Here is a 57,671-nt window from a genome sequence, read left to right on the forward strand (position 1 = left end):
GCCAATTGCAAGTTTGTCGTAAAATCTGGCGTGCCGCGCTACAGTCCGTTTCGCTCGCTTTTACGTTGGTAGCTGCTGGAACGTGCCATAAACGACGCTCTATATTAGGTAATCTCGCTTGAATTAAGGTTTTTGCTTCTGGCGCGATCGCAATTGTGGCATTGCTTAACGTCAGCAAAAATCCCCCTTCTCGATCCCACCACGTATACTGCTGTCCCAACTGCTGCAACCAACCCGAAAATCGGGCTAACAATCCTCGATCTTGCCACTCCCAGTTACCATACTCGTGTACTGTCGTCACGATGGGCGATCGCCACCCAGATAACCGCAATAATAAGGGTAGTAACAAGATTGCGGGTTGATGACCGTAGATCTGCGGATGGTACTGAATGTGTACGGCATCCGCACCACTATCCCATACTGCTTTGACCAAAGCCTTGAGATCGACCCACTGCCAACCATGCACGACTCCTAACGCATGAGGGTCGTAAGCCGCTTCTGCCGCGTAGTAAGTTGTCAGTACAACAGATTCCACACCGCGATCGCGGAGGGAGGTATGTAGGCGAGCAGTGTAGTCTGAAACACTATAGCTTTCTGGTAAATACGTACCAGCAATGAAAGCAATGCGGCTCATGGCACAAGACGGCGGGTAGAAGCCAATATTTCCTTGTTGACTCTGGCTTGTACGAGTACAATCACTGCTAACAGCTACTATCACGATCGGTAAATAATTTACTATTCTTCGATGATGAAAATAAAGCTAGCAGAGTTCTCAATTCTACAGTAATAGTACTGATTTCACACACCAGAAAGAGAATAATATCAGCGAAATTACGGTCTTTACTTCTTCAGGTATATGCGATCGTTCAAAGATTAGTCAACGAAAAAAGGTGAGCATTGCCCACCTTACACTGTTTTAATCATTAATTTTTAATTTTGCTCCGAGAAGGTTTACTCAATAATTCCTACTCAGATAAATATTGTGAATTATGAGTCAACCCATTGCTACAAATTTGACTTATGCTCCGTGCTTTCGATACCAGTCAATTGTATTGGTCAATCCCTGTCTGAAACCTACTTGAGTCACAAAACCATAGGCTTGTTTTGCCCTTTCGGTATCCAAACAGCGGCGGGGTTGACCGTTAGGCTTATCAGTTTGCCAAACAATTTCCCCGTCATATTCCATTAATTCGCAAATTAAATGAATCAAATCGCGAATTGAAATTTCCTCGCCCGTTCCCAAATTCACAGGTTCGGGGTCGTTATAAAACTGAGTCCCCATGACAATTCCCCGCGCTGCATCTTCGGAGTAGAGAAATTCACGGGTAGGAGTACCGTCACCCCAAACAGGAATTTGCTTATCTCCCCGCAGTTGAGCTTCATGCACTTTGCGGATCAAAGCTGGGATAACGTGGGAACTCTTGGGGTCGAAGTTATCTTCAGGACCGTATAAGTTGACTGGCAAGAGATAGATCCCATTAAAGCTGTACTGTTGGCGATAAGCTTGCAATTGTACTAATAGCGCTTTTTTGGCAATGCCATAGGGAGCATTGGTTTCCTCTGGGTAGCCATTCCAGAGGTCATCTTCTTTGAATGGGACTGGTGTAAATTTGGGGTAGGCACAGATCGTACCGACACAGACAAACTTTTCCACTCCTGCTTGATAAGCCGAGTGGATCAGTTGCGCCCCCATCATCAAGTTATCGTAAAACAGCTCGGCTGGTTTAGCTTGATTCAGCCCGATACCGCCAACGTGGGCAGCCAGATGAATAATAATATCTTGCTGGTCAACCGCGCGCTGGCAGTTTTCTAAGACTCGTAAATCGCAATCGCGCGATCGCGTTACGGTAATCTTGTTTTTATCCGCGCCAACTTGACACAGTTGGTCTATCACCTGACGACCTAAGAACCCAGCACCGCCAGTTACGAGAATGCGTTTGTTGTTTAAATCTAAGGCGGTCATGAGTTCAGCCTCGTAGGTAGGTTTTAGAACTAGGATAGGTAGCTGACCATATCTTGACGGATTGTTGCGATGTCATGGATGACTGAAGCACCATTTCCATTCGGGGCAGATAGACCGATCGCTTTTAAATCTGCGTCCACCATTAAAGCAACAAGCTGCTCGAATGTCACGCTAGGAGTCCATCCCAATTTTTGTCGTGCCTTGGTAGAATCTCCAATTAGTAATTCTACCTCTGCTGGTCTGAGGTAGCGATCGTCAAATTCTACGTAGTCTTGCCAATTCAAATTGACATAACCAAAAGCTAATTCGAGAAACTCACGCACGGAATGGGTTTCACCCGTAGAAATTACGTAATCATCAGCTTGCGGCTGCTGTAACATCAACCACATTGCTCGTACATAATCTTTCGCATAGCCCCAGTCGCGCTTTGCGTCTAAATTACCCATGTAGATTTTCTTCTGTTTGCCAGCGACAATACGGGCAACAGCGCGGGTAATTTTGCGCGTCACGAAAGTTTCACCCCGACGCGGGCTTTCGTGGTTAAATAAAATACCGTTACAGGCAAACATCTCATAAGATTCGCGATAGTTAATTGTTTGCCAGTGAGCGTAAACTTTAGCACAGGCATAAGGACTGCGAGGATAGAAAGGAGTTGATTCTTTTTGCGGAATTTCCTGTACTAATCCATACATTTCTGAAGAACCGGCTTGGTAGAACCGAACTTCTATACCCGTCCGGTGCTGGTAATCGCGAATTGCTTCTAATAACCGTAACGTTCCCATGCCTACGGAATCCACCGTGTATTCAGGGGAGTCAAAGCTAACGCGGACGTGGGATTGAGAACCTAAATTATAGATTTCTATCGGTTTGACTTCTTCTAAAATGCGTCGTAGCGTCGTGCCGTCTGTCAAGTCCCCATAGTGCAGAAACATCCGCACGCCTTCTTTGTGCGGGTCTTCATAAATATGATCGATCCGGTCTGTGTTGAACGTCGAGGTACGGCGAATGATTCCGTGTACCTCATAGCCTTGTTCTAATAGAAACTCGCTCAGGTACGAACCGTCTTGACCTGTAATACCAGTAATTAAAGCTCTCTTTGTTTGCGTCATAATTTAGTACTATATTTTTCTTTTTCCCTAAAACAATAGAGCAAGAACGCTGCTACAACTTAAGCAAATAATGGCAAAATTGCCCTCAGAGAGATCACCTAGTCGTGCAGTTGCCGTTTGGTTGGCGCTAATGCAAGCTTGGCTAAAATACAAATTAACTTAAAGTTTGCTTTTCATTATTAAGTAATTATTGAGTAATTGCAAAGATTGCACGGATTGAGAGGGCGATCGCTTCAGGCTTCTGACTCTCGGCACTGTTTGGAACAGCACTAAATATACCGCTCGTAGAAACCGCAGGACAATGAATCGACAAGAAAAGTATTGTTTCAGATAAAAAAGGGGCAATTGATGCCCCTAAAAGCGAAAATGATAATTTTCAGCAAACCATAACAAATCTCAAATGCTGACGGCTACAAGCTAACGGATACACTTAATAAGCACCGTTATTTTTTGGTACAATTACCACAAATACCGTCTTTAAAATGACCCACACATCTAGCCACATGCTGTAAGAGCTGGCATAGTGAACGTCTATTTGCACTCTACGATTGTAAGGAATGTCATTTCTCCCCGACACTTGCCACAAACCAGTAATTCCTGGCTTGATGGTTAAGACCTTATCAATATGACGACCATATCGCGGTAGCTCTTCTGCTACCAAAGGTCGGGGACCGACGATACTCATATCACCCATAAGCACGTTCCAAAATTGGGGAAATTCATCTAGGCTAGTTAAGCGCAAAAAATGACCGACTTTGGTAACGCGCGGGTCTTGTTTTAACTTGAAATTATCCTCAAATTCCTGCCGCAATCCTGGCGACGAGGCAATCAATTCTGACAAAATCTCATCAGCATTGGCTACCATAGTACGGAATTTAATACAATAAAAAGGCTTGTGATTTCTGCCTACTCGTTCCTGAACGTAAAAGATCGGTCCAGGGGAACTCAAGGCGATTGAGAAGCCTAATACCAGATAAACTGGCGCAAATAAAATTAGAACGGAAAGCGAAAATAAAACATCGAACAATCTTTTGGCAAACTCTTTATTGAGTCGAGCGAGCAATAAACCCTTCGGTTTAGCTCTGGTTCTAAACGGCTCTTGCCCGCGTTTGACAAAAGCCTGTAACCGCTTGCCAAAGAGGAGTGAGCTTTGGGCTGTCATCATACTCCTAAACCATCCACACCACACATAGTCCCGATCTTAAAGCCAGAAGCACCATTCTGAGGCATATTTAATTTTAGAGGGTGTAAAACCAGCTAAAAATCAACTCCTAAGAATTAGGGACGAAGAACTCCTGACACGAGCGTTCTAGAAAAGCTAAAAACTGCTCTTCAAAGATTTTAGGGGTAAATTGAGTTGCCTGGGTGCGAATGCGATCGGAATCGAACGCTACCCAGTTGGCTTCAAATTTTTCCACAGCTGCCACCAATGCGTCTACTGTTTGCTCTAAAAAAAATATTCCCGTCGCGCTATTGGGGTAGCGGTGCAAGTCTCGCACTGTTTCCAATGCTCCCCCAGCGCCCAAGGCAATAACTGGCGTGCCGCAAGCTTGAGCTTCGACGATCGCGATGCCAAAATCCTCTAGAGCTGCATAAACAAACGCTTTTGCTTGAGCCATATATTTTTCTACTACATCATTAGGCTGCTCTCCTAAAATTTGAACGTGCGACTGTGCCAGTTGGCGAATCTCTGATAGTTCTGGTCCCGTACCGATTACAACCAAAGGTTTTTTGAGTTGATTGAAGGCGCGAACGATGGTTGAGACTTGCTTGTAACTGACCAGCCGCGAGACCGTGAGGTAAAAATCTTGTTTATCTTTCACCACGGGGAAGCGATCGACATCTACAGGCGGATAAATTACTGTAGCAGGACGACGATAGCAGCGCCAAATACGGCGTGCCGTATGGTGAGAATTAGCAATGAAATAATCGACACGGTTAGCGGCGATCGCATCCCACTGACGCAGGCGATGAAGTAAATACCTAGTGGCAATTCCAGGTAGACCGCGACCCATGCCGCTAAAGCGGAGGTAATCGAACGTCATATCCCAAGCAAAGCGCATCGGACTGTGACAATAGCAAACATGAAGCTGCTGGGGACTGGCAAGTACGGCTTTGGCAACGGTATGAGACGAAGAAACGATCGCATCATAGGCACGCAAGTCTAATTGTTCGATCGCCAACGGCAACAAAGGGAGATATTTCTGTACGCCACTGCGCGAGAACGGTAAGTGTTGCAAAAATGTCGTACCAATTTTGCGCCCGAACAAATAACTTTGGGAATTAGTAGATTCAAAGTCAATCAGTGCGTAGAGATCGGCATTGATGCACCTGAGAATTTCTCGCACGACTAATTCCGAACCGCCAGTAGCTTGAGGCGTTAACCACTCATGGACAAGGGCATATTTCAAGGTTACACTTAGCTGAATTTTGACTCTATGAGAATTTATAGCTTAAATCAGGGAGCAGGGAGCAGGGAGCAGGGAGCAGAGAAGCAATTCAAAATTCAAAATTCAAAATTCCCCTACACCCCACACCCCACACCCCACACCCACATCGATCGCACCACTCACCCCTAAACTGAGAGTAGACGAATTGGGATTGGGTAATTATGCGAATTTTGATTATGGGTGGTACGCGCTTTATTGGTGTTTACCTAACCAAAATCCTAGTAGCGCAGGGTCATGAAGTGGTGTTGTTTAATCGCGGTAATCGCCCTATTCCAGTTGAGGGGGTAACTCAGATTCAAGGCGATCGCACTTCTCCAGAACAATTAAAGGCAAAACTATCTCAAGAGCATTTTGATGCCATTTACGACAATAACGGCAGGGAACTGAGCGATACTCAACCGCTAGCTGAAATCTTTCGCGACCGGGTGCAGCACTTTGTCTACATGAGTTCGGCTGGCGTGTATCTCCGATCCGACCAGATGCCCCACTTAGAAGGCGATCCCGTCGATCCTAAGAGCCGCCACCGCGGAAAGTATGAAACAGAGGCATACTTAGCTCAGATAGGCTTGCCCTTTACAGCAATTCGCCCTACGTATATCTACGGAGCTGGTAATTACAACGATTTGGAAAGCTGGTTTTTCGATCGCATCGTCCGCGATCGCCCGATTCCCATTCCCGCTAACGGGCTACACATAACTCAAATGGGTCACGTTGAAGATTTAGCTCAAGCAATGGCTCGGGTATTGGGCAACGAGAGAGCCATAGGGCAGGTTTATAACGTCTCTGGCGATCGCTACGTTACTTTTGATGGTTTAGCCCGCGCTTGCGCTGTAGCTGCCGGAAAATCGCCGGAAAAGCTAGCGATCGTACACTACGAACCGAAAAATTTTGATTTTGGCAAGCGCAAAGCCTTCCCCTTGCGAGTCCAGCATTTCTTTGCCAGCGTTGATAAAGCCATTACGGAACTAAGCTGGCAGCCACAATACGATCTAATTTCTGGCTTGAAAGACTCTTTTCAAAATGACTACCTAGCTACTGGACGAGACAAAGCCGAGATAGATTTTTCCCTAGACGAAGAGATTTTGAAGTAACGCCGTAGAAACTCGATTTATTGCGTTTCTATGATTTTTCGACTCCTGTGCGGACGGGTTTTGAATACAGATAGCTCGCTTCGTCTGTGAATTTTGTGCTAAACCCGTCCCTACGACAACTCCCTGCTCCCTGCTCCCTGCTCCCTCGCAGGCAACACATAAATCAACCCCGAAATCAAAGTCAAAGCAACAGAAAGCCAAAAAACTCCCAGTGCGGGGACGTGCCAAGTTGGGGGTAAAGGAGCAATCAATAAGGCGATCGCGGTAATTTGGCTAACTGTTTTGAGCTTGCCCCAAAGATTTGCTCCCGCGATCGCATTTGAACCCGTCAAGCTAGGAGAAACGCGCCAGCCAGCTATACTTAGTTCCCGCGCCAAAATCAAAAATACTCCCCAAGCAGGAAGTTGTCCTAGCTGAATCAGCGATAACAGTGGAGCCAGTACCAGCAATTTGTCTACCAATGGATCGAGAAATTTGCCAAGTTCAGTGATAGCGTTCAGTTTCCGGGCTAAATAACCGTCCAACCAATCCGTCAAAGCCGCAACCAAAAACACTATTAAGCAAAACCAACGTGCGGTTGCTGTCGTTACTGGCAAAAGATAAAGCAGCAATGGCAGGGCTAGAAGTCGAGAGAGAGTGACCCAGTTAGGTATATTCATCTATGCGAATGTGAGGAAATCATAAAGTTTAGATGAAGCTAAAGTCAGCAAGTTGAAGAGAAATTGACTGCTGAACAGCTCTATTTCTTGAGTAAAATCTTTGAAAAAGCCAACTTTACATTATCTTTACAAAGTGCGAGCGTAAGCAGGTTCTTGATAAAGATTCGACAAAATGTAAGTTAAAGTACTGTCATTCTAGCCAAGAGAGAGATTATATTCGGGATACAAGTTCAGTAAATCTACTTCGGTAAATCTACTTCAGTAATACTACGATCTATCCGATCCAGGTTTTAGTCGTGACAATGTACCAAGCACCGTTCCCCACCGCCATCAAAACTGTCGAACTTAAGTCTCCCCAGACACTAGATGCAGTTCATCCATCAGCCAGATCGGCTTTCAAGAGATGTTTGGACATCGTTGGCAGTTTAGTCGGACTGTCGATCTTGGCAGTTATCTTCATACCTTTAGCGATCGCCATCAAGTTAGACAGCCCAGGACCAATTTTCTACGGGCAAGAACGCTACGGACTGCAAGGACGAATATTTCGGATGTGGAAATTCCGTTCGATGGTTCCAAACGCAGACGCACTGAAGTCTCAAGTGAAAAACGAAGCATCGGGGCTAATTTTCAAAAACACGCAAGATCCAAGAATTACGAGAGTTGGTCGTTTCTTGAGAAGCACTAGCCTAGACGAACTGCCCCAATTTTGGAACGTATTAGTTGGAGACATGAGTTTAGTAGGTACTCGTCCACCAACTGCTGACGAAGTTGCTCAGTACAACGATCGCCACTGGCAAAGATTAAACGTGAAGCCGGGTTTAACGGGAGAGTGGCAAGTCAGCGGACGCTCTAGCATTAAAGATTTTGAAGAGATTGTCAATCTCGACCTGCGCTACCAAAAAATGTGGCATCCCTTCTACGACTTGTTCATCATTGCTAAGACTGTGTACGTAATTTTTGCTAAAGTAGGTGCTTGCTAAGCAGCAATTAACGATCGGCAACCAGTTGATATAGAATTCCTTGGGGGACGACCAGCCTGTATACGGCTGGTTTTTATTGCGTCTAAATTGTAAAAGTAGGGGCGCATAGCTATGCGCCCCTACTACCAAGAAATTTGCGATCGCTCTCGTACGACTTGTTGATAAACTGCTTGCGTTTGTCGGGCTAACTTGCTCCAATTAAAGCGGCGATCTAAATCCTCATAAGCATTGTCAATTAGCCATTGCCGATAATCGGGATTTTTTAAGACTTCTAAAATTCCCCAGGCAAGGGAGTCAGAGTTATTCGTCCAAGTCACAACTCCAGTCTTGGTATGCTGCACGACTTCTGGAAATCCGCCCGTATCGGAGACAACGACGGGTACGCGGGCAGCGAAGCTTTCTAGGGCAACAATCCCAAACGGTTCGTAGAGGCTAGGAAACACGGCACAATCAGCCACTGCTTGAAATTTATCGAGAAAGTCGTCGTACATAAAACCTGTGAAATAGCACTTGTGCCAAATACCTAGATCCCAGGCTTGACGCTTCAAAGCTTCGGTATTACCACCACCAACAAGTACGAATTTAGCACGACCACCCATTTCCCACAGCACTTTGGGAGCTGCATTCAGCATCACGGACACGCCTTTTTCGTAAGTCATACGACCGACGTAGTAAACGATCTTCTCATCATCTTCAGCATATTGACGGCGGAAGTGCCAATAATCAAAATCTTGCCGTCTGTGCTTCTTTTCAGGACGGATACCGTTATAAATGACATCGATTTTGTCCCAAGGACTCGCCAGCGCCCGTTCTACTTCGCGCCGCATGTAGTCGGTACAGACGATAATTCGCCAAGCATTATAAGCGAGTAATTGCTCTTTGCCGTTGATGTAGCGCTGTTCTTCGGTATAGATACCGTTGTAACGACCGTGTTCGGTAGCGTGAATTGTAGCAATCAGGGGGATTTTAAAATTATGCTTGAGGGCGATCGCGGCATCTGCTACCAACCAGTCATGGGCGTGGATCAGATCGAACGGTTCTTCTTCTAAGATCAACTTTGCGCCGTGGCTACCCATGCTTTCATTCATGTTTGCCACCCAATGGAAAAAGTCATGTCCCCAGGCAACTGGGACCCGATGTACGTGGATTCCCTCGAAAAGCTCGTACATTGGTGCATGACCGAATTCCACTGTCACCATGTGGACTTCATGCCCTAGTTTGACCAGTTCGGGGTAGAGTTCCCCAACATGCCGAGCAATGCCTCCGACAATGCGCGGCGGAAATTCCCAGCTTAATACGAGTATTTTCATCGACCCCAATCCCTGCGACTTACTTGCTGCTTACCTACAATCTATCTAAATGTATAGGATTGGAATTTGAATGAGTATTCTCACTCAATTCTTCACAAAATTTAACTTCCTAGTTTGACAAATTTTGCCGAAAAGCCAACCAAGCAGATGTGGCTTCCGGCAGTGAAGTGACACCTTTATGCAGCAAAATGACTCCATCTTGAAAGCCGACAATCCCATATTCGCCTGTATTAAAGAGTCGATCGATCAGTTTTACATTGTCTTGTAACTGCTGGCGATCGCTTGTAAAAGCAACTTGATACTGTTGCAGTTGCCAGAGGTCGGCAATTGCATATTCTACCTGAATGACTTCCCTCGCATCATTACGCAACTGCAATCCTGGTAGACGCAGGATCTCGCGACGGCTGGAAAGGTGAGGCACGATATGAGTGGTTGCCGATACACTCGCTTGTGGGGGAATTTGTGCTAGCAGCGATCGCATTTGGCTAACGTGTTGCCATTGACGCGGTAGGGAAATATGTACCCAAGGTTGAATCGAATCGGGAATTAAAAAGTAAAGCGTCCGGTTGGGATTGTAGGCAATTGTAATTACTAGGGAAAGACAAATACATCCAATCCAGAAGCGCTGAAACTTGGGCTTAAAGACTTTAGGATGCACTGACCACCACAAAATCGCGCCGTAGAATAATCCTGGGACGACGCTCATGGCATAGCGAATCGTAATTGCTAGAACGGATTCACCTTGACCTAAGAATAGTTTTAACAGAGGAAAACCCGCGATCGCCCAAGCCGTGCCAGACAGTGCGGGAACGAAAGCCAAAGGCAGCCATTGCCCCAGTAAATACAAAAATGTCCCAGGAAAAGGAGTCACTAATTCTACGAGCAATCGCCAAGGATTGCTGACAATTCCCCAAATAATCTCAACGGTAGACGCATCTTCCCCAGTTGCATACTGTCCGAACCGCTCCATCATGAAGCGCTTGGAAATATCCTCTGAAAACAGCGGCATGATTGAATTTGTCAAAGCCAGCATGTAGCCAAAACTGAGAATGCATGTCGCTAAACCAGCACGGGGAAAACGCCGACTTAAAACCATATAAGCCCCTACCCCAAATAACCCAATGCCGCTATCTTCCCTCACAGCTAAAAGCAGCACTGCCAGCAACCAAAAGACCCACCACTTGCGTTTTTCCATTGCCAGCAGAATACCAAACGTAAGTAAAGGTATCTGGCTAATGTCGTGGAAGTTAGTTAAAGTTGGACCAACAACAGCGATCGCGCCATAAAAACTCACGCTAACCATCGCTGCTAAGAGTGGTTCGAGATACAAGCGAGCCAAGAAATATAAAACAATCCCAGCAGCGGTGACTAGAACGACCTGTAACACGCTCAAAGTCGCCGGAGATGGGAAAAGGGCATATAGCGGTAGCCAAACGAGTAAGGCAGGGGTAAAATGCTGTCCTAGCCGATGGTAGTAAACCTCTGGGATTTCTCCAGCATGAACGACGTTCGTGGATAGGCTAGAAGAAAGAGAACTCTGGAAAAATCTACCGTGAATCCCATTCCAGAAAACTTGATTGAATATGCCCTGGTCGAAAGTCGCATAGAAGCTATAGTACCGATGCAAGACCAGAATTAATCCCACGAGCAAAAAAGCGATCGCACCACCTGTTATTAACTTTATGCCTGGTTGTTTTTGCGATCTCAACGCCTGTAGTTTCAACATTTGTAATCTCAACATTTTCACTCCTCACGAATCTGCGTTTTAAGCATTAAGTTTTGATTCAACTTTCAATCAGACTTTGGTAATAGTAAATTGATTTTTTCGAGAACAGCTCCAGAGTAAATTGTAAAACTCAACGAGCTGTACTGCCGATCGCGACATTCGCTCGACTGAAGGTTCATATTACAAAAAAGTTAAGCGCACTTTAAAACATCAGTGATTACACTGATGTTTTTCATGATAAATGTATTTCTAAATCAAACTATATTTAAGTATTTATACTGATAAACTTTATTACATTATAGTTTTTTCAGCAAGCTAGCCATGTATACCGACTTTAAATAAAAACCTTTCGTAATAAACTATTTCAGCTTTTTTTATTGCATATTAGACATACAAATATTCAGGAAAATTGCGGTTGGTTGTATATTCGATTTAGCATAAATTAAAAATATGCTTGAGTGATTTTACATACAAAAACTCTAGGAACTATGTAATTAACGTGCAAAATATTAGTTGTCTATCCGCAACAAAATTGGTTGTAAATACTACGTTTGAATGCTGAAACAGATGGTTTGCTGCCTGTTATTGGATGAAAATCAACCTGAATCAACTGTAACTATTGCTGCAAAAACAGTTCTATTTGTTCGTAGTTTGACAAAGCAGACTTGCTAGTATCCAAAGCCTACAGATGCCAAATATCTTGTTGAGTTGCAAGAGTTACACGGTGGTATGAATTACCGATTTTCCTACCTACAGTTTCTAGAAAATGTATTAGTTCTTTACAAAAAAAGGAGATGACTATGACTGCGCTTCTACTAAATCATCCCGCTCAAACTATTTCTCTTTGCGATTTGCTAGAGAGACTACCACAATATCCCAACGATCGCGATTTCGGTTCGGACATCAACGAAGCAAATCGTTTACTTTTGTCTGATGAATATAGTATTTCACAAAAAATAAAGTGCTGTTTTGAGTGGATGTCTCGTTCTCAACCTTGTTTATTTGGTCGGATGGCTGCTTTAGGTTCAGAGGGTCTTGCTGTTAATATATGTTGGCTCTCTGAAAATGATATTGCCTTGGGAGACCTCTACTTAATTAGAAAAATTCAAGCGGAACGTAGAGCTTGGAAAGATAGAGCTGAGAAGGGTGAAAGTCATGGATTCTTAGTTATGTTTAACAGTAAAAAGCTAGCTTTTGCTAAACCAAGTTTAGAATTATTAGAGGTTTGCAAGCATATCTCCGATCTCTATTTCATCGAACACGCTCCTACTGAAGCCGACGTAATTTATACAGAAGCAATACCGCTGCGAGATCGAGCGGGAAAGCTGGCTATTTTCAAAGCTGGAGCGAATATATTTTATCCAGGAGCGCATAAAACCCGCAACCATGACCGTCGATTACCTGGAGGATTACTGATTTCAATTAACTCTCCAGGTCACTATGCAAATTCTCTCATACTACGTGGGCTAGCTAAGTCAATTTCTGAAGCTGTAGAGTTTATTAGACAGGTAGCTTGGCGTTCTATCGGTAATGGCGGAATGGGCGATCGTAAAATTCAAAGTACTACTTGGCACAATCAGGATCTATCTCGTCCTCCATCTCAATGTCCAATGAAGCATCGTCCTCCTTATATTCCGATTGACTTTTCTACAAAAACATACTCTAGTTTGTATCATACAGATGTTCTTTCACCTACCGCAGTCACAGTCGATCCAACAGATATAGATAAACTAGGAGCCAATTATGAAAACTTAGAGGCTTGGAGCGAGCTACGCACTGATTACTTAACAACAAAAGTTTACGAGCCTAAAGATAGAAATTACGCTTTATTTCACGGGCATCCTATTTCGGAAGAAGCGAAATATCATAATCCCTGGTCTCCAATTCGACCATCTAATCAGCCAGGATTGCACTATGGATATTCCGAATACCTAGAGGAAATCTAAATCCGCAGTCGGTTAAAGAAGTTGTTGTCAGACTGAAAGGCTGGATGCAAGGTTGAAAATTTTTACAATTGGTTCTGTTTTAATTGAGGCAGAAATATGTCAAATACTTCATCTTCCCTCATTTTTGACAAAGGGAGAGCTGTAGGAGCTATGATTCTTTCCTCTGCTTGCTGGGGACTGGCTACAGTCATGAGTAAAGCAGCATTAGGTTCTGTTCCTCCTTTACATTTACTAGCAATTCAACTAGCATCCAGTATTACTTTTCTGTGGACGATCGCGCTACTAACCAAACAATATCCCTCATGGAAATGGCAAACGTTGAAATATAGCCTGACTGGGATTTTAGAACCAGGATTTGCTTATATTTTTGGGATGTTGGGACTTGTTATGACCACTGCCAGTAATGCCTCGCTAATTGGCACAACTGAACCCATTATTATTATTGCGATTTCTTGGATATTCTTACGCGAGAAAGTGACAAAAACTTTTCTGCTTTTTACTGGCTTTGCTTTGGCAGGAGTGATTTTAATCATCAGTCAAGATCTCAACCTACTCCAATTCAATAGTCAATCGTTCTTGGGAGATTTTTTGATTTTTATTGGTACATTTTGTGCCGCACTCTATGTGGTGATATCTCATCGTATAGTAGGGAGCGATCGCACTCTCTCTCCCTTATCCTTAGCAGCAATACAACAAACTGGTGGTTTTATCTTAGTAACTTTAGTTTGGTGGGCTGGCATACTCGGTAGAGAAGTGATGAATTTGCCAGGATTAAATATAGGTGTGTGGTTATTGGCGATCGCCTCTGGGATCGTACAGTACGCCCTTGCCTTTTGGTTCTATCTCATCGCTCTTAGAGAGATCGCTGCTGGTACTGCGGCTCTATTCCTTACCCTGATCCCAGTTTTTGGTGTAGGCGGAGCATATCTGTTTTTACACGAGCAGCTCACGTTATGGCAGTGGATAGGAGCTACCTTGATTGTCTCAGCAGTGTCCGGCATTACTTCGCAGCAGAAGTAATTCTATTCGCAAACCACATGCGCAGGTGACTAATTCCGATCGTTACTGCAAAATGAAATAAGGATAAGTTATAACTAGCTCCCATGCCTACCGCGCTTGCCGATTCCAAAAACTTGCTCGCTGATGCGATCGCTAAGTACTCTCATAAAGTTGATTATTTGCTCGTTCGCCTCGAAGAGTCCCAGGGAACAGATATTATGCTGCGGGGCAATAAGATAGAAACATTGAGCGAAGGAATTTCGATCGGCGGGCAAGTTCGCGCGTGCTACAAGGGCGGTTGGGGATTGAGTAGTTTTAATAAATTATCCGATCTCAACTCTAGAATCGAAGAAGCGATCGCGGCAGCGCGAATTGTGGGTAATCATGAAACCCTGCTAGCAGATATCGAACCAGTGCAAGCTACCTGCTTTGTCCCCTTGACAGGAACCGATCCGCGTCACGTTCCGCTAGCACAAAAAAAGGAATTATGCGATCGCTATGGCGAAATTCTCAAAAGCGCGAGCGATCGAATTACCACTACGTCAGTCCGTTACGGCGATATTTGCCAGCGAGTCATTATTGCCAGTTCGGAAGGAACGTTAATCGATCAATCTTGGGTGGACATGGAAATGCGCTTTGCTGCAACTGCACGCGATGGGGATACAGTCCAGACAGGTAGAGAAACCACTGGTTCTCGCAAGGCTTATGAGGATTTAGTGAGTTTGGATGCCCAAGTCCAAAGTGCAGCTCAAAGAGCTGTAGCAGCGTTGTCTCTACCTTCAGTTAAAGGCAACACCTATACTGTTGCGATCGATCCGATCCTCTCTGGTTTATTCGTTCACGAAGCCTTCGGGCATCTTTCTGAAGCAGATATGGCGTATGAAAACCCCGATCTGCTAGAAGTTATGAGCATGGGACGGCGCTTTGGACCCAAGGAGCTACAAATTTTTGATGGTGCAGCACCCCAAGGACATCGTGGTAGTTACTTCTACGACGATGAAGGGACTCCGGCGACAACGACGCAATTAATTCAAGATGGCGTTTTGGTTGGTAGGCTCCATTCACGCGAAACTGCTGGCAAGTTGGGAGAAACACCCACAGGAAACGCTCGTTGTCTCAGCTATCACTACGCTCCCATCGTCCGCATGACAAACACTTGGATCGAGCGGGGGACGACACCAGTGGCAGATTTATTTACCGATATTAAAGAAGGAGTCTACGCCCGCAACTGGTTGGGAGGGATGACTAATGGTGAAATGTTTACCTTCAGCGCAGGAGAAGCTTGGCTAATCCGCAATGGTAAACTTGCCGAACCCGTGCGCGATGTTACACTGTCGGGAAATGTCTTTCAAACCCTAGCAGATATCGAGGCGATCGGAGATGATTTCTACTGGGATGAATCTGGCGGCTGTGGTAAAGGCGGGCAAAATGGTTTACCTGTTGGTTGCGGCGGTCCCAGTTTGAGAATTCGGAATGTGGTTGTAGGTGGAGAAGCGTGTTGAATTCGGAATTCCAACACTCTGCTTTAAATGCTTACCTTTGGTTCCTTGCGCCATTCTTTCAAAACTAAAGCCGATCGCAGGATAAAAATTAGTAGAGAGATACCTGCGATCGCATCCGTCCAAATTAATAAATGCATCTTTCCAGAAAATACATGTTGAACTGAATAAAGGTAATGTCCTGGACTAGAAAGTCCAGTTATAGAATAAATTCCTAAACATACATACGCAGCCCAAAACATGTCTTTAACGTACAACACATAGCCAACAACGCCAAACGTTGTTAGTACGATCCAAGCAAGATAAATACTATCGGGAGTAATCCAATTAGGTTGGGGATACTTATCATAGGATACAAAATTATCTGAGTAGTGCAAGATAGTGGAAATAACATTAACAATTAGTAGTATGAATAACGCAGTTCGATTGATTTTCTTACCATCCATTGTAATAAGTCTCCTTATTGTTGAGATATTGGCTGAATTAAAGATGACAAATTAAGTTTTCTTACCAGCGCAGAATTGGCAATGGATTAAGTGGATGTTTTATAGCATAACTTCCTAACACTTTGGCGATCGCACTGGGATAAAAGCTGTAAGTTGGAAATGCTTGATGAACTTCGCGAACATAACTTTTAGGTAAGCCAAAACGCAGTTTTCCAAAACTTACATCAATCCAGTCAGCTTGACGCATTGATTCTACAAGGTTGGCAAATTCACCTTTATAAGTTCTAATTTTGTGGTGGTTGCGAATCATTGCAGCAATTTCAGCCGACCATTCTTGACGATTAATAGACGTTAAATAAAGTTCGGCTAATTCTACCGCTGGTTCGAGGTATGCTACCGTGCGATCGGGAAAAATTGTTAGGTCGTGCAAAGCAGTTGCTATTGCAATTTTCTCTTCTCTATCTACCTCTGGTTTACTTAAACAAAGCACAAAATTAAGCATTCGCAAGCAATGATTGCGGTAGCCAACAAAGTCAGATTTTGAAGAAAAAGTTTCTCGTCTTGGTTCTAAAATGTCATCAATAAGATGACATTCAGTTATAATTTTCTGGTTCATCGCTAGGCTTTCTATCTTTTTTCGATCGCGCAAAGACGCAAAGGCGCAAATCTTACTTTGTGCCTTCGCGGCTTTGCGTGACAATTTTAATAAGCTTACTCTACAAGGCAAAAACAACAGCCGTCTTGTCAAATCTTCTCAAAAATAGTCAAATCTTGCTCAAATGCGATCGCGATACTTTTTGGGTGTAATACCTGTGTGCTTGCGAAAAACGCTCGTAAAACGGCTTTGATCGTGAAATCCAACTTGTAAAGCAATATCAGCAATAGATAAATCCTGCTTTGCCAGTAGATTTTTTGCTGCTTGAATACGACAATTCAGTAAATACTGATGCGGGGAATATCCTGTAGATTGTTTAAACAATCTAGCAAAATGATGAGGACTAATTTGTACTAATGCGGCTAAGTCAACTAAACTTACATTTCTGCCTAAATGAGTTTGAATATAATCGATAACTTCTCTTAATTTGGATTTAGGTAACCCTCCAATAGCTTCTTTTAGAGTAAGGTTTTGGGTAGAATAATGACGAAAAATATGAGCGGCTAACATTGTGGTTGCCGACTCAGCATAAAGGCGGTCGCCCCCTCCACTAGATTCTAATTCTGTCTTCAACGCCATACCAATACTATAAATTAGCGGGTCATTAATAGCAGATTGAGGAATAATTTCATAGCAATTAATATTTATAGAATCATCTACAAAACGGTTTAATGTTTGCGGATCGAGATCGATTTCAATAAATTCAATTTCACTATTCCAATTAACTATATGCGGGATAAATGCTGGGTAAATTCCAACTGCACCCTTGGTATAAGTTTTTTGTTGCCAGCGCCCCTCTGCTTGCAACTCTACATTGACAGGTTGCCCTGTATAAATCGTAATTGTATGTTGTAAAAAAGTTGCTTCAGGCGTTTCCCAGGCAGGCTGACGGTAGTATCCGACGTGAATGCCATCCCAATCTCGATTGGCGCTAGAAAGAATTGGCGCGACTGGTAGTATGGGAAAGATTGTCTCTTGCTGAAAAGTGTTAACGACGAAAGGGCTTTTTGTCATTGGTCATCGATCGTCGGTCATTGATGGGGACTCTAAGTAAATTATCAGACTAAAAATGCAATAGGGACATACAAATGTACGCCCCTGCGATCGCGAATATGAGTGAAAATTATTTATAACTGATTCCGCTCTACGACTCGTTTTGAGATGTGCGGTTTTTTCAGTGGTTTTTTAAATTGGGCGAAACTATTGTTGGTAATTACAGAAATTGCCCGTGCGTACTGCGGATCTTGTCTAGTGCCGATTGAAGAAGGATTTGCAGCTAGTTGGCGTTTCTGAGCCTCATTCAAGTCGATTTTAATATCTGGTGTAATCCCTTTGTGACTGATATCCGTACCTTTAGGCGTGTAGTAATGGGCAACTGTTACTGCTAGTCCCGAACCGTCTGATAGGGAATGGACTGATTGGACTAAAGCCTTACCAAAGGTTTGGCTACCAACTACGACAGCGCGTTGATGATCTTGCAATGCTCCCGCTAAAATTTCGCTGGCGCTGGCAGAATTACCATTGACCAAGACAACTAGAGGGCGCTGAGTCAGTGCGGTTCGATTGGCTGGTATTTCTTGACTAGCTCCCTGTCGGTCTACTGTTTTCACGATCGAGCCTTTATTCAACCACATTCGTGAAATTTCTACCCCTGCTTGCAGCAAGCCACCTGGATTATCCCGCAGATCTAGAACATAAGCATTCACATTCTGGCGATTGAGGTCTTGAATTGCTTTTTGCATTTGCTCTGAAGCATGGGCGCTGAATTCCCGCAAGCTAATATAACCAACTCGCTTATTACCCTCCCGCTTTAGGGTGTATGTAACTGTAGGCAATTCGATTTTTGCCCGCGTTAGCCGAAGATCGAAGGCACTTTTGCCTTGCCGCTCGATTTTCAATGTGACAGGCGTACCTGCTTTGCCCCGAATTAGGCTGGAGGCAGCTTGCACGTCCATTTGTTGAGTTGGCTTACCATCAATTGCGACTATTTTGTCTCCGGCTTTAACACCCGCTTTGACGGCAGGGGAATTTTGAATAGTCTCAACTACAGTTAAACGCTTAGTTTGTTTATTTAATTCCATCCGAATCCCCACTCCAGTCACTTCTCCTGAAGTTTGGCTAGTCAATGCCTCATACTGCTTGGGGTCGAGAAAACGAGTATATGGGTCGTTCAGCTTAGCCAGCGCGACTCGGACAGCGGCGTAAGCTTGTTCGCGGTTAGTATATTCTCTACTTAATAAATCTTGTCTCGTTGCTTGCCAGTCTGTCTTGTTGAACGTGCCGTCCACATATTCTCTAGCAACGAGTTGCCAAACTTCGTCAACTAAAGCTTTAGGGCTATTTTGCATCAGTGCGGCACGGACAGAACCACACCAGGGAGATAGCGCCAGAAACGATGTAGTGGCGATCGCTCCACCAAACAGAGCAAGTTGTAGGGAGGAGAGGCGTTTAATATATTGCATGAGGTTAGCAAGCAGAGGTTAGCAAATCGAAAGCTATATTGCTCATTACCCAACGGGTTGAGACAGAGTAGATTTCTCTTGAATATACACCCAGATAGCGTGTGATGGCAGCGAAATCGCAATTGCGATTGCTGTTTCATATACTTTCTTCAAGCCATTATTCCCAACATACTCAAACAGATTAAGTTCGTCACAAACTCTCTGTGACAGTTTACCTATTGTCCGAAGAAATATAAAGTTTAGATTTTGTCTAGATTTGCACTGTTATTTGTAAGATTAACAACTATTGGTCAATTATATCTATTTCATTTTTGACGATCGCTTAATGTATTTTAGTAAAGTTTTTTTGCATCTTTGTTAAATCAATTATCAGTTATTTAGTTATCAGTTATCAGTTATCAGTTATCAGTTATCAGTTACTTTTCTCCCTCAGCCCCCTCAGCTCCCATTCTCCGAGAAGGGCTTGCCCTACAGCTCCCTCAGCTCTCTTTCCCCCACACCGCACACCGTACACCGCACACCGCACACCGCACACCCTATCTACTACTAGCCACCAGCCACCAGCCACCAGCCACTGGTTCCACCAGCCACTCCCGACTTACGACTTCTCCCTCACTCCTCACTCCTTACCCCTAATTGAGCGGCATGGGCTTGAATGGTAGAGAGGGGAACTGTAGAAAAATACTGCCGTTGAAATTGTTCTTCTCGGACAGCTTGGGCAAATTTGTCTATTGCTTGCAGGTAAGCGGCATCGGTAGCATGGAGATTTGTAGATGTTGCAATGTGCCACGGTACTTCTTGAGAAATTTGAAAATAGCGGTCTTGAAAACTAACGTAAAAGCCCAAGTAGGAAAGGGCAGTAAATCCTAGTCCTAAAAGGCGATCGCTCACTCCAAGCTTTTGACTGAGTTGCACGCGAGTCACCGTTTGTCCGGTACGGCAAAGGTATTTAGCAATTCCGACTAACTGTTGCCAGACTTGTTGTGGTGAGACTGGTTCGGGTGCAGTCCATGCCAAGACTAAGGACTTATTTTCAAATTGCGATCGCCGCATCCAGACACGTAACTCATCCCAACAAGTGGGACAGGTACGCACGACAAGCGAGGATGGATCGCCTGTGAATGTATCCTCAACTGGGGCGATCGCCATGCCACGGCAGTCGAGAATTTGAGGAGCGAGGGGCGTTAGCGAAGCGGGACGAAGTCCGGAGTGAGGAGTGAGGGATAAAGAGTCGGCAGCACGGACGGCAATGAGGCGGACTTCGTAGCGTTGTTTATTTTTATACGAGTTGTAGTCGAGTTCTACAATACAGTCACAGCGTCCAGTCGGGATCTCGTCTTTATAGTGTCCCCACCACACGCCAGGAAAACTAGTTCTAGTCGAGTTATCCCGCAAATTAAAATCTGTTTTGATATACTGCACTTTGTTTCCCCGCCAATCTTGTTGGTTACGATGCCAAACATTTTCAAACCAGCAATTTTGGATTAGCAGTTTTGGTACGGGATTACCCATACCGCAGGGTTCGAGTAGTTTCAGTTCTAAAAACACATCTCTACCTAAATCGTCTACCGTCACCACCAGATCTGCTTGTACGGATGGCACGGCGATCGCGCTTCCCTGCTGTCGGAGTTTTTGGTTAATCGCTGCGGTAAATAGCGGTATATTTTCAACGGGTATGCTTAACCCAGCCGCAAAAGGATGTCCGCCAAACCTGTGCAGTAAATGCGCTTGATCTTTCACTAGCTGGTACAAATCGATATTACCGACAGACCGAGCCGAACCGCGAGCTAATAATTTGGAATTCGGAATTCGGAATTCGGAATTCGGAATTAAATTGTCTTCCTTGTCTTCCTTGTCCTCCTTGTCTCTCTCCTGTGTACTCAACAAAATCGTAGGACGACCCGTTTCCTGAGCAATTTGTCCGGCGACGAGTCCTAAGACTCCAGGCGACCATTGGGAATCTACGAGAACGATAACGCTGGTGGTGGAAAGATCGATTTCTGACTTGAGTTTTTGGGCAACTTGCTGGGCAACTTCTTTTTGTAAAGACTTGCGACGAGTGTTTGCCAATTCGGTTTCTTGGGCAAGGCGCTCGACTAAGTTGCGATCGCTACTGGTCAGTAATTGAACGCAAAAGCTTGCGTCCCCTTGAATCCGGCTCACGGCGTTGATGCGGGGACCCAAACCGAAAGAAATATCTGTGGGGCGATCGCCACTTTTCTGACACATTTCTAATAATCGTCCTACTCCTGGTCGCCGTCGCTGTTGAACTGGTTGTTTGTAATCCTGTTGCATCCGTTCGATGCCCAATTGAGCTAAATAACGGCAATCTCCACTCAGTTGTACTAAATCGGAAATTAACCCAATGGCGACGAGATCGAGTAAATCTTCTAATGGTTGTTGCGGTACATTTGGTAAAAATTGATATAAAGCTTCTACAAGTTTGTAGGCAACTGCGACCCCAGATAGATGAAATAATTGATGCTCTGAAGGGAAATAACGCGGATTAATTATTGCCGTCACAGGTGGACGTTCTGCGGGTAAAGTATGGTGGTCGGTGACAATAACATCAATGCCCAAAGATTTCGCATAGAGAATTTCTGCAACATTCGTGCTACCAGTGTCGCAAGTCACGATTAACTTACAGCTATCGCGGGCAAGCAGATCGATTCCAGGGAAGTTCAGCCCGTGCGACTCGGTAAGGCGGTTGGGGATGTAATAGGAAAGTTGGGTATATTGACAAAAAAATTGTCCCAATCCATCCCATAAAACCGCTGTAGAAGTAATACCATCAGCATCGAAATCACCCCAAATCGCCACTTTTTCTTGGCGATCGCGAGCAATTTGCAATCTTTCTACTGCTAACTGCATTTCTTGCCCAAATTCAAATGGGCTGGCAGGTAGATAGCAGCGAGGATTGAGATATCCAGGTAGCTCCTCTCGGGCTTGAATTCCCCTTTGCCATAACAGTTGTGCCGCAAATCCCCGTGCGCTAGGGGCATATTCCCTAACTGCTTGCACGAACCACTCTGGGGGCTGTTCGGTTGGGACGATCCATTGCGGTTGGGGGGCGTTCATAGGAAACAAGGGAGCAGGGAGCAGGGGGACGAGAGCTGAGGGAGCTGGGGGAGCTGAGGGAGCAAAAAACAACTACCAATTACCAATTCCATTTGCGATCGCAGTCATAATCGCTTTATGACTATTTGAAGTGTAGCGACATGACTACTAAGCGCGTACTAGTGATTGATGATGAAGATGGTGTCAGGGAAATTATTCAATTCAGTCTCGAAGCAGTAGCAGGGTGGGAGGTTTTGCCAGCAGCTTCTGGTAGTGAAGGCATAGACATAGCTCAAGCTCAACAACCTGATGCGATTCTACTAGATGTTATGATGCCAGACTTAGATGGACCCGCAACATTTCAGCAACTACAGGCAAATACTACCACTTGTCATATTCCCACAATCTTTCTCACTGCCAAAGTCAGAACTAGCGAACAACAGCAATTACTTGATTTAGGCGTAGCAGGTACGATCGCCAAGCCTTTCAAAGCTCAAGAGCTAGTCGAGCAAATTCGTACAATTTTACAGTGGGATGAGTGACAGTTATCAGTTATCAGTGACTCCTGACCAGTGACCGGTTAACCAACAACCGTCAGATGTCAACTGTCAACCACCAACCGTCAACCATCAACAGTTCACAAATTATTCACATTAGTATCCTAATTTCAAATTGTGAGTCACGAGTTGACTCTTTCCCGATTTAAGCAAGGCAGAATCTTCTATTTTCTTCCGATTGTTAAGATTGCTTCTTTTTTCTCCCTTGCCTTCCCTACCCGCTTACCGAGCATGGTAGAGCTGGAGCAAGAGATCGAGACTGCCTCAGCTAGCTTCCATCTTGCCAGACTAGATACTCCTACTTGAAGCGAAGCATAATTGGAATACATCATGAAATTCAAACACTCTCAACTGCTTTCTACTAAATTCGTAGCTGGATATTTATTGTTTCCTCCTAAAAACAAAAGCAAGAGAGTCAGGATAGGAAGACAAAGATCGCTTCAACAAGCGGAAGGGCAATTGCCTATTCAAGTTACTTTAATTAAGCAGCAAGTAAAAACTGTAACACCTCGAACTCAACTACATCAGCAAACGAAATCTACTAAACGACGAGTTTTTACTATTAAAGAGCTGTTTGAGAAATATGAAGAGTCTTATCACAACGCTCTATATTTGGAAGCAATCAAGTTTATTCTAGAGCAGATTTTTTGGGATAGCTCTAGTTATCTAGAGGAATAAGTTTAGCCAACAAGGTTAGTACGATAAATATGCGATCGCCTGGGTAGCGATCGCTTTTTGTACTTAGTTAACGGATTATGTGCGATCTAAGCGAGTGGGATGATACTATGGCAGCAGGCTGGAAAATTTAAATTCAGTAGCAGACAAGCTAAATAAATAAACTCCTATCTCCTTTCTTTTTCAGAGGTACTTAGCATGATAGATTTTCAATTGCAGGGTATCAATCATATCGCCTTGGTCTGCCAAGACATGGCGCGTACAGTAGATTTTTATACCAACACTTTAGGGCTAAAACTGATTAAAACAATTGCCCTTCCTGATGGCGGGCAGCATTTCTTCTTTGATGTTGGTAACGGCGACGCGATCGCCTTTTTTTGGTTTCCCCAAGCACCAGCCGCTGCACCTGGAATTGCATCAGTTAATCCTGAAGGATTGCAAAATGGTAATTTCACAACTGCCCATGCTTCGATGAATCATCTCGCTTTTAACGTACCTCTAGAAAAACTAGAAGAGTACAGAGAAAAGTTAGCTGCTAAAGGTGTAACAGTTACACCTGTATTACATCATGCCGATGTTCCATCTGGTTTCGTTAACGAACTCGATGAAAATACATTTATTTCATCCTTTTATTTCTTCGATCCTGATGGAATTTTGCTTGAATTTGCTGCCAATGTTCGCACTTTAGGCGATCCTGCAAGAGATATTTTACATACACCTGCAACAGCAAATAGTAATTAAAGAGAGCTAGAAGTGATAGATGGACAAGCATGGGTTTAAATTACACAAACTCATTAGTTACGCTGGCAACTCAAAATTTTGAATTGCTAGTCAACTTTTATCAGCAATTTCTAGAGCAAACTCCCATAACTCAAATTCCTAGTATTTATGCAGAATTTCAGTTATCTGGTTTGCGTTTGGGCATATTTAAACCTAAAGCATCAAACCAAGCAGAATTTATTAACTCAACTCACAGTAGAATGAGTTTGTGTTTAGAAGTGAAAGATTTAGAAGCAGCGATCGCTCATCTCACTGAAATCGGCTGTCCACCACCAGGGCAAATTGTTACAGCCTCCCACGGCAGAGAAATTTACGCTTACGATCCTGATAGTAATCGAATTATATTACATCAGGCAAAAAACTAGGCTGTACTATTAGTCTGCAATAGAGGCGATCGCGAATGAATTTTGAGTCTTTCTGCTGAGATAAAAAAATTTATGACATAATTTGCGATCGATAGCAATACGATCGCACGCTTTCCTTCTTATGAATTTTCAAAAATACCTGTTGAGATGGCTGCCAAAGCATTTGGCGCACTTCGCGATCGCGCTCTTTTGTCTAGGATCGTTATTAACAGCGATCGCTTTGTTGAGTCAACCTAGCTTGGGAAACTCAATATCTTCCGCACAACCAGCAATTCAGGAGTATGCAATGAGTAATTCTCAAACGAGTAACTCTCAACTGTCTGAAGCAGAATTAAAAAAAGCCCTGGGAGAATTGAGTGGCTGGAGTATAGAAGCAGGAAAACTCCACCGTCAGTATCAGTTCAAGTCTTTTGTAGAAGCTTTTGGCTTTATGTCAAGTTTGGCTCTAGTTGCCGAGTCAATGGGTCATCATCCAGAGTGGTTTAATGTTTACAATCGCGTTACGATCGATCTAACCACTCACGATGCTGGTGGAATTACAGCCAAAGATGTAGAACTTGCCCGTAAAGCCAACCAACTCGCGAAATGATTAGGGAATCGGGAGTCGGGGGAAAGAGAGCTGGGGAAGCTGAGGAAGCTGAGGAAGCTGAGGGAGAAAAAACAACACTCAACCGTCAACCGTCAACCGTCAACACGTCCGTGTAGCGAGCGCGTTTACCGTCAACCAACACCAAATGACCAATGACCAATGACTAAGGAAAAACCTTTATCAGAAGCTGCACTCATCAAAGAAGTCTGTCGGCGAATTCGCGTTGCTAGGAGCTACTGGGATGCTCACAATAATGCTGCTTGTCGTGGCGAACGCGATCGCGCTTTAGCGCTCTACAATACTCTCACGCCGGAGCAAAAAGACCAAATTCCCCAAGTTTTAAGAGTTTGGCTGCGTTATCGCAGTGAGAAGTATTTCGGTTCCCACAGAACTCCACCCCAAGCAAAAGTCAAAAGTCAAAAGTCAAAAGTCAGAAGTCGCAATTAACTGGTCACTGGTCACTGGTCACTGATAACTGACTACTGATGCCGCTGTTCCAGCCAAGTTAAAACTTCCTGTTGCGATTCGAGTTGAAAGGTGCGATCGCTAGTTGGCTCGTAGATTTTCCATCGCGTCTGTCCGGTAGAATCTGTTATCTCGCTAATCTGCGGCTCGTTGTTGCTACACCACAAATCTTGCCAAAAATATCCAAATCCTCGTAATACAGACAGAATTTGTAGTTCTAGCAGGTTTTTGACAGGTGGATGCCTTCTAATCAGTTCTAGCTCTTTGTAGTTGCGCCATTGTTCGTAGGTTCTCATCATAATTTTCCTCACACTTTGTTACGGTTTATTTTTACTGAATCGATTCAGTTACTATCTTATGCTACACATTTTTTCTGAATCGATCAAGTTCCCTAAAATCGTATTTATAGGGAAAATTGGAGGAAGATAGATGTTAAAGGCATGAAGCAGAGTAAAGCTAGAAAATCCATCACGCTACTGGATGTTGCTAGAGCAGCAGGGGTATCTCGTACAACGGTATCAAATGCGTTTAATCGACCCGATCAACTTTCCCCAGAAGTTCAACAGAAAGTGCTAGCGGTGGCGAAGGAGCTGGGTTACGCCGGTCCAAACCCGATGGCGAGAATGCTGCGGACAGGACAAACGGGTGCAATCGGCTTGATATTTTCCGAAGCACTACCCTATGCTTTCAACGATCCGGTATCTATCGCCTTTTTACAGGGAGTATCGAAAGTATGCGAACGGGTGAAAGCTAGTTTGTTGATCGTTCCAGCTTTAGACTCCGATGTTGCCCAGCAGACAATTCAACAAGCAGCAGTAGACGGCTTCATCCTTTACTGTATTCCAGATGAAAGTGAGGCAGTCGTACGAGTTTTGGATCGACAGCTGCCAGTAGTGGCAGTCGATCAGCCAGAACTAAAAGGTATACCCTTCATTGGCATTGACGATCGCCAAGCTGCTCGTACCGCAGCATTACATTTGCTCAGTCTCAATCGCCGGCATTTAGGCATTATTGCAATGGATTTTCACAACGACTCCTATGCAGGACCAGTCGATCCCCAACGACTCAAAAGCGCCATTTTTCGCAATGCATTACACCGCTGGTGGGGTTATGCTGATGCCATCCGAGACGCAGGTATCGACCCTACTCTTGTGCCAATCGAGGAGTCTCCCAACAGCAATGGTGTCGATGGGGCTTTTGCTGCGGCGATCGCCTTATTACAGCGACATCCCAGACCGACAGGAATTCTTGCCATGAGCGATATATTAGCGCTGGGGGCATTACGGGCAGCAGAACATCTAGGGTTAAAAGTTCCCGAAGATGTGGCAATTGTTGGCTTTGATGGTATTCCCCTTGCCGCTCAAGTACGACCCGCGTTGACAACCATACAACAACCTTTAGTCGAAAAAGGCGCGATCGCAGCGGAAATTCTCTTAGGTATCCCCAATAAAAAAACAACTCATATCTTAGAGACAAAACTTGTCGTCAGACAATCTTCCTCAAAAGGGAGTAGGGAGCAGGGAGCAGGGAGCAGGGTAGGGAGCGGGGAGTAGGGAGCGGGGAGCAGGGAGTAGTTGTGATGACGGTTGTTCGCTATTTTACAGGGGCTAAATTGGCTAACATTAGCGATCGCAACACAGGCGAGTGCTTCAGTTTCCTGCTGCAATCTCTTCTAGCTTATGTCGATCGCGCAACACGATTTGTCCACCGCGATGATAGCTGAGAATTGGTTGCAACTGTTTGAACAAACGCACGCATTCTTCATAGGTAATGCCGATGCTGCGGGCAATTTGATAATAGGGAAGACGCGATCGCAAACATAGACCCGCTGTTGTTGCCTCCGTGCCTTCCTCCTCTACAGAAGTATGAATTAACCGCGCCAGCCGCACGATCGCTCGTTCTGATGCCAATCCATGAACGGCATTGTGCAGATGTTGCAGGCGATCGTTCATCACAGCTAAAATCCGCAGGGCAATTTCTGGAGTTTGGCGAATCATTTCTAAGAGTACAGCGCGCTCGACGGTGAGAATTTGGCAGTCGCGATCGCTCACTACGGTTGCAGGTGAAATTCCATCACCAAATAGGGAAGGTGCAGCGAATAATTCTCCTGTTGATAAGGTTCGCAGAATAGTTTCTTTACCCGTAGAAGCGGTTTTCTTAACCTGAATTGTTCCACTAAGAACTGAAAAGAGTTTCGCAGGTAGGCGATCGCCCTCATGGAGAATAATTTCTCCGCGTAGATAGTTTTTAACTACAGTATGGGGTTTTAAATATGCCAGTTGCTCTGGTTCCAAACCTGAAAAAATTGAGATTTGCTGCAATTGTTCGGTTGTTGCCTGCATAACTAACAGTTATCAGTTATCAGTTATCAGTTATCAGTTATCAGGGCAATGCCCACTTACCATAATAGGTAGCATCCCACGAATTTACAATTAATAATTAATGAAGATTCTTCCTTTCAGACTCAAGCCCAACCAAGATTTAAGACAAAGTTTAAAAGACTTTGCTCAGATACAGAAGATTGAAGCAGGGTTTATTTTAACTGCAATTGGGAGTTTGAAGCAAGCAGCGATTCGCTTTGCCGATCGCGAAGAAATTACAATATTGCATGATAAATTTGAAATTCTTTCTCTGACTGGCACGATTGCTAATACAGGCGTTCATTTACATATTACCATTAGCGATCGCAATGGAAAAACGATCGGCGGACATTTAGTTAATGGTTGCATCATCTACACCACTGCTGAAATAGTCATTGGTGTAAGTGAAGAATTTCGTTTTCTTAGAACCACAGATCCAGAAACGGGTTATTTAGAATTAGAAATCGATTTTTAACATTAATTTTTAACACCGCACTACACTTTACACCCAAAATATGAGCTATCTCAAAGAAATTATCGCTAGGAATTGTCAGGATGTGAATAGCACCACTACCAGCAGAGGACGATATGATAGCCGCTCGAAAAAACACTATTGCGTCTCAAGTCGAAACCCTTGCCAGACTTTACTTAGAAGGTAAACCTGCTGAAATTTCCGATGAAGCGATCGCTCAGATGTGCGATTGGTTGATGGGCGAGTTTCAACAACTGCCCCTGAATCTGCAATTTTCAGACTATATGCGCTACGACAATACCAAACAGATGTTTGCCGATATTGAACGAGGTCATCTCTGGGTTTCCGCTGATAGCTACGATAGCACTATTTACCCTAACCCGATCTACGGCTTTATCTTCTTAGCAATGCACGATTACGACCACTATCTGACTGGAAGTGATTTCACCCTAGAAGGAGAAATCACCGCTTACAATGCCGCAGCCAAACGCGCGCCAAGTTTAACCATTCAGAAGATTCTATATTCAGAAATTGTCTTGCGATCGGCAGCACATTTATTTTTAGGTCATGCACCCACTTCCAAAGTTGTTTTCCCATAAAGGGAGTGTGTTTGCAAGACTAGAAACGACCTGGATCGTCGTCTAATGCAAGTAAGAAATTAATCAAATCGGTTTGCTGTGCCGGAGTAAATCCTGTAGTTTTGTCTACATAAAATTCATGTCCCGTTCCATCTAAATTACTGCGTACTAAAGCGGGGTTAGCTTGATTAGCCGCAACAACTTGACTGCGTAACTGACGATCTAGTAAAGCACGTAAACTACTTGCACTATCGGCAGATTGACCGATGCTGAGAGTTCCAGTTAAACCTAAACCCGTGCGATCGACTACCGTAAAACTGCCATTTCTTGTAACCTTTAAACTATTTTCCCTCACAGCTACTCCACCATCATGTAGGTAGGGCGCACTCAAATATAGCCCTCTTAAAGCAGTTGATTTGTAGCCGCCGTCGGGTAGCAAACCATTAGGGAGAGTGGTAGAGTTAGCGCTAATTCCCTCCGTTGGTATGTCTAACACTTCTGCATTTGCTGGAAGGGGAACGGGATTGTTAAAAGTATAAAGCTTTGGTGGTACGAGCAGACGGTTCAAGTCTAAGCGAGATTTTGCTCGTGCTGGGTTTGTACCAATTTCACCGAGAGGATGAATCTTATTGTCGGTAAAAAACGGTGGAACATGGCAAGTCGCACAGTTGGCTTGCTGAAAAATTCGAGCGCCCCGCTGTACGGAACCACTAGTTAGTGCTTCTAAGTTCTGGCGCGAACGATTAGCAGGTGGTACGAGACTATTCTGGAAAGCAGACATCGCATTATTAGCAAATAAGAAAGGTCCACTAGCAGATTCATTCGGATCGTCCGAATAGGTATTGGGACTAAAGATTAAACCGTTGTAGGTAAACAGACTCGGTTTGAGATTTGGATAATCACCCGTACCAGGCGCGGGAATTTGATCTTCCAATTCAGCTTGGTAGGGATTGGGAGCAATTTGGCGCAGCCACTCTGAAGGTTTGATTGGAGCATCGGGTAGACGAATGCTAGGGTCAGTAGCATTTTGTAGCACTACACCAAGATAAACTTCTGGATCGATACCAATTGTCTCCGCACTCAGTTGAGCTGCGGCTAGCAAATTAATTTCAGAGGAGTGGACGGCATTATTAATCGCACTCAATCCAGCAAAAGAACCGACAGCAAACTGTCCGTCAGCTAGGTAGGGATTGCTCTTAAATGTGAAAACATTGGGAATTTGGGTGGTATTATTGATGCGATCGGGGGAACTCTCGAAATTACCGAAGGGAACATCTAGAACGGCATCGTCAAAAGCAGCTTCAAACTTTTGCGGGTCGGGAAGTTTAACGAATTGGTTATTGCTATCAATAATAGTTTTGCCATTCCCTTGATACTGAGGGTCGAGGGGATTGAAATTCAGGCGAGCAAAGCCTGCGGCGGTGTTTGGTGCTAAGGCAATTAATAGAGAGATACCTAAATCGCCGTTAGGTACTCCATTGAGACGTTGACCAGTTTGAGACAAAGCAACATGACAAGCCGCACAAGTAAAGTTGCCGTCGGGTGTCAGACCTAATAAAAAACTCGCTCCTGGTTCTACCTCAAAACCCGTACCGATATTGCTACCTTTAACCAAAGTACGGCTACCTAAAGTGATGTCTTTTTCTAAAGTGATGCGGAGGTTAGAAGTTGGTCTTCCGCCTAAGTTACGAATGGCTGTATTAATTTCTGGTTGAATCAGTGACAGACCAGTGCCAAAACCAAACACTCGCTGCAAGCCGAACGTATCTCCAATCTTACGGTTGAAGAAGATGTTTTCGCCGCTTGTTAGTAATTGCGGAGTAATCTGGACAGCGCCAATTCGTTCAAAAGCACCAGGAGCGCTCGGATCTAAACCCTTTTTGCGCACGAGTTTCTCGGCTGCTTGCGGGGTAAGTAATTTTCCAAAATAGTCGTAGTAACCAAGTGGTTGAGTTGGGGCAGGTTGTAGCAGGGCTTCTGTAGCAAGAGTCAGTTTTGGCGCTAGTAAGTTTGTCGATAGCAATACCGCAGTTAAACTCACTACTAGTAACAAGCCAAACAGAGAAAACCTCTTCCGCCAACGCATATCTACCCCCAGGAAAACCCTATTCCTTGAGATTTTTCTGTAGTTTAAAATACATATTTATAGTGGGTAGCAATGCAATACAAAAAGTTGGAAATTTTCGTTACTTAAGTTCAAAATTTGGCATTGCAGCGATTATTTGTAATGTTTTGCGAAAAAAGATTACTGAGAGTATAAAATTTCGCTCCACCACGTAGCATCCTTAGAACTTTCACGAAACCCGTTTATAAACGATCGCCACAGGCTTGACTCCCGCTGCTTATGCATTTATCGATTTGTTGAAACAGATGTGGCGAGAATCGAACTGCACTATTTAACTATCGGCTGCAATCGATTCCCTAGCTGCCTTTTCTGCTGCCTCCGCCGTGTAGTAAATTTTGTTTTCTCCAAATACACCAGTTCCCCGCAACACGCGAAATTGCCATACTTGTTGTGCTTCGCAGTAAAACACCAACAGAATAAATCTGCGATCGCTAACTAGTAGGTGAATGCGAGTGGAGGTCACAAGCAATCGATCGGGCGAATAAACACTCTTGTGTATAGAGTACCGCTAAGACAGAACCAGCGATCGCCACTAATTCAAATTCGCCAATCGAGCGAACTATAGATTTATCTCTATACTAATTGCAATTAATCCTGTGGATAAATTTAGAACGTAAGACTGTAGATTGATGAATTAAGGATTAATTTTGGCTCAAAGTGCGTAAATTGCCAAAGGAGCGATCGCAATGATGACTTTTTTATTGATTTTAGGAGCAATGGGCGGGGCGATCTTCTATGTTGTGTGGAGCGAAAAACAGCTACAAGAGGTAAAAAACAGGGAGTAGAGGCGTTGCAATGCAATGCCTCTCTTTTTTATCGTTAGTTTAATGGCGCGATCGCTTTTTCTCAGGTAAATTCCGTAGTGGAACTTCTCGACCTTGGTAAAATTGCTTTTCCAGCCTACCCAACCACAGCCACACCGCACCTAGAATTAAAGCCACTGCTGTAAGCAGAAGCGAACCTGTAGCGGCATTTTCTCCTAGAAACAGAGTCAGAGGTGGATTGATAATTGCGATGACTGCTGCAACGATCGCTAATCCTAATCGTAGGCGTTGAAGATTGGCTAGCGCCGCTCTACAACTAGCACATTTAGAAGTGTGAGAGCGATCGCGATCTAACAACTGTGCTGTGGATAGCGCTGGTGGTAAAGTTTCCCCTGGAAATGGATTAGCATTGTACTGATTAACCCACTGCCGCAACTCAATCACGAAAGCATCAGCCTGAGTCGGTAGATAAAAAGCTTTAGTAAAATTACCACTCCCCCCACCTGCTTCGAGATATCGCTCTTGGTAATGCAGAAAAATTTGATCGTCCTCCAAAACAGAGTTTTGTCCCAAATGAGAATACCAGCGGGGTGTAAGCTTGATTATCCAACCAGGCAATTTAGAAGCAAATTTAAACGGAAAACGGGCAAATAGCCGACACTCGCCCTTACGAATTGGAGTAGCGTAGACAGCAGTGAGCGTTCGCCCAAATTGCTTTGATGTCAAGTCGTGCCACATCAACCCCGGAGCTACAAAAGTTGTGTCTTGTCGTCCCAAAGTTCCACGTCGGGGTCCTTCCTGCCACACCCCTGTAAAACCGTGCTTACCAGACTCAACTACCTCCAATTCTACCGAACTGGCATTCGCCCTATTCCCTACAGAACGGTGATGAGTAAAAGGAACGTGGCTAGCGTCCAAGACATTTTCCATCAGTGTTAGCGCATCATAGGGTAAGTCGCGAAATGTATCGATACAAACCCATCCCTCTAAAGATTCTTCCAAGGGTTCAATGACAGGAACTTTAGTCTTGGCTGCATTCTCAGCTTTCCCAGGATAGACAAACAGTAGCCCTTGCTTGAGTGTCGTAGGAAGCGATCGCACGCAGGCTCTCGGAGAAGTCACTGCTTGACCTACTACCTGTTGAGGAATGCGCTGACAGTCTCCCGCACCAGCAAACGCCCATCCGTGGTAAGGGCATTCTAACAACCCATCCTCAGCTATTCTCCCTTGCGACAGAGGCGCGAGGCGATGAGGGCATTTATCCTCAAATACGCGCCAGCAACCAGCTTGCTGCTCCCACCAAATCACAATATTTTGTCCCAACAGAGTAAATGCTGTGGGCTTAGATTTATCCAAATCTTGCACGTAATGGACGGGATACCATACTTCTTGGCAGTCAAAAAATGCTGGGTCAGCCCCACCTACAAGCATTTGCTCGGACTGTTCTAGATGCGCCGTAATATTTCTCTCTGCTGTTTCCATAAATCAGTTGTCAGTTGTCAGTTATCAGTTGTCAGTGAAGAAGGGGAGTCGGAGCAGTTCCGACTCCCGATTCCCGACTCCCGACTCCCGCAAATTATCAGTTGTCAGGGAAGAAAGGGAGTAGAAAGCAGTGAGTCGTAAAACCAGCGAGATCGGCAAGCCTTTACCTGTCTCTATTTTCTCGCTTCTTAGCAATAACCAACAACTAGCAACCGATCGCCAATCGCCAACTACCAACTACCAGTTATATTTAAGTGGCGAAACCTTAAGCTGGTTGAGTGCGTCGAGATTGACACATTCCCGATTTAGTGCTGTCATTTGCTACTAGTTCAGCTGCCACGCACCGAGGTTGCTAGACTACATACAGCAAATTTGGATGGGCGATACCATCCGTGATGCGCTGCTTAACTCCGTGTTTCCGTGTTACCCACACTATAAATGATGCCTTCCGTACCCACTTTTTGCCCTCCCCCTTTTTGCTGGCGCTGGATCGTACCAGCTACGCTAGCGATCGCTCCTATTTTCTCCCCATCAATTGTCAAAAGCCAGACTCCGCCACCGCCACAGGATGCTGGTCAATCCCTGACAATTAACTCTGACATTCAGGAAGCTGACTCCAAAAGTGGCATCTTTACAGCTCGCGGTAACGTACAAATATTTTATCCAGCTCGCCAAATTCAAGCTACGGCAGCTCAAGCGCAATACTATCAGAAAGAACGCAAAATCGTGTTGAGTGGTAACGTTAATGTGTTGCAGCAGGGTAACAGTCTTAAAGGAGAAAGTATTACTTATTTAATCGATCAAGGTCGCTTTATTGCTACACCCAAGGCAAAACAACAAGTGAGATCCACTTATATTGTGAATGACACTAACCCTCAAACTGCCGCTCCAGCGCCAGCTACTCCCAACTTTAAACCCAAACCACCTACATCAAAACCTCCAGCTACTCCTAACTTCAATTCCAAGTAGCCTCGCTCCAAACCTACTACTGTCAGTTATCAGTTATCAGTTATCAGTTATCAGTTATCAGCGCTCTGTTATAACTTCTGACTTTTGACTTTTGACTTTTGATACTTGTACGGGCGGGTTTACCAATTGTCTTTGACTTTAACCAATATTTCTGGTGAACCCGCCCCGACAATTTTTGACTTTTGACTTTTGACTTTTGACTTTTGACTTTTGACTGCTCCCTACTCACTCCTCCTCTCCATGAGATTTGCTCTAGAGAATATCTACAAATCCTACAAACAGCGTACTGTTGTGAATCGTGTCGATATTTCTGTTTCACAGGGCGAAGTTGTTGGATTGCTCGGTCCCAATGGTGCGGGAAAAACGACGACTTTTTATATTGCTACAGGAATAGAAAAACCCGACCGCGGCGTAGTTTGGTTGGACGATCGCGACATTACCAGCTTACCCATGCACAAAAGAGCGCGGTTAGGTCTCGGTTACTTAGCTCAAGAACCTAGTATCTTTCGTCACCTAAGCGTACAAGATAATATTCTTTTGGTACTGGAGCAAACTCAAGTACCGCGTCGAGAATGGCAAACTCGACTTCATACCCTGTTGCGGGAATTCCGACTGGAAAAAGTCGCCCATACGAAAGGAATTAGCGTTTCTGGGGGAGAAAGACGCAGGACGGAACTAGCTAGAGCCTTAGCATCAGGAGCGGAAGGTCCAAAATTTTTATTCTTGGACGAGCCATTTGCTGGAGTTGACCCGATCGCAGTCGCAGAAATTCAAGGTATGGTACAAAAGCTACGCGATCGCCAAATTGGTATCCTAGTCACAGATCATAACGTCCGCGAAACTTTAGCCATTACGGATCGTGCCTATATCATGCGAGAGGGAGAAATTTTAGCTGCTGGTAACGCGGATGAACTCTATCACAATCCCTTAGTACGGAAATACTATCTCGGTCAAAATTTTCAGTTGTAAAGAGTGACTAGTGGCTGGTGGCTGGTGACTAGAAAAGAGTTTAGCTCTCATGCCACTATCTACTTACCATCAACCGTCAACTGTTAACCGTCAACTGTCAACCATCAACCGCCAACTTAACTTTCCATTCCAATGACATTTGCCAAACACAAACGCTTCAAAGCCTTTCAGTTGCTGGTTCCCAAGCCAGCACTGATGGATCGCTATATTACGGCTGAGTTAATTCCACCGTTTTTATTTGGCGTAGGAGCTTTCTCTTCAGTTTTAGTAGCAGTTGGTACAGTGTTTGAGCTGGTGCGGCGGGTGGTGGAATCGGGACTCCCGATCTCGATCGCGTTTGACGTATTTCTCTTAAAGCTACCGTCTTTTGTCGTGCTGGCTTTTCCTATGTCCACTCTCCTAGCAGCTTTAATGACTTACAGTCGGCTGTCTAGCGATAGCGAACTAACGGCTCTACGTAGTTGTGGAGTCAGCATCTATCGACTGGTATTGCCCGCATTGGTACTGAGTACTTGTGTTATGGGTTTGACTTTTTTATTTAACGAGCAAGTCGTCCCAGCGGCTAACTATCGGGCTACAACAACTCTCAGTCGAGCGCTGAAGGAAGAAAAACCCCAATTTCAAGAACAAAACATTTACTATCCAGAATATCAGGAAATCGAGCTAGCAGATGGCAGAGAGGTTAAGCGATTAACTCGCCTGTTCTATGCTGATGCCTTTGATGGGCAACGGATGAGGGGTTTGACAATTATCGATCGCTCCCGTGGCGATCTCAACCAAATTGTGGTATCAGATTCAGCCGAGTGGAACCCCAAACAGAATAAGTGGGATTTTTATAATGGCACGATCTATCTAGTTGCACCCGATAGTTCTTATCGCAATATTGTCCGGTTTGAACACCAACAGTTACAACTGCCGCGCACCCCTTTAGATGTTGCTGCTAACACCCGCGACTCAGATGAAATGAATATTGCTCAAGTTAGCGAACAATTGCAAGTCGCGATGATGAGTGGTAACGAACAAAAAATCCGCCGTTACAGCCTGCGGATTCAAGAAAAAATTGCTTTTCCATTTATTTGCACTATCTTTGGTTTAGTAGGTGCAACTTTAGGAACTAATCCTAAGCGTAAAGGTCGAGCAACCAGTTTTGGAATTAGCGTCATTATTATTTTCAGTTACTATATGCTGCTATTTATGTGTGACGCTTTGGGTTTATCTGGCGTTCTCTCCCCGTGGTTAGCCGCATGGCTACCCAATATGTTTGGTTTTGCCACGGCTGGCTTTCTCTTATTCCGTGCCGACAAATAATATTGTCATTTGTCACTAGTCATTGGTCATTTGTTGTTGCTAATGACCAATAACAAATGACCAATGACCTTATGCTAACTGTCTCGATTCAGCTTCGAGTAATTGAATCAGGTGGTTGTCACCTTTTTCTCTAGCTATTTGCAGCCGTCGTTCTAAGTTACGACGCAAGTGATCTAGATGAGTGCTGTGTAGTTCTTTCAACACCTGCTGGCGATCGCTCTTAGCTGGCTTTTGTTTAGTAGCGCTCGCTGTCGTATTTGCAGTTGCTCCATTGACTTGCGTGTATTCTCGCCGCAACCGCACAACTTCTACATCGATTGGATCGCCAGTGGAATAAGCTACGCCGCGATACTTCAAGTCAACTTTGGGCTGCGGTACGGGAATATGTCTGAGATATTGATGGTTCCAGGTTGCACCGCGATACGTTCCGCCAGCTGCGCCTGTCATAGTTTCTATTTGGGGTGAATTGTGTTCGTAACTGACACCGCGATATGAGAGTTTCATGGCTTCGCCTCTATAGTTCAAATTTTTTTCGGTCAAATTTTTTTAGCAGTTTGACTAAAATGAGGCGCGTTCCTTCGGGATGGCTCCCTACTTCCGTCTCCACATCACATCTGCCAGAAGACAGAATTTAAAAAAATTGTAGAGATGAACGATTTTGTTTCTGTATTCTATTTTACTGTTTTCTAAAAAAAACGGCAATTTTAATAAAAATTAATTGAATTTTCATTTTAGTAGGGTGGGCATTGCCCACCTTACTCTTATCGCTTGTACTAGCCTGCCCCAGCTCAAATATCCGTTGGAGTCAGAAACGAGTGGTGAAGATTGACCCTACAATTCCTATCTCTTTGATTATCGACGTAATTACAAAAGAATCGACAGGACTTCAAAAAATTATTCATTGTTTTGCTGTTTTGCTTCTTCTAACTTAGTTTTTCTAGTGACTGCCTCAGCAGATGGGCAATGCAAGAGAAGAAAAAATAAGATGATGAAGATGTTTCGCCGCGCGATCGCGTTCTTATTGGCTGTCAGTTTAATTGCTATTTCGATCGGATCGGGAAGTTCTGTCAGTGCTGACGACAACTTAGCCGTCAGAAAAAATATCATTGACCTCACTGCTACGGAGAAGGCAGCATTCATCAAGGCAATTAAAACCTTGAAGACTACGACTTTACCCGAGCATAAAATTAGCATTTACGATGAGTTTGTCGCCCAACACGTAGCGGCAATGGGGCTAATGTCAAAAGATGCTAAAGGTCCAGCAGCTGGGCATGATGGTGCTCACGAAAGCTCGATATTATTACCTTGGCATCGCGAATTTATCTGGCGATTTGAAACAGCTCTGCAATCGGTCGATCCTAACGTCACGCTGCCTTATTGGGACTGGACGAATCCCCAAGCATTGACAGCTATTTTTTCAGATGACTTTGCGGGTGGCAACGGGGAAGGAGTCACAATCTCAATTCCAGATGCAGGCAATTTTACGGGTGGTGCGGTTGTTTCCGGTACTTTTAGCGCCGCTAATGGCTGGAATTTGTACCCAGAATTGCACATTACACCAGATGGACAACCAATGGGTGAGGTGCTATTACGCTTCATGCAACTTCCGCCAACGAATAATTACCCAGCGCCTCAAGCAGATGTCGATCGCATTCTGGCTGCAAACGACTACGATACTTTTCGCCAAGCAATCGAAGGGTTCATTCAATTAAATCCCTCCGGTCAACCAACGACTGGAGTATTTATGCATAATTATTTTCATAGCTTTGTGGGTGGAGCTAATTTCAACCCTAGTGTAGGTCGCCCGGAACCTCTAGGTACAATGGCTTCTCTTGCGAGTTCGATCTACGATCCGGTATTTTGGTTAATTCATGCTAATGTGGATCGGCTATGGGCAGAATGGCAGCAAAGCGGTCATGCTGGTAGTCAATATTATCCCGCTCAAGGTGGTCATTATGGGGAAAATTTGAGCGATCGCATGTGGCCCTGGGATGGAGGTGAATCAACCCCAGCTAATCAGGGAACGGGAGATCAACTATCTTTATTACCTGCTGTACCTGCAAACGATTTAGTTACCCCAGCCGACACATTAGATTTGAGCAGGTACAACTACACATACGCTACGCTCAAAAATACAAATACTAAATCTAGCTCTCGAATAGCTGTTTTGAGTTTGACTATCTTTGCTACAATTACTTGGCGATTGCAGTCCCAGCAATTAAGTCGTAGAAGTTAGATTTGGCGATCGTTTTGAACGCGATCGGCAGCAGTGTTAAATTAATAGCGCTGCTGAAATTAATTCTTTATTAAAATATTCAATGTTTTTTATACCTAACTTATCTTTATTACTTAATTTTTGTCGCGATGTGTAAGGACTAAATCTAGCTTTTTGTGAATTAAATCTGAGTGACTTTTAATACAGTAAACGAGATCGAGCATCCTAGAAATGATTGTCTGCTACTCGAATTCTGACTGAGACTTTAGATAAGATTACATGCAAAACAACGACAAACAACACAATAGCTACTGTATTCTTATTCCCGCGTCTATCAAAAGCGTGAGATTATATGAGTTCTAAGCTGTTATCGATCGCACTAATTCATATAATAATGAGCCTAAGCATACATATGTACATTATTTACGTATATAGCACAACAACTTTCTAATTAAAAACAAGAATTTTCATTTGGATAGTAATTACTTATCAATATTTGTTGGCTGAATCAAAAAAAACAAGTTAGACATAAATCAGACATAAACTACACATAGTAGCTTTCCCAGGTAGACAAAATCTCTGTTAAGCTCTTGATTAGTGACTTGTTCAGCTTTCTCAAGTATTTCCGTGTTAAGTCCGTTGCTTAATACGTATTTCCTAGAGTAATACTTAATACAGTAAACGCTTGTTTGCTAAATTGGATTGGACATATGTAGTATCTACGCTAATCTGCTCTGAAACTGTAATTAGATAGGTTATTACCGAGCGAATTTAACGACTCTTGCATTCAATGGAAGGACAAGAGTGTTGCAAAATGCTTTTGACAGATCTGTCTCATTCAGATAATCCTTCCCATGTTAATCACGTTTTCATGGCAGAGGATATGGTGAAAAAGATTCTGGTAATAGAAGAAAGCGTCCAAACTCGCAATTTGTTTTTAGAGTGTTTGGAAGCTAAAGGTTTTCATGCCATTAGTGCTGAAAATGGTGTAGTTGGTATACAACAAGTCCAAAAGCAATTACCCGATCTAATCGTGTGTGGCATTGCTAGAATAGGCGAATTTGACGGGTTTGGCATTCTAACTGCCATCCGCAAAAATCCTACCACAGCAGTTATTCCATTTATCTTTGTCACTAGCAGAACAACGCGAGATGACATTCGTAAAGGCATGGAGTTAGGAGCAGATGATTATCTCACTAAGCCTTGTACTTTAAAGGAATTACTGAGAGCAATTAATACCCAACTAGAAAAGAGAGATACCATTCAGAAATGGTATACATCTAAAGATAGACAGTCGCTCTCAAAAGCAGCGATCGCTGAAACTTTAAACTCTACAGCTTTACACTCAATCTTTCCGGCAACTTCTCAAATGGCGGCTGTGTTTCGCTTTATTGAAGAGAATTACTGGCAACCAATTACTCTGTGTGATATAGCGCAAGCTGTTGGTTATTCTCCCGCTTATTTAACTAACCTAGTCAGACAACAAACTGGTAAGAGCGTTCATCGCTGGTTGGTAGAACGCCGGATGGCACAAGCAATTTGCTTGCTGCAAAAAACCGAGCAGACGATCGGACAAATTGCTGAAACCATTGGTTATCAAGATGTTTGCCATTTCAGCCGTTATTTTCGTCAGTTTTACGGTACGAGTCCTCAAGCTTGGAGAAACGAACACCGCTGTCGCGTTGCCGCGAGCTAAATCTAAGCTAAATCAAAAGAAATGGCAAGCGCATCAAAAAATTACTCATTGGAACCACTATGCCGCGTTGTGTAAGCTTTTCGGTTAGTACCTCGCCAATTCACTTTATAGTTGTGATTCTATCGGCGATCGCAGTACTGACAATTAGCTAAACCATAACTCTTAAAAGTGGCTGATTTTTTTGGATTGAATTTGAAAGTCATCTACACGAAACTGACTGCAAATTAGAAATTACTAATCAATCTAGATTAGCAATTACAACTCAACAGAAGTTAGAAACAAATTTCAGCTCTAAGATTTCTTTCTAGGTTTGAGTTTCTACGTTCTGACGATTCGATCGCGATCGGAACGTGCTGAAAATCCTATCACCCAAACAGCAATGACCGATAACCACATTCGCTCGTCTCCTTCTATCGACTCAGAAACCACGTTCCATCCAGACACTGGTAGCGCCGAATCAGCATTGTCTCCCGATCCTAGCTATAAGTATTACAATTCCAGCGATTCCAGCAACATCGCAGCCAAGCCGGGAGATAACAATACTAGTAATCAGATGCTTGTGTTGCCTTCAGTTGCGAATGCGATCGCGCAGATGCTAGCAGACTTAGGCTTCAAATATGCCTTCGGAGTTGCTGGGGGCGCAATGGCAACCATTTGGGGTGCTTTGTCTAATAGCAGCATCCAGGTGATTCACTGCCGTCACGAAGGAGGAGCGGCTTTTGCAGCTGTAGAAGCATGTTTTGCTAGCGATCGCCCCGTTGTTATCTTTACCACTGCCGGACCAGGACTAACGAACTCGCTAACGGGATTGCTAGCAGGGCGGGGAGAAGGCGCAAAAGTCATATTAATCTCAGCTTGCACCTCCGCCGCACAGCGCGGACGCTGGGCAATTCAAGAAACCAGCACCTACACCATGCCGCAAGCGGGAATTTTTACCCCAGGAGTGTTGTTCGACTATGCGATTACACTTGAGTGTGCCGAGCAATTACCGCAAATTTCCCGTCAACTTGCCCTCGGACTGTCACAATCTGGCGGTTTTGTCGCCCATGTGAGCATTCCTACAGGCGTACAAACTAGCAGTCTGAGCATACCCCTGCCTCAGTTAGACCTCTCCCACGCTCTCACAACCCCCAGTGAAGAGACGATCTCCCATTGCGTGCAACTTTTAACCGAAGCACCTTTTGCGATCTGGGTGGGTTTTGGCGCGAGAAATGCTGCTGAAGAGATCTATCAGCTAGCCGAACGTACCGGAGCCGCAGTGATGTGTTCTCCCCGCGGTAAAGGGATCTTTCCCGAAGACCATCCTCAGTTTGTTGGCGTTACAGGTTTAGGTGGTCATACCTCAGTTCTGAAGTACATGCAAGAATCTCCACCATTGCGAACTTTAGTACTGGGAACGCGATTAGGAGAACCCACCTCATTTTGGAATCCGATAATGGTTCCTGCGAGAGGATTTATTCATGTAGACATCGATCCAATAGTTCCAGGAGTCGCCTATCCAGCAGCTGAAGCAGTACCAGTCCAAGCTGATATTGGTGCATTTTTGCGATCGCTGCTCAAGTACATGGATAAGACGCAAAGCTTTGCAACTTTGAAAAGTCGTGCTACTAAAACGCTACCACACCCAGAACTAGAAACAATTACCCCTACAACTAGCAATTTAATCAGACCTGAAGTCTTGATGGCAGCAATTCAAAAGGTAATGGTTGAAGGTAGCAATGCGGCGATCGCGGCTGAGTCTGGGAATTCATTTACTTGGGCAACGCACATGTTGCGAATTGACAAACCAAATCGCTATCGAGTCAGCACTGGAGTTGGTTCGATGGGACATATGGTAGCAGGTGTTATTGGTATAGCTATAGGACGTAAGAGTAAAGCCGTTGTCATCACCGGAGACGGTTCGATGTTAATGAATAACGAGTTGAACACTGCCGTCAAGTATCAAATTCCTGCCATTTGGATCGTACTGAATGACGGACGGTACAACATGTGCGAACAGGGGATGAAGATGTTGAAACTGCAAGGTGCAGATGCAACGATTCCCCAAGTCGATTTTGTGGCGATCGCCCGCGGGATGAGAGCTGATGGCATTCGCATCGAAAAAGAGTCTGAGCTTGAAACAGCATTACAATGCGCGATCGATTCTCCTCTCCCCTTTGTCGTCGATGTCATCATCGACCCTTCGCGACTCGCACCTTCTGGCGGACGTAACAAGAGCCTGCAAGCGCAAGGGGTTAAATCAGCTGCTAAAGAACAAGTTTCATTCCCCATGATTAGTGAATAGTGAATAGTGAGTGGCTAGTGGCTAGTGGCTAGTTAATTGCGACTTGCGACTTGCGACTTGCGACTTGAATTGTCCCCAGCCCCCAATTTGAGGATAGATGCGTGAAGCTGTTTGAGACCGTTAAAGAAATGGGACACGAGCAAGTCCTATTTTTTCAAGATAAAGAACTGAATTTTAAAGCCATAATTGCTCTCCACGATACGAGTTTGGGACGAGCGATGGGCGCAACTCGACTATTTCCTTACGCTAGTGAAGAAGATGCTTTACGAGATGTTCTGCGTCTGAGTCGTGGTATGACCTATAAGGCTGCTTGTGCCAATATTCCAGTAGGTGGTGGCAAGGCAGTCATTATTGCCAATCCCGACCAGAAGACAGACAAAATGCTCAGAGCATATGGGCGTTTTGTCGATAGTCTTCAAGGGCGTTTTATTACAGGTCAAGATGTGAATATTTGTCCTGAAGACGTGCAAGAGATGCGGCGTGAAACTAGATATGTTGTCGGGTTAACGGGAAAAGCTGGTGGTCCAGCTCCAGCAACAGCTTTAGGAGTTTTTTTAGGAATTCAAGCTGCTGTTTTCTTTCAGTTAAATAAACAAGATTTGAACGGACTGCAAGTTGCGGTTCAAGGATTAGGAAATGTTGGCGGAAAACTCTGTGAATATTTACATCGGCGTGGAGTAAAACTTTTTGTCACGGATCTAAATCACAATAGAGCAGAGGAAATTCAGCAACTATATGGGGCAACAGTTGTAGAATCTGAAGACATATATTCACTCGATGTTGATATTTTTGCTCCTTGTGCAATGGGAGCAATTCTTAATAGCGAGACGATTCCCCTAATTCAAGCTTCTATTATTGCAGGCTGTGCTAATAATCAATTGCAAGACGAACGCATTCACAGCGCCATGCTGAAATCGCAAGGAATTCTTTACTGTCCCGATTATGTGATTAATTCTGGCGGTTTAATTAATGTTTACCACGAACTTACATTTTCAGATGAGGCGAGTTACTTAAAACAAATTCATAGTATTTACGATACGCTGCTAGAAATTTTCACCAAGTCGAAATCAGAAAATATCACAACTCAGGATGCTTCCAAGCGCCTAGCTGAAGAACGGATTACGAAAGCCAGAAAACTCAGAATTGCAGCATAAATCAGTTGACAGTTGACAGTTATCAGTTAACCGTCAACTGTCAGCCGTCAACCAACAACCAATCACCACTTCGGATGGAAAAAAACACATTTGCTACGTCAGCCTATATTGCGACTTCACCAGAGACAGCTTTTGACTATCTTTGTAGTTTAAAGAATCTGGATGAGTGGACTCTTTTCAGCCGGATGATCGAACAGGTTGATGAAAATACCTGGCGAGGAACTGCTTCTGGCTATCAAAGAGATCTTTTCTATCATGTTAGAAAGATTGAAAATCCTCTGTTTTTCGGGATAGAATGGCACTGTGGTTTTGAATATCAAAAATACTTTCAAGTTTATCCAGTTTTATTATTTCCTCCTGACTACGTAAAACCAGAAACGGACGAGAAAGGAGTGTATTTTCACTGGTTGAGTTTTGTCGATCCGGCGCGACGAACTCCAATGATTATGGAGGGAATTCATACAGTTCATACATCTGAATGTCGATCGCTCAAAGCAATTTTGGAGCGTAATGCTGGCGAGACTCAAGCAGCTCAAGGACGTTACAAAATTGATACTGATACGATTTACATTGACGCGCCACTCGATATTGCGATCGCCTACTTACGAGATCTACGAAACTTAGATGAATGGGCGCATTTGCTGCGAGCTGATGGCGAAGTTAATAGTGAGTCTGGTGAATTTCTAGATGAATACAACCAAAAAGTAAAAGTCACATTTCGCACCCACGACCTCAAGAATTACTATCTTGTAGAACAGGATTATTTTTATCCTGAATACAATTTTATTCAGCGTAGTCCTGTGATTCTAATTCCTTGCTCCTATGCCTTTGGTAACTCAGAAGCCCGTGGATGCATCCAACATCGCATCAGTTTCTGGGAGATCGGCAAAGCTCCGCGTCACGGCAAATTACAACTGGAGGACTTTGGAGCTGAAAGTATGAACATTAAGCGATTTATAGAAGCTAAAGCTGGTAATTTTGACACCTTTGCCAGAGGGATGAGCTATCTTTTACCTTCTTCCTAGAAGAATACGAGAAGGCGCGATCGCGTTTTGTTTTTAAGTTGAGGAAAAGGGATTCGGTGTCTTCATCAGGGGCATTAAATTTTTCACTTCATTTATTAGTTGGTTGCCAAAAGTATGAAGCTCAAACAACTTACAATCGCACTTATAACTGTTTCTATTGCCCTTGTTTTTGGACCGCAAGCCGCTAGAGCCGCATCATTAACAACAATTGCTGATGGACTCAACAACGCACGGGGTCTGAACTTTGATTCTGAAGGTAATGCCTACATAGGCGAGACAGGATTAGGGGGAGATGGTGTTTGCCAACCGTCTCCCAGTACCCAATTTGAGCTAATTTGTGAGGGTAACACTGGTTCAGTCACCAAAGTTACACCAGATGGTACGCAAAGTCGCGTTATCGACGGGACTGAATCTCTAGCGTTACAACAAACCAAAGAGCAAGGATCGGGTCCGCAAGAACTCAATTTTGATTCTAGTGGCAATGCTTATCTATTAACTGGTTATGCTGGTAACCCAGCCAACCGAGATGCAGAGTTAAATGCTCTTTCTACCAACGTCCAATTTCCATCCGCGCAACAGCAAGTCGCACCTCCAGTTGCTCCCGACCAAGTGTTAGGCACGACTACCTTGGGCAAATTGTATAAAACTGATTTGAATACGGGTAACTTAACTGAGGTTGCCGATTTAGCAAAAGCCGAACTTACAACCAATCCAGGTGGTGACGACGTAATTAGCAATCCCTTCGATTTTGTGATTAAAGACAATACCGCTTATATCGGTGATGGCGGTGCTAACGTTGTCTGGAATGTGAATCTCGATACTGGCGAGACTAAAGCAACTAAAATTCCTGGGCAAACCTTAGAAAATCCAGAATTTCCACCAAACGTATCTATTCCTGGTGCAGGGCAAGAGCAACCTCCAGCCGGACAGCAAGGACAAGATGCGGTTCCTGGCGTACCAGCCGAGCAAGAGGCATCTGGACCACCAGCAGGGCAAATACCAAGCCAGGTAGATATTCAATCGGTAGTCACAGGTGTAGATATCGGTCCCGATGGAGCCGTGTATGCTGGCGAACTCACGGGCTTTCCATATCCCGAAGGTAAAGCCAAAGTGTGGCGAATTGGAGAGAATGGTGAGCCGGAAGTTTTTGCCGATGGTTTTACGCAAATTACCGATATCAAATTTGATAAAGACGGTAATTTACTGGTGTTGCAATTTGCTGATGAAGCTCAGTGGAAAGGCGGCGGTCAGAGCTTACAAAATCTACCAGGTTCTTTGATCAAACTTGCTCCTGATGGTACGCGCACGACTCTTGTAGCTGCGGGTGAAGGACTTGCCTCGGCTGCGGGTCTTAATATTGGTCCTGATGGTGAGATCTACGTCGTTAACAATGGCGTTGGACCAGGTACGGGGGAACTCGTGCGAGTTGATGGCATTGATGGAGCTGCAACCGTTCCCGAACCTTCATCTATTTTGGGCTTACTCTTGTTTGGAGTTATGGGTGGCGGTACTTGGTTCAGACGCAAACAGCAACAAGGTCGAGAGACGATCTCGTCAGAACCAGAAGAAACCTTATCTCAGTCCGCAATTTAGACCGCGTAACCATACATTTGCTCGGCAAGAGGAGTCAGACAGATGAGTTTATTTAGAAATTTCTCGATCGCGATCGCTACTACTGGATGTATCATCGCCACCACAACCCAAGCTAACGCTTCCATTACCTTAGAATATGAGGGTGATATCGGTAGACCTGCGAACTTTGCCGCAGGGGAAACTCCATTTACTCCAGGTACGCTTGCTATTCCCCAAGGCATCGCGGTACAGGAAGAAACAGGTAATGTTTTCGTGGCTAATGACGTAACCGATCAAATCCAGGTCTTCGATTCCCAAGGTAATTATCTTAAAGGCATTGGTGGTACAGGTAGCGAACCTGGGCAATCTGACGGGCAATCGGCGATCGCCTTTGAACCAAATACTGGAAATTTGTATGCGGGTGATGTTAACAACAACCGAATTAACGTCTTCGATCCGCAAGGTAACTACGTCAAATCCATTGCTCAAGGTCAATTTAGCGGACTAATTGAAGGCAGACCTTTCTTTGGACCATCGGGTATTGTATTTGATAATAGTGGCAATGGATACGTGGGTGATTATAGCAGCGATCGCATCCTGAAATTTAATCCCTCAAGTGGCGAGATCACTGGTTCTATCGGCAGCAGTGGAACCACACCTGGACAATTTCAAGGACCGTCAGGCATAGCAGTCAAGTCTGATGGAAATTTAGTTGTGACTGACCAGTTCAACAACCGCATTCAAGTCGTTAGCCCAGAAGGTGATGCACTGCTCTCCTTCGGCAAACAAGGTACTGGAGAGGGAGAACTCAATCAGCCGATTGATGTGGAAGTGGACGAGAAAGATAATATTTACGTGACGGATTCTATCAATAGCCGCGTCCAAGTATTCGATAAAAATGGTAACTTTCTGAGTGCATTTGGCGAACCTGCCCGCGATGCAAATGGTAATGTCGTACCACCTTTATCGTTAGGCGCACCCTCTCCCTATGGCGATCCCTTAGATCTCGAACCAGGCAAGTTTAATTGGACGGCAGGTTCAGAATTAAAAGATGGCAAGCTTTATGTTGGCGACTTTTTCCAGGGTCGCGTCCAAGTGTTAGATGTCGTAGATAGCTCCTCATCATCTGCCGAAGTTCCCGAACCTTCTGCATTTTTGGGTGTAGCTGTTTTAGGTGCTGGCGTTGCTGCTGTCAAGTTGAAAAAAAGCTTGAGGCAAAAAGCAATTTAGTGAATAGTGGCTAGTGGCTAGTGGCTAGACAAAGACTAGTCACCAGCCACCAGTCACTATTCACTCTTTACTAGTCACCAGTCACTAGTCACTAGCCACTCACAAATGACGAACGACCAATGACAACAACACAAGTTAGCACTAGCGATTTAATTTATAGTTGGTTGGAGCGACATGTCGATCGCGCGGGTTTGAATTGGTTGGAGGAAAAGCGATCGCAAATTGCACGGGGAGCGGCTGTCAAAGTATTTTTTACAGCTTTCAGTGCTACGCCGCGCTATACGGGCAAAAACAGCTTGCAGTTAACGCTTTCTGATTTACAAGCAGCCGCGATCGCCCGCAAAGGTTGGTTTCCGATGAATTGGAGTGTCGATCGAGCTGCTCGGATACTCCTAGTTCTAGCTCTACCACAGGATGACGAGTCACAATACTTGCAAACGTTAGAGCAAGTCTTTACTGCTGCTGATATAGGGGAGTTAGTCGCACTTTACCAAGCTCTACCCCTGCTATCTTACCCAAAGCAATTGAAAGCGCGGGCGGCTGAAGGGGTACGCAGTAACATGACCGATGTATTTAATGCTGTAGCCTTACAAAACCCATATCCAGCCGAGTATTTTGATAATCTTGCCTGGAATCAAATGATATTGAAAGCATTATTTGTTGGCAGTCCACTGCATTTAATTCAAGGACTCGATCGCCGTGCTAATCCAGAACTAGCCAAGATGTTAGTCGATTATGCCAGCGAACGCCAAGCCGCTAACCGCTCGGTATCTCCCGAATTGTGGGAATTAGTGAAAAAGTCAAAAGTCAAAAGTTAAAAGTCAAAATTAATGCCTAATGATAAATGACCAATGACTAATGACCAATGACAAAAGAGTATAAAGCATGAATAATTCCGAATTCCGACTTCCGTCAGCCGAAGGCGAAGCGCAGCGTTATTCCGAATTCTATATCGATCCTCACATCCACATGACCGCTCGCACTACATACGATTACATAATCATGCGGGAGTCAGGGATTGTGGCGACGATTGAACCTGCCTTTTGGTTGGGACAACCCCGCACCCACGTTGGCACGTTTCAGGATTATTTTAATAGTTTGGTAGGGTGGGAAAGGTTTCGAGCGAGTCAGTTTGGCATTCAACATTACTGCACGATCGGCATCAATCCGAAAGAGGCTAACAACGAAGCTCTAGCCGAGGCAGTGATGGAGTTGTTACCACTATATGTCTGTAAAGAAGGTGTGGTGGCAATTGGCGAAATTGGTTATGACGACCAAACCCCAGCCGAAGACAAATACTTTCGCCGACAACTGGAACTAGCGAAAGAACTAGATATGCTGGTGTTAATTCATACGCCCCATCGTAACAAAAAAGCAGGAACGAGCCGCAGTATGGACGCTTGCGTCGAGCATGGCTTAGATCCAGCACGGGTCATTATCGACCATAACAATGAAGAGACAGTACGGGAAGTTTTAGATCGGGGATTCTGGGCAGCTTTTACCATTTATCCGCAAACTAAAATGGGTAATGCACGTATGGTAGAAATTGTCAAGCAACACGGTTGCGATCGCATTATTGTCGATAGCAGTGCTGACTGGGGCATGAGCGATCCGCTTGCCGTACCCAAAACTGCCCAACTGATGCGAGAACGGGGAATTCCAGAGACTTACGTTCGAGCCGTTTGTTATGAAAATGCCCTAGCTGCCTACAGTCAAAGCGGACAAATACAAGAGACAGACTGGCTCGCTTCAGATGCGATCGACCAGCGACAGATGTTTAACGGTAACTCAGTGCTGCGCGGGCAAGAACCAACCGTGAGATCGAGTAGAGAATGCATTTTGATCGAGTAAATAGTGGCTAGTAGCTGGTGCCTAGTTTCTTTATCTAGTCACCAGTCACTAGTCACTAGCCACTCATCCAATACCAATTACCCATTACCCCCGAATGAGTGCCACAAGTTTAAATTCCGATCGCCTTTGGGCATATCTTCAATTGATGCGTCCGGCTAATATTGTCACTGCTTGGGCAGATATTCTCGCTGGTTTTGCGATTTCTGGGTTTGTGGCAATTCAAGCTGGCACTTTAGAATTAGAGGCACTCGGATGGTTGCTGTTAGCGACCACGGGTTTGTATGGTGGCGGAGTTGTATTTAATGATGTGTTTGATGCCGAACTAGATGCCAAAGAACGACCCGAAAGACCTATCCCTAGTGGGAGAGCATCTCGTCAGAACGCGGCTACACTAGCTAGCGTGCTGTTACTTATTGGTATAGTCGCGGCTGCTCAAGTTTCCTTCCTCAGTGCAATTTTGGCTATTTGCATTGCAGTTGGGGCAGTCGTGTATGACAGTTTAGGCAAGCATCAGCCTCTAGTAGGGGCGCTGAATATGGGGTTGTGTCGCGGTGGTAATCTCTTACTCGGTATGAGTACCGTGCCTGCAATAGTTGGTGAATATTGGTTTTTAGCACTTATTCCTATTTTTTACATTGCTGCAATTACTAGCCTCAGCCAGGGTGAAGTGCATGGAGCTAAAGGTAATACTCCGGCGATCGCGCTTTTACTGATTGTTACAGTCATTACCGCACTATTCGGATTAGAGCTGTTGCCCAACTATCACATCCTTCAAGCATTACCCGCGATCGCTCTATTTACTGGCTACTTACTGCCACCCGTTATTCAAGCTGTACGCCAACCTACCCCAGAACAGATCCGCAACGCCGTGCGATCGGGCATACTATCGCTCGTCATTCTTGATGCAACTATTGCCACTGGTTTCGCCAGTTTGCCTTACGGCTTATTCGTTCTGTGTCTCCTACCTATTTCGATCGCACTCGCACAAATATTTGCTGTGACATGAAATCAGTTATCAGTTATCAGTGGCTAGTGACTAGTGACTGGTGACTAGCCACTAACCACTAGCCACTCACAAATGACAAATGACCAATTTTAATAGATCTCGAAAAATCACGATTATTGGTGGACGGGGTAGGATGGGTAAGTTTTTTACCCAACAGCTGTCTACAACTGGGCATCAGGTTAGTAGTTTGGGAAACCAAGACTGGGATCGAGCCAGTCAACTGCTTGGTGAAGCAGAACTTGTCATAATCAGCGTTCCCATCGAACGAACGGTAGCTGTTATCGAACGTGCAGCCAAGTATCTGTCGCCAACTACAGCTTTAGCTGACATTACAAGTATTAAAACCCAACCAGTACAGGCAATGCTGGCAAATCATGCCGGAGCCGTGATGGGATTGCATCCAATGTTTGGTCCCAGCGTTAAATCGTTTGCCGGACAAAAAGTCGTGGTTTGTTCTGGGCGAAACGACGAAGTATTTCAGTGGTTATTAGATTGTATTAGCGATCGCGGTGGTGAATTAATTAGCTGCACGCCTGAAGAACACGATCGCATTATGGTAACGATCCAAGCAACGCGACACTTTTCTCGATTTTGCTGCGGTGCATTCTTATCAGCAGAAAACATCGATCTCGATCGCAGCTTATTAATGTCAACTCCCAGTTATCGTCAAGAAATTGAGATTATCAATCGCTTATTCGCACAAAATCCAGCTTTATGTGTAGATATTATGCTAGCCACAGAAGAAAGATGCGAAGCGATCGCCAGATTAGCACAAACCTACAGCCGTTTGGCAGAACTCATTGTTAAAAAAGACCGTTCGTCATTAATCCGAGAATTTGAAATTGCCCAAAGCTTTTTGACTCAAGAAAATTTAGCTTCCACCAAACAGAAAGAATACGCGATGCCTTCAGAGGTTCGCGCAACTATTACAGTAACTCAGTGACCAGCAATCGACTATCAGTTAATTTTGACTTCTAACTTTTGACTTTTGACTTTTGACTTCCCCATTACCAATTACCCCTATGTTAATTGATATCTTTCACGATTTTGCTTGCCCTTGGTGCTGGATTGGCAAGAAACACTTGTTTGATGCGATCGCTCAATGGCACGGCGAAGCTGTCCGCATTCGTTGGCATCCATTTTTATTAGATAACTCCATTCCGCCAGAAGGATATGAGTTTCGTAGCTTTATGCAGGCAAGAAAAGGAATCGAAGCGGTAGCACTACAGCAAATGTTCGATCGCACTCGCCAAGTAGGTGAGAGAGCAGGAGTTAAGCTAGATTTTAATAAGATATCATTAGCTGTTAACACGACTCTTGCTCATCAATTAGTTGCTTTAACGCCCGACGAAGATCTCAAAACAACTTTAGTTGAAGCAATTTATCAAGCTTATTTTGAACGTAACCTTAATCTTGGCGATCGAGAAACTCTAATTTCTATAGGCGATACTGTTGGCGTAAATACAAACAAATTTCGTAATTTTTTAGGTAGTCATGCGTTAGTTAATTCAGTTATTGCTGAGTCAACATTTGCACGGCTAAATGGGATTACCAGCGTGCCATTATTCATCTTTAACAACAAAGTCAAAGTTGACGGTTCTCACTCAATCGAAGTATTTAAACAAGCCATGACTCGCGCTGCATTGATGGAAAAAAGTGATGCGCGGGGAGTCGGGAAAGTGGCTAGTGGCTAGTGGCTAGTGGCTAGTGGTTAGAATTGCTCCCTCAGCTCCCCCAACTCCCTCAGCTTCCTCAGCTCTCTTCTTCCCCTCACTCCTCACTCCTCACTCCTCACATGATTCTTGAAATTCAGCGTCAGACTAATTACAGTCTGCAACCAATTCATCAACGTGTATCTGTCACCTTTCGCTATCAAGTGCATTTCACTAAAGGATTGTTTCAATTAGACAATCCGTTGTTAGCACAGGTAATGATAGCCAATGAAAATAGTCCCAAACAGGCAGTCGCGATCGTCGATGCGGGATTAGTATCTCATCATCAAGACTTTATTGCCCAACTATCTACCTACGCTCGACGATATAACCATGCATTCCAGCTAGCTGCTGTGAAAGTCGTTTCTGGGGGAGAAGCTACCAAAAACGATCCCCAGGCAATTGAACAAATCCAACAGCTAATTCACCAAACTGGCTTATGTCGTCACTCTTATGTATTGGCGATCGGTGGTGGTGCTGTATTGGACATGGTAGGATATGCAGCCGCAACTGCTCACCGAGGCATTCGGCTTATCCGAGTCCCGACAACCGTATTAGCTCAAAACGATTCTGGTGTAGGGGTTAAAAATGGTATTAATGCCTTTGGTAAGAAAAACTTTCTCGGCACGTTTGCGCCTCCTTATGCTGTTTTAAATGACTGTGACTTTCTTTATAGCTTGGACGATCGCGATTGGCGATCGGGGATTGCCGAAGCAATCAAGGTTGCTTTAATCAAAGACGCAAGCTTCTTTGACGCGATCGCCAGCTCTGCTCCTGCATTAATGCGGCGAGAGATCGATGCCATGCAACAACTAATTTATCGTTGCGCTCAGTTGCATCTAGAACATATAGCTAACAGTGGCGATCCGTTTGAAATAGGTTCGTCCCGTCCCCTAGATTTCGGTCATTGGGCTGCGCATAAACTAGAGCAATTGACTGACTACAGCTTGCGCCACGGGGAAGCTGTCGCGATCGGCATCGCATTGGACAGTACCTATTCTTATCTATTAGGGCTACTTTCGCGCGGTGAGTGGCAACAGATACTCAATCTTCTAGAGGCGCTAGGCTTTGGCTTATACGTCCCCCAAATGAGACAAGACCGCTTATTTCAAGGACTCACCGAGTTTCGAGAGCATTTAGGCGGCGAGTTAACTCTCATGCTCCTACAAGCGATCGGACAGGGAATTGAAGTTCACGAAGTCGATCCACTGCTGTACGGGGAAGCGATCGCAATTTTAGCTGACAGAAGTAGGGAGTAGGGAGCAGGGAGCAGGGAGACAAGGGAGACAAGGAAGCAGGGGAGTCATTCTAGTCACTAGCCACCAGCCACTAGTCACTCTTCACTGATAACTGATAACTGATAACTGACAATGAAAATTGATAATAATCTACATTTAACCTATTGCACTAATATTCATCCTGGAGAGGGGTGGAACCAAGTTTTTGCTAACCTCCAGCAGTACGTTCCCGCACTGAAGCAGCGGCTAGCTCCCAAAAAACCATTTGGAATTGGGTTGCGCTTGGCAGATGTAGCGGCTAGAGAACTGTTGGCAGAAAATAATCTAATTGAGTTGCGATCGTGGCTGCGCGATCGCAATTTATATGTGTTTACCTTGAACGGCTTTCCCTATGGCGGATTTCATCATCAAGTGGTGAAAGATCGGGTTTATGCTCCTGATTGGTCTATGTTAGAACGGTTGAATTACACGTTGCGACTGACAAGAATTTTGGCGGAGTTATTGCCAGATGGGATAGATGGTGGTATCTCCACATTGCCGCTATCGTATAAACCCTGGTTTGAACAAAATGCGACGACTCGCGCATTTGTTTACAGTATTGCCAGCATTCACATTGCGCAAGTTGTTGCAGAAATGGTGCGCATTCGTGCCGAGACGGGTAAATTGCTGCATCTAGATTTAGAACCAGAACCAGATGGATTAATTGAAAATTCTGCCGAAGTTATTGATTATTTTCAGACACAACTTCTGCCTGTAGGAGGAAGATATTTAGCAAAGCAGTTAGGAACTTCTCTAGCCGCAGCAGAAACGCACTTACTAGAACACGTCAGAATTTGTTACGATACTTGCCATTTTGCTGTGGAATATGAAGAACCTGCGACTGTAATTCAAAGTTTTCGTGCCGCAGGAATTCAAATTGGTAAAATTCAACTCAGTTCTGCCTTAAAGCTCATCGTTCCCGAATCAGCCGAACAGCGTCACCAGATTGTAGAACGGTTGCGTCCGTTTGCGGAATCTACCTATCTCCATCAAGCGATCGCCCGCGATCGCAATGGTAAGCTCTATCGGTATTCCGATTTAGTCACTGCCTTACCAGATTTAGAGCAAATCCCAGCTTGCGAGTTGCGAATTCACTTTCACGTCCCGATTTTTATTCGCGACTATCAATTTTTGCAGTCTACCCAAGACCACATTAAAACCGTACTCGAACTATTGCAACGCGATCGCATTTGCAACTGTTTAGAAATTGAAACCTACACCTGGGATGTTCTTCCAGAAGACATGAAACTAGATTTAGTCAGCTCCATCCAACGCGAATATGAATCAGTTATCAGTTATCAGTTAACAGTTGTCAGTTAACAGTTAACAGTTATCAGTTAACAGTTATCAGTTAACAGTTATCAGTTAACCGTCAGCCGTCAGCCGTCAGCCGTCAGCCGTCAACCATCAACCGTCAACCAATTACCCATTATGTTGAAACTCTACGGTGGCGTTCTCAGCCGTGCTTCAATCGTGCAATGGTATTTAGAAGAATTGCAGATTCCTTACGAATACGTACAGTTAGATATGCAGGCTCAAGACCACAAACAGCCTGAGTTTCTGGCTATCAATCCGATGGGAAGATTGCCAGCGATCGCAGACGGAAATTTTCAACTCTGGGAATCTGGAGCCATATTGCTGTATCTTACCGAAAAGTATGGCGATCCTATAACTTTTGAACGGCGATCGCTCTTAAATCAATGGGTTTTATTCGGTAACTCTACGCTTTCCTCGGCAATTTTCGTCAAAGAAAATCTCCACGAAGCACCAGAATTATTAACAGCAATTAATCAAATTCTTCAGCAACAACCTTTTTTAACAGGCGATCGCTTTACTGTAGCAGATGTAGCAGTAGGTGCGCTCTTGGCATATATCCCTATCATGATGCGAATGGATGTCAGTGCTTATCCAGATGTGGTGAACGACATTAAGCAAGCAATGACCAAGGTAGATCTCAATTTATATCCTGCTGTTTTGGACTACGTGCAACGGTTGACTGCACGCACAGGATTTCAAAAAAGTATCGGGAAAGGAACGAAGGGAATTCGGAATTAAGTTCTCCTTGTCTTCTTTGTTCCTCTGTCCTCTTCTTCCCTACTCCCTACTCCCTACTCCCTGCTTCTGATGAAAAAGACTGTCGTACTCAACGTCGTCGGCTTATCACCGAACCTTTTAGGACAGCATACCCCGTTTTTGTCTAACTGGGCGGCGCGAGGGCGAGTCGTCCCTGTTAAATCGATGTTACCTGCGGTGACTTGTTCGGTACAAGCAACTTATTTAACGGGGAAATATCCTAACGAACATGGAATTGTCGGTAATGGTTGGTATTTTCGGGACGAGTGTGAAATTAAGTTTTGGCGACAGTCTAACAAATTAATTCAGGCTCCCAAAATTTGGGAGGTGGCGCGATCGCACGATCCTACATTTACCTGTGCGAATTTGTTCTGGTGGTACAATATGTACTCTACGGTTGATTATGCCGTTACGCCACGACCGATGTATCCTGCTGATGGTCGAAAAATTCCCGATATTTATACGCAGCCTGCTGACTTGCGATCGCAGCTTCAAACTGAATTAGGTCAATTTCCCTTATTTAATTTTTGGGGTCCTAATACCTCGATAGCTTCTACCCAATGGATTGCTAATTCAGCTAAATGGGTGGAAGATCGCTACAGCCCTACACTATCGCTGGTTTATTTGCCTCATTTAGATTATTGCTTGCAAAAGTACGGCGCTGATGCAAGTTTGGTAGCAAAAGATTTACAAGAAATTGATGCCGTTTGTCGCGATTTAATTCAATTCTACGAAGCGCGCGGCACTCAAGTTATAGTTGTGTCCGAGTACGGGATTACATCCGTGTCTCAACCCGTCCACTTAAATCGAGTTCTGCGGGAAAATGGTTTATTAACAGTACGAGAAGAATTAGGGCGGGAATTACTGGATGCTGGTGCAAGTATAGCCTTTGCCGTTGCCGACCATCAAATTGCCCATGTTTATGTTAACGATCCAGCCTACATCCCCAAGGTACGCGACATACTAGAAGCAACGGCGGGTGTCGAGCGAGTTTTAGATGAGGCAGATAAACCAGCTTACCATCTCGATCATCCGCGATCGGGAGAACTCATTGCGATCGCTAACTCGAAGGCTTGGTTTACCTATTACTACTGGCTGGACGATAGCCGCGCTCCCGATTTTGCTAGAACGGTAGATATTCACCGCAAACCCGGTTACGATCCCGACGAATTGTTTCTCGATCCTCAGCTCAAGTTTCCCCGAGCGAAATTAGGCTTAACTCTACTCAAAAAGCAATTAGGTTTCCGCTACCTCATGGATGTTATTCCTTTAGATGGATTGCTTGTACGAGGAAGTCATGGTAGCTATACAGGGTTGAGTGAAAGTCCGCTTTTGATTACACAACAACCTGACTTGCTAAAAGATCGCGAAGTACTCGAACCAACAGAAGTCTTTTGGTCAATACTTCAGCATCTGGAAGAAGTCGTAAGTCGTAAGTCGTAAGTCGTAAGTTAGAATGAACTGACAACTGTTCCCCATTCACCGTTCCCTGATAACTGATAACTGATAACTGATAACTGAAAAAAGGTTTTTGTAATGGGAAAAAGGGCTGGGCGATCGCTCAAAGCATCTACTATCGGTATTAGTCGCGCTAACCAATCACTCCTCAATTTTGAGTCTAAACTTTCTCTTGCTGATGAATTGGAAATCTCTCGCGCTACGGTACAAAAATTTTTCGTTGGTAAACCGATTGGACGGGAAAACTTTCACAAAATTTGTCAAAAGTTACAATTGCCTTGGCAAGCGATCGCGGAAATACCAGATGA

At 44.5% G+C, this 57,671-nt stretch carries 57 protein-coding genes and 1 riboswitch (2 of these 58 only partly in view); of the genes, 37 read left to right on the top strand and 20 right to left on the bottom strand.

Annotated elements, in window-relative coordinates; all coding sequences use genetic code 11:
- From QH73_RS21945 to QH73_RS21965, 5 genes are all read right to left on the bottom strand, one after another.
- A protein-coding gene (locus QH73_RS21945; RefSeq protein ID WP_132867462.1) for a glycosyltransferase family 4 protein crosses the window boundary here: on the bottom strand, positions 1–718 show its 5' portion. It extends 575 nt beyond the left edge of the window; 718 of the gene's 1,293 nt are visible here — the first part of the coding sequence; the start codon lies at positions 716–718; its stop codon lies beyond the left edge, outside the window.
- Between the two features lie 300 nt (positions 719–1,018).
- A complete protein-coding gene (locus QH73_RS21950) occupies positions 1,019–1,963 on the bottom strand; it encodes a GDP-L-fucose synthase family protein (RefSeq protein ID WP_039716155.1) in 945 nt (314 codons plus the stop codon).
- 29 nt (positions 1,964–1,992) lie between these two features.
- Positions 1,993–3,072 carry a GDP-mannose 4,6-dehydratase gene (gene gmd / locus QH73_RS21955; RefSeq protein ID WP_039716154.1) on the bottom strand — a complete coding sequence of 360 codons (1,080 nt, stop codon included), beginning with the start codon at positions 3,070–3,072 and terminating at the stop codon, positions 1,993–1,995.
- Positions 3,073–3,502: 430 nt separating this feature from the next.
- Complete coding sequence (locus QH73_RS21960; RefSeq protein ID WP_039717590.1) at positions 3,503–4,234, bottom strand: undecaprenyl-phosphate galactose phosphotransferase family protein; 732 nt, start codon at positions 4,232–4,234, stop codon at positions 3,503–3,505.
- Between the two features lie 109 nt (positions 4,235–4,343).
- Positions 4,344–5,483 carry a glycosyltransferase gene (locus tag QH73_RS21965; RefSeq protein ID WP_201278284.1) on the bottom strand — a complete coding sequence of 380 codons (1,140 nt, stop codon included), beginning with the start codon at positions 5,481–5,483 and terminating at the stop codon, positions 4,344–4,346.
- A 27-nt stretch (positions 5,484–5,510) separates the two neighbouring features.
- On the opposite strand from QH73_RS21965, the gene QH73_RS21970 reads away from it, so the two are divergent.
- Both QH73_RS21970 and QH73_RS21975 read left to right on the top strand, forming a co-directional pair.
- Positions 5,511–5,651, top strand: a complete 141-nt coding sequence (locus tag QH73_RS21970) for a hypothetical protein (RefSeq protein WP_165587763.1) — start codon at positions 5,511–5,513, stop codon at positions 5,649–5,651.
- A 32-nt stretch (positions 5,652–5,683) separates the two neighbouring features.
- Positions 5,684–6,613 (top strand): NAD-dependent epimerase/dehydratase family protein, encoded by a 930-nt coding sequence (locus tag QH73_RS21975; RefSeq protein WP_039716152.1) that lies wholly within the window; start codon positions 5,684–5,686, stop codon positions 6,611–6,613.
- 110 nt (positions 6,614–6,723) lie between these two features.
- Here QH73_RS21975 and pgsA read toward each other — a convergent pair whose 3' ends face one another.
- Complete coding sequence (pgsA, locus tag QH73_RS21980; protein ID WP_039716151.1) at positions 6,724–7,272, bottom strand: CDP-diacylglycerol--glycerol-3-phosphate 3-phosphatidyltransferase; 549 nt, start codon at positions 7,270–7,272, stop codon at positions 6,724–6,726.
- Positions 7,273–7,574: 302 nt separating this feature from the next.
- Between pgsA and QH73_RS21985 the strand changes: the two genes are divergently transcribed.
- The gene (locus QH73_RS21985; protein ID WP_039716150.1) at positions 7,575–8,252 is read left to right on the top strand and encodes a sugar transferase; all 678 of its coding nucleotides are present in this window, start codon (positions 7,575–7,577) and stop codon (positions 8,250–8,252) included.
- Positions 8,253–8,374: 122 nt separating this feature from the next.
- Here QH73_RS21985 and QH73_RS21990 read toward each other — a convergent pair whose 3' ends face one another.
- Positions 8,375–9,562: a glycosyltransferase family 4 protein gene (locus QH73_RS21990; RefSeq protein WP_039716149.1), complete on the bottom strand. Its 1,188-nt coding sequence runs from the start codon at positions 9,560–9,562 to the stop codon at positions 8,375–8,377.
- A gap of 109 nt (positions 9,563–9,671) precedes the next feature.
- The gene (locus QH73_RS21995) at positions 9,672–11,303 is read right to left on the bottom strand and encodes a DUF2079 domain-containing protein (RefSeq protein WP_236147121.1); all 1,632 of its coding nucleotides are present in this window, start codon (positions 11,301–11,303) and stop codon (positions 9,672–9,674) included.
- 785 nt (positions 11,304–12,088) lie between these two features.
- Here QH73_RS21995 and QH73_RS22000 point away from each other — a divergent pair.
- From QH73_RS22000 to QH73_RS22010, 3 genes are all read left to right on the top strand, one after another.
- Complete coding sequence (locus tag QH73_RS22000; protein WP_052290120.1) at positions 12,089–13,234, top strand: hypothetical protein; 1,146 nt, start codon at positions 12,089–12,091, stop codon at positions 13,232–13,234.
- Positions 13,235–13,330: 96 nt separating this feature from the next.
- A complete protein-coding gene (locus QH73_RS22005; protein ID WP_132867463.1) occupies positions 13,331–14,254 on the top strand; it encodes a DMT family transporter in 924 nt (307 codons plus the stop codon).
- 83 nt (positions 14,255–14,337) lie between these two features.
- A complete protein-coding gene (locus QH73_RS22010) occupies positions 14,338–15,735 on the top strand; it encodes a TldD/PmbA family protein (protein WP_039716147.1) in 1,398 nt (465 codons plus the stop codon).
- A gap of 23 nt (positions 15,736–15,758) precedes the next feature.
- Here QH73_RS22010 and QH73_RS22015 read toward each other — a convergent pair whose 3' ends face one another.
- The 6 genes from QH73_RS22015 to QH73_RS22040 form a co-directional block, all read right to left on the bottom strand.
- Complete coding sequence (locus QH73_RS22015) at positions 15,759–16,178, bottom strand: hypothetical protein (RefSeq protein WP_039716146.1); 420 nt, start codon at positions 16,176–16,178, stop codon at positions 15,759–15,761.
- Between the two features lie 61 nt (positions 16,179–16,239).
- Positions 16,240–16,794 carry a hypothetical protein gene (locus tag QH73_RS22020; RefSeq protein ID WP_039717587.1) on the bottom strand — a complete coding sequence of 185 codons (555 nt, stop codon included), beginning with the start codon at positions 16,792–16,794 and terminating at the stop codon, positions 16,240–16,242.
- Between the two features lie 159 nt (positions 16,795–16,953).
- Complete coding sequence (locus QH73_RS22025; RefSeq protein WP_039716145.1) at positions 16,954–17,847, bottom strand: AraC family transcriptional regulator; 894 nt, start codon at positions 17,845–17,847, stop codon at positions 16,954–16,956.
- Positions 17,848–17,960: 113 nt separating this feature from the next.
- Positions 17,961–19,295, bottom strand: coding sequence for a carboxyl-terminal processing protease CtpB (ctpB, locus tag QH73_RS22030; RefSeq protein ID WP_039716144.1), 1,335 nt, complete (start codon positions 19,293–19,295; stop codon positions 17,961–17,963).
- Positions 19,296–19,707: 412 nt separating this feature from the next.
- The gene (locus tag QH73_RS22035) at positions 19,708–19,863 is read right to left on the bottom strand and encodes a hypothetical protein (protein ID WP_165587764.1); all 156 of its coding nucleotides are present in this window, start codon (positions 19,861–19,863) and stop codon (positions 19,708–19,710) included.
- A 44-nt stretch (positions 19,864–19,907) separates the two neighbouring features.
- The gene (locus QH73_RS22040; RefSeq protein ID WP_039716143.1) at positions 19,908–22,373 is read right to left on the bottom strand and encodes a single-stranded-DNA-specific exonuclease RecJ; all 2,466 of its coding nucleotides are present in this window, start codon (positions 22,371–22,373) and stop codon (positions 19,908–19,910) included.
- A 140-nt stretch (positions 22,374–22,513) separates the two neighbouring features.
- On the opposite strand from QH73_RS22040, the gene QH73_RS22045 reads away from it, so the two are divergent.
- From QH73_RS22045 to QH73_RS22075, 7 genes are all read left to right on the top strand, one after another.
- Positions 22,514–22,894, top strand: coding sequence for a response regulator (locus QH73_RS22045; protein ID WP_039716142.1), 381 nt, complete (start codon positions 22,514–22,516; stop codon positions 22,892–22,894).
- A 132-nt stretch (positions 22,895–23,026) separates the two neighbouring features.
- Positions 23,027–23,215: a hypothetical protein gene (locus QH73_RS22050; protein ID WP_132867464.1), complete on the top strand. Its 189-nt coding sequence runs from the start codon at positions 23,027–23,029 to the stop codon at positions 23,213–23,215.
- A gap of 24 nt (positions 23,216–23,239) precedes the next feature.
- Entirely contained in the window at positions 23,240–23,587 is a 348-nt protein-coding gene (locus tag QH73_RS22055; protein WP_039716141.1) for a hypothetical protein, read from the top strand.
- 195 nt (positions 23,588–23,782) lie between these two features.
- Positions 23,783–24,325 carry a VOC family protein gene (locus QH73_RS22060; RefSeq protein WP_132867465.1) on the top strand — a complete coding sequence of 181 codons (543 nt, stop codon included), beginning with the start codon at positions 23,783–23,785 and terminating at the stop codon, positions 24,323–24,325.
- A 29-nt stretch (positions 24,326–24,354) separates the two neighbouring features.
- Positions 24,355–24,729, top strand: coding sequence for a VOC family protein (locus QH73_RS22065; RefSeq protein ID WP_039716140.1), 375 nt, complete (start codon positions 24,355–24,357; stop codon positions 24,727–24,729).
- Between the two features lie 121 nt (positions 24,730–24,850).
- Positions 24,851–25,318: a 4a-hydroxytetrahydrobiopterin dehydratase gene (locus QH73_RS29230; protein ID WP_309476518.1), complete on the top strand. Its 468-nt coding sequence runs from the start codon at positions 24,851–24,853 to the stop codon at positions 25,316–25,318.
- A 159-nt stretch (positions 25,319–25,477) separates the two neighbouring features.
- Positions 25,478–25,765: a hypothetical protein gene (locus QH73_RS22075; protein ID WP_039716139.1), complete on the top strand. Its 288-nt coding sequence runs from the start codon at positions 25,478–25,480 to the stop codon at positions 25,763–25,765.
- Between the two features lie 32 nt (positions 25,766–25,797).
- On the opposite strand, the gene QH73_RS22080 is transcribed toward QH73_RS22075, so the two are convergent.
- Positions 25,798–26,082 (bottom strand): hypothetical protein, encoded by a 285-nt coding sequence (locus QH73_RS22080; RefSeq protein WP_132867466.1) that lies wholly within the window; start codon positions 26,080–26,082, stop codon positions 25,798–25,800.
- A gap of 141 nt (positions 26,083–26,223) precedes the next feature.
- Between QH73_RS22080 and QH73_RS22085 the strand changes: the two genes are divergently transcribed.
- Positions 26,224–27,336: a substrate-binding domain-containing protein gene (locus QH73_RS22085; RefSeq protein ID WP_039716137.1), complete on the top strand. Its 1,113-nt coding sequence runs from the start codon at positions 26,224–26,226 to the stop codon at positions 27,334–27,336.
- Positions 27,337–27,432: 96 nt separating this feature from the next.
- Here QH73_RS22085 and QH73_RS22090 read toward each other — a convergent pair whose 3' ends face one another.
- Positions 27,433–28,125 carry a Crp/Fnr family transcriptional regulator gene (locus QH73_RS22090; RefSeq protein WP_039716136.1) on the bottom strand — a complete coding sequence of 231 codons (693 nt, stop codon included), beginning with the start codon at positions 28,123–28,125 and terminating at the stop codon, positions 27,433–27,435.
- Between the two features lie 100 nt (positions 28,126–28,225).
- On the opposite strand from QH73_RS22090, the gene QH73_RS22095 reads away from it, so the two are divergent.
- Complete coding sequence (locus QH73_RS22095; protein WP_039716135.1) at positions 28,226–28,618, top strand: PPC domain-containing DNA-binding protein; 393 nt, start codon at positions 28,226–28,228, stop codon at positions 28,616–28,618.
- Positions 28,619–28,731: 113 nt separating this feature from the next.
- Positions 28,732–29,214 (top strand): hypothetical protein, encoded by a 483-nt coding sequence (locus QH73_RS22100; RefSeq protein ID WP_039716134.1) that lies wholly within the window; start codon positions 28,732–28,734, stop codon positions 29,212–29,214.
- Positions 29,215–29,233: 19 nt separating this feature from the next.
- On the opposite strand, the gene QH73_RS22105 is transcribed toward QH73_RS22100, so the two are convergent.
- From QH73_RS22105 to QH73_RS22115, 3 genes are all read right to left on the bottom strand, one after another.
- The gene (locus tag QH73_RS22105) at positions 29,234–31,279 is read right to left on the bottom strand and encodes a di-heme oxidoredictase family protein (protein WP_039716133.1); all 2,046 of its coding nucleotides are present in this window, start codon (positions 31,277–31,279) and stop codon (positions 29,234–29,236) included.
- 310 nt (positions 31,280–31,589) lie between these two features.
- A complete protein-coding gene (locus tag QH73_RS22110; protein WP_039716132.1) occupies positions 31,590–31,781 on the bottom strand; it encodes a hypothetical protein in 192 nt (63 codons plus the stop codon).
- Between the two features lie 361 nt (positions 31,782–32,142).
- Positions 32,143–33,564, bottom strand: a complete 1,422-nt coding sequence (locus QH73_RS22115; RefSeq protein WP_039716131.1) for an aromatic ring-hydroxylating dioxygenase subunit alpha — start codon at positions 33,562–33,564, stop codon at positions 32,143–32,145.
- Positions 33,565–33,694: 130 nt separating this feature from the next.
- Between QH73_RS22115 and QH73_RS22120 the strand changes: the two genes are divergently transcribed.
- The 4 genes from QH73_RS22120 to QH73_RS22135 all read left to right on the top strand — a co-directional run bounded on the left by QH73_RS22120 (position 33,695) and on the right by QH73_RS22135 (position 36,810).
- Positions 33,695–33,892, top strand: coding sequence for a hypothetical protein (locus QH73_RS22120; RefSeq protein WP_132867467.1), 198 nt, complete (start codon positions 33,695–33,697; stop codon positions 33,890–33,892).
- Positions 33,893–34,002: 110 nt separating this feature from the next.
- A complete protein-coding gene (locus tag QH73_RS22125) occupies positions 34,003–34,533 on the top strand; it encodes an LptA/OstA family protein (RefSeq protein WP_063777341.1) in 531 nt (176 codons plus the stop codon).
- Positions 34,534–34,773: 240 nt separating this feature from the next.
- A complete protein-coding gene (gene lptB, locus QH73_RS22130) occupies positions 34,774–35,502 on the top strand; it encodes an LPS export ABC transporter ATP-binding protein (RefSeq protein ID WP_039716130.1) in 729 nt (242 codons plus the stop codon).
- A 195-nt stretch (positions 35,503–35,697) separates the two neighbouring features.
- Positions 35,698–36,810, top strand: a complete 1,113-nt coding sequence (locus QH73_RS22135) for an LptF/LptG family permease (protein WP_039717583.1) — start codon at positions 35,698–35,700, stop codon at positions 36,808–36,810.
- Between the two features lie 69 nt (positions 36,811–36,879).
- On the opposite strand, the gene pirA is transcribed toward QH73_RS22135, so the two are convergent.
- Entirely contained in the window at positions 36,880–37,314 is a 435-nt protein-coding gene (pirA, locus tag QH73_RS22140) for an arginine synthesis PII-interacting regulator PirA (RefSeq protein ID WP_039717582.1), read from the bottom strand.
- 63 nt (positions 37,315–37,377) lie between these two features.
- Positions 37,378–37,467, bottom strand: a riboswitch (Glutamine riboswitch).
- Positions 37,468–37,795: 328 nt separating this feature from the next.
- Between pirA and QH73_RS22145 the strand changes: the two genes are divergently transcribed.
- The 17 genes from QH73_RS22145 to QH73_RS22225 all read left to right on the top strand — a co-directional run.
- Positions 37,796–39,046, top strand: coding sequence for a tyrosinase family protein (locus tag QH73_RS22145; RefSeq protein WP_236147122.1), 1,251 nt, complete (start codon positions 37,796–37,798; stop codon positions 39,044–39,046).
- Positions 39,047–39,839: 793 nt separating this feature from the next.
- On the top strand, positions 39,840–40,721 hold the full coding sequence (locus tag QH73_RS22150) for a response regulator transcription factor (protein ID WP_236147123.1): 882 nt from the start codon (positions 39,840–39,842) through the stop codon (positions 40,719–40,721).
- A 379-nt stretch (positions 40,722–41,100) separates the two neighbouring features.
- Positions 41,101–43,005 (top strand): scytonemin biosynthesis protein ScyA, encoded by a 1,905-nt coding sequence (scyA, locus tag QH73_RS22155; protein WP_039717580.1) that lies wholly within the window; start codon positions 41,101–41,103, stop codon positions 43,003–43,005.
- Positions 43,006–43,106: 101 nt separating this feature from the next.
- Positions 43,107–44,159 carry a tryptophan dehydrogenase ScyB gene (gene scyB / locus QH73_RS22160; protein ID WP_039716128.1) on the top strand — a complete coding sequence of 351 codons (1,053 nt, stop codon included), beginning with the start codon at positions 43,107–43,109 and terminating at the stop codon, positions 44,157–44,159.
- Between the two features lie 74 nt (positions 44,160–44,233).
- Positions 44,234–45,184, top strand: coding sequence for a scytonemin biosynthesis cyclase/decarboxylase ScyC (scyC, locus tag QH73_RS22165; RefSeq protein WP_039716127.1), 951 nt, complete (start codon positions 44,234–44,236; stop codon positions 45,182–45,184).
- A 114-nt stretch (positions 45,185–45,298) separates the two neighbouring features.
- Positions 45,299–46,777, top strand: a complete 1,479-nt coding sequence (locus tag QH73_RS22170; RefSeq protein ID WP_039716126.1) for a ScyD/ScyE family protein — start codon at positions 45,299–45,301, stop codon at positions 46,775–46,777.
- Positions 46,778–46,819: 42 nt separating this feature from the next.
- Positions 46,820–47,986, top strand: a complete 1,167-nt coding sequence (gene scyF / locus QH73_RS22175; RefSeq protein WP_039716125.1) for a scytonemin biosynthesis PEP-CTERM protein ScyF — start codon at positions 46,820–46,822, stop codon at positions 47,984–47,986.
- 119 nt (positions 47,987–48,105) lie between these two features.
- Positions 48,106–48,804: an EboA family metabolite traffic protein gene (locus QH73_RS22180; protein ID WP_039716124.1), complete on the top strand. Its 699-nt coding sequence runs from the start codon at positions 48,106–48,108 to the stop codon at positions 48,802–48,804.
- A 67-nt stretch (positions 48,805–48,871) separates the two neighbouring features.
- On the top strand, positions 48,872–49,837 hold the full coding sequence (locus QH73_RS22185; protein ID WP_132867468.1) for a TatD family hydrolase: 966 nt from the start codon (positions 48,872–48,874) through the stop codon (positions 49,835–49,837).
- Between the two features lie 94 nt (positions 49,838–49,931).
- Complete coding sequence (gene eboC / locus QH73_RS22190; protein WP_039716123.1) at positions 49,932–50,843, top strand: UbiA-like protein EboC; 912 nt, start codon at positions 49,932–49,934, stop codon at positions 50,841–50,843.
- Positions 50,844–50,922: 79 nt separating this feature from the next.
- Positions 50,923–51,786 (top strand): bifunctional chorismate mutase/prephenate dehydrogenase, encoded by an 864-nt coding sequence (gene tyrA / locus QH73_RS22195; protein ID WP_039716122.1) that lies wholly within the window; start codon positions 50,923–50,925, stop codon positions 51,784–51,786.
- A gap of 52 nt (positions 51,787–51,838) precedes the next feature.
- Positions 51,839–52,537 carry a DsbA family oxidoreductase gene (locus tag QH73_RS22200; RefSeq protein ID WP_236147124.1) on the top strand — a complete coding sequence of 233 codons (699 nt, stop codon included), beginning with the start codon at positions 51,839–51,841 and terminating at the stop codon, positions 52,535–52,537.
- Between the two features lie 101 nt (positions 52,538–52,638).
- Complete coding sequence (locus QH73_RS22205; RefSeq protein ID WP_039716120.1) at positions 52,639–53,814, top strand: 3-dehydroquinate synthase; 1,176 nt, start codon at positions 52,639–52,641, stop codon at positions 53,812–53,814.
- Between the two features lie 111 nt (positions 53,815–53,925).
- Positions 53,926–55,152, top strand: a complete 1,227-nt coding sequence (eboE, locus tag QH73_RS22210; protein WP_039716119.1) for a metabolite traffic protein EboE — start codon at positions 53,926–53,928, stop codon at positions 55,150–55,152.
- A 111-nt stretch (positions 55,153–55,263) separates the two neighbouring features.
- Positions 55,264–55,887: a glutathione S-transferase family protein gene (locus QH73_RS22215; protein ID WP_039716118.1), complete on the top strand. Its 624-nt coding sequence runs from the start codon at positions 55,264–55,266 to the stop codon at positions 55,885–55,887.
- Positions 55,888–55,956: 69 nt separating this feature from the next.
- Complete coding sequence (locus QH73_RS22220) at positions 55,957–57,348, top strand: alkaline phosphatase family protein (RefSeq protein WP_039716117.1); 1,392 nt, start codon at positions 55,957–55,959, stop codon at positions 57,346–57,348.
- A 93-nt stretch (positions 57,349–57,441) separates the two neighbouring features.
- Positions 57,442–57,671 carry the start of an NACHT domain-containing protein gene (locus tag QH73_RS22225; protein ID WP_039716116.1) on the top strand. Its footprint extends 2,053 nt past the window's final position, so the window shows 230 of its 2,283 coding nt (coding positions 1–230); its start codon is at positions 57,442–57,444; the stop codon falls past the right edge of the window.

The sequence above is a fragment of the Scytonema millei VB511283 genome (genome assembly GCF_000817735.3).
Classification (GTDB): Bacteria; Cyanobacteriota; Cyanobacteriia; order Cyanobacteriales; family Chroococcidiopsidaceae; genus Chroococcidiopsis; species Chroococcidiopsis millei_B.

What these genes read in the sequence shown, in the direction of transcription:
- tyrA (WP_039716122.1), top strand. Translation starts at nt 50,923, where the DNA reads ATGACCAATTTTAATAGATCTCGAAAAATCACGATTATTGGTGGACGG.
- QH73_RS22135 (WP_039717583.1), top strand. Translation starts at nt 35,698, where the DNA reads ATGGATCGCTATATTACGGCTGAGTTAATTCCACCGTTTTTATTTGGC.
- QH73_RS21995 (WP_236147121.1), bottom strand. Translation starts at nt 11,303, where the DNA reads ATGTTGAGATTACAAATGTTGAAACTACAGGCGTTGAGATCGCAAAAA.
- QH73_RS22220 (WP_039716117.1), top strand. Translation starts at nt 55,957, where the DNA reads ATGAAAAAGACTGTCGTACTCAACGTCGTCGGCTTATCACCGAACCTT.
- QH73_RS22185 (WP_132867468.1), top strand. Translation starts at nt 48,872, where the DNA reads ATGAATAATTCCGAATTCCGACTTCCGTCAGCCGAAGGCGAAGCGCAG.
- ctpB (WP_039716144.1), bottom strand. Translation starts at nt 19,295, where the DNA reads ATGCAATATATTAAACGCCTCTCCTCCCTACAACTTGCTCTGTTTGGT.
- QH73_RS21985 (WP_039716150.1), top strand. Translation starts at nt 7,575, where the DNA reads ATGTACCAAGCACCGTTCCCCACCGCCATCAAAACTGTCGAACTTAAG.
- QH73_RS22095 (WP_039716135.1), top strand. Translation starts at nt 28,226, where the DNA reads ATGAAGATTCTTCCTTTCAGACTCAAGCCCAACCAAGATTTAAGACAA.
- QH73_RS22100 (WP_039716134.1), top strand. Translation starts at nt 28,732, where the DNA reads ATGATAGCCGCTCGAAAAAACACTATTGCGTCTCAAGTCGAAACCCTT.
- eboE (WP_039716119.1), top strand. Translation starts at nt 53,926, where the DNA reads ATGAAAATTGATAATAATCTACATTTAACCTATTGCACTAATATTCAT.
- QH73_RS22000 (WP_052290120.1), top strand. Translation starts at nt 12,089, where the DNA reads ATGACTGCGCTTCTACTAAATCATCCCGCTCAAACTATTTCTCTTTGC.
- QH73_RS22105 (WP_039716133.1), bottom strand. Translation starts at nt 31,279, where the DNA reads ATGCGTTGGCGGAAGAGGTTTTCTCTGTTTGGCTTGTTACTAGTAGTG.
- QH73_RS22080 (WP_132867466.1), bottom strand. Translation starts at nt 26,082, where the DNA reads ATGATGAGAACCTACGAACAATGGCGCAACTACAAAGAGCTAGAACTG.
- pgsA (WP_039716151.1), bottom strand. Translation starts at nt 7,272, where the DNA reads ATGAATATACCTAACTGGGTCACTCTCTCTCGACTTCTAGCCCTGCCA.
- QH73_RS22075 (WP_039716139.1), top strand. Translation starts at nt 25,478, where the DNA reads ATGACTAAGGAAAAACCTTTATCAGAAGCTGCACTCATCAAAGAAGTC.
- QH73_RS21970 (WP_165587763.1), top strand. Translation starts at nt 5,511, where the DNA reads ATGAGAATTTATAGCTTAAATCAGGGAGCAGGGAGCAGGGAGCAGGGA.
- QH73_RS22065 (WP_039716140.1), top strand. Translation starts at nt 24,355, where the DNA reads ATGGGTTTAAATTACACAAACTCATTAGTTACGCTGGCAACTCAAAAT.
- QH73_RS22180 (WP_039716124.1), top strand. Translation starts at nt 48,106, where the DNA reads ATGACAACAACACAAGTTAGCACTAGCGATTTAATTTATAGTTGGTTG.
- QH73_RS21975 (WP_039716152.1), top strand. Translation starts at nt 5,684, where the DNA reads ATGCGAATTTTGATTATGGGTGGTACGCGCTTTATTGGTGTTTACCTA.
- gmd (WP_039716154.1), bottom strand. Translation starts at nt 3,072, where the DNA reads ATGACGCAAACAAAGAGAGCTTTAATTACTGGTATTACAGGTCAAGAC.
- QH73_RS22045 (WP_039716142.1), top strand. Translation starts at nt 22,514, where the DNA reads ATGACTACTAAGCGCGTACTAGTGATTGATGATGAAGATGGTGTCAGG.
- QH73_RS22015 (WP_039716146.1), bottom strand. Translation starts at nt 16,178, where the DNA reads ATGGATGGTAAGAAAATCAATCGAACTGCGTTATTCATACTACTAATT.
- QH73_RS29230 (WP_309476518.1), top strand. Translation starts at nt 24,851, where the DNA reads ATGAATTTTCAAAAATACCTGTTGAGATGGCTGCCAAAGCATTTGGCG.
- QH73_RS21950 (WP_039716155.1), bottom strand. Translation starts at nt 1,963, where the DNA reads ATGACCGCCTTAGATTTAAACAACAAACGCATTCTCGTAACTGGCGGT.
- scyC (WP_039716127.1), top strand. Translation starts at nt 44,234, where the DNA reads ATGGAAAAAAACACATTTGCTACGTCAGCCTATATTGCGACTTCACCA.
- QH73_RS21960 (WP_039717590.1), bottom strand. Translation starts at nt 4,234, where the DNA reads ATGACAGCCCAAAGCTCACTCCTCTTTGGCAAGCGGTTACAGGCTTTT.
- QH73_RS22020 (WP_039717587.1), bottom strand. Translation starts at nt 16,794, where the DNA reads ATGAACCAGAAAATTATAACTGAATGTCATCTTATTGATGACATTTTA.
- eboC (WP_039716123.1), top strand. Translation starts at nt 49,932, where the DNA reads ATGAGTGCCACAAGTTTAAATTCCGATCGCCTTTGGGCATATCTTCAA.
- QH73_RS22055 (WP_039716141.1), top strand. Translation starts at nt 23,240, where the DNA reads ATGAAATTCAAACACTCTCAACTGCTTTCTACTAAATTCGTAGCTGGA.
- pirA (WP_039717582.1), bottom strand. Translation starts at nt 37,314, where the DNA reads ATGAAACTCTCATATCGCGGTGTCAGTTACGAACACAATTCACCCCAA.
- QH73_RS22025 (WP_039716145.1), bottom strand. Translation starts at nt 17,847, where the DNA reads ATGACAAAAAGCCCTTTCGTCGTTAACACTTTTCAGCAAGAGACAATC.
- QH73_RS21990 (WP_039716149.1), bottom strand. Translation starts at nt 9,562, where the DNA reads ATGAAAATACTCGTATTAAGCTGGGAATTTCCGCCGCGCATTGTCGGA.
- scyF (WP_039716125.1), top strand. Translation starts at nt 46,820, where the DNA reads ATGAGTTTATTTAGAAATTTCTCGATCGCGATCGCTACTACTGGATGT.
- lptB (WP_039716130.1), top strand. Translation starts at nt 34,774, where the DNA reads ATGAGATTTGCTCTAGAGAATATCTACAAATCCTACAAACAGCGTACT.
- QH73_RS22060 (WP_132867465.1), top strand. Translation starts at nt 23,783, where the DNA reads ATGATAGATTTTCAATTGCAGGGTATCAATCATATCGCCTTGGTCTGC.
- QH73_RS22150 (WP_236147123.1), top strand. Translation starts at nt 39,840, where the DNA reads ATGCTTTTGACAGATCTGTCTCATTCAGATAATCCTTCCCATGTTAAT.
- QH73_RS22145 (WP_236147122.1), top strand. Translation starts at nt 37,796, where the DNA reads ATGATGAAGATGTTTCGCCGCGCGATCGCGTTCTTATTGGCTGTCAGT.
- QH73_RS22215 (WP_039716118.1), top strand. Translation starts at nt 55,264, where the DNA reads ATGTTGAAACTCTACGGTGGCGTTCTCAGCCGTGCTTCAATCGTGCAA.
- scyA (WP_039717580.1), top strand. Translation starts at nt 41,101, where the DNA reads ATGACCGATAACCACATTCGCTCGTCTCCTTCTATCGACTCAGAAACC.
- QH73_RS22125 (WP_063777341.1), top strand. Translation starts at nt 34,003, where the DNA reads ATGATGCCTTCCGTACCCACTTTTTGCCCTCCCCCTTTTTGCTGGCGC.
- QH73_RS22005 (WP_132867463.1), top strand. Translation starts at nt 13,331, where the DNA reads ATGTCAAATACTTCATCTTCCCTCATTTTTGACAAAGGGAGAGCTGTA.
- QH73_RS22170 (WP_039716126.1), top strand. Translation starts at nt 45,299, where the DNA reads ATGAAGCTCAAACAACTTACAATCGCACTTATAACTGTTTCTATTGCC.
- QH73_RS22085 (WP_039716137.1), top strand. Translation starts at nt 26,224, where the DNA reads ATGAAGCAGAGTAAAGCTAGAAAATCCATCACGCTACTGGATGTTGCT.
- QH73_RS22205 (WP_039716120.1), top strand. Translation starts at nt 52,639, where the DNA reads ATGATTCTTGAAATTCAGCGTCAGACTAATTACAGTCTGCAACCAATT.
- QH73_RS22010 (WP_039716147.1), top strand. Translation starts at nt 14,338, where the DNA reads ATGCCTACCGCGCTTGCCGATTCCAAAAACTTGCTCGCTGATGCGATC.
- QH73_RS22115 (WP_039716131.1), bottom strand. Translation starts at nt 33,564, where the DNA reads ATGGAAACAGCAGAGAGAAATATTACGGCGCATCTAGAACAGTCCGAG.
- QH73_RS22040 (WP_039716143.1), bottom strand. Translation starts at nt 22,373, where the DNA reads ATGAACGCCCCCCAACCGCAATGGATCGTCCCAACCGAACAGCCCCCA.
- QH73_RS22090 (WP_039716136.1), bottom strand. Translation starts at nt 28,125, where the DNA reads ATGCAGGCAACAACCGAACAATTGCAGCAAATCTCAATTTTTTCAGGT.